Consider the following 55,917-nt stretch of genomic DNA (forward strand, 5'->3'; position numbering starts at 1 on the left):
TTTTGGAGGATTCCGGAGTGCCAATTGGAAAACTCCTGGAGGATTCTACCCATGACGTAGAAAACTCCAAGAGGCTTCTAGGTGGCCTCTTGGAGTTTTCTGGTAACGCGGTTGTTTTTACGCTTACCAAGCTTGAAGCGCCTGGATCTCGCTGAGATCTCGCTCGGGATGAGATCGTAGATGTCCTGGATGACAAGGCGCTGCTCCTTGGGGGCATACTGCGTGATGTCGCGCTTGTAGAAGGCGTGGATGTCCGCCTGCTCGCTGCGCACCGCGTCGATTCCCCGTCCTCCGACGAACGCGGAGACCGCCGCGGGCATCCCGCCGACGATGAGGTAGCGGTGATATAGGGAGAGCAGCTGGTCATGGAGAAATCCGGGGACCTCCTCCTGCTTCGAGATTGACTCGGACAGCATTTCGAAAGCTTGTCTGTTCACGCCGTTCGCCCAGCAGAACTCCTCGAAGTCGAGAGGGAACATCTCGACTTCGCGTACGTAGCCGACTGGTTGGGACCTGATGTTCTCGAGCGCGATCCCCAGCAGCGACCCCGAGAGCACGTAGCGCAGGCCCGTGTTCTTAACGAGGTACTTCACGAAGGTCATGATTTCCGGCGCCTTTTGCACCTCGTCGATGAACACGACCGTCTTTCCTGGGACGAGGGGCACACGCGCCGCCAGGGATATGCGGAGGAAGAGATCGTCGGCGCTCGTGGCTTGGGAGAATGATGCTTGGACCGAGGCATCTTCGACGAGATCGAACTTTGCGACGTTCTCGAAATGCTCGGCGACGAAAGCGTCGATGAGGTAGGTCTTGCCGACCTGCCTTGCCCCGGAAACGAGCAGGGCTTTCTTCTCGTCGTTCGCAAGCCATGCCTCGAGCCTGTCAGCGGCTTTTCTCTTTAGCATAGGCTGTCTCCCTTATGCGTTTTGCCAAAATGCGCGATTTCAAATAGCAATATAGAGCTATTTTCCGAAATTTCAAATCAGCATTTTAAGCCAAAAATCAATATTCATCAACTAGAGGATTGATCTTGATGGTAGGTACAGCTACAGCAGGTCATGCTTTTCGTAGATGGAGAGCATGCGCTGGTAGAAGAGCCTGTCAGACAGGTATTGCTTGAACGTTGCGGATCTCTCCCTGCCCTGGGACTTCAGCTTCTCGATTTCAGCCTGCTTGAACGCGTGGTCGGACTTGATCTCGTCGAGCATCGCCTCGAAAGACTGTAAGCGATCCATTGGCACCTGCTTTCGTTTCGTCGGTGTGGACATATTTTCCCACAGGGATTGTGGCAAGAGCTGATGCTGATCCAAGACGCTAGTGAATGGGGTGGCTGATGAACGGGCGGACTGCTCTTGATGATTTAGATAGGCTTTATGCGACGGCTGCCGAGAGCGATCCTCGTCTGCCTGAAAGTTATCTTACGAAACGGTAATCGCGGGGGGATGGCCCTGATGGTAGGATGATTCTGTATGGCGGGCGCCGGCGCGGCGCGAAGTTTCGGGAGGACCTGCCCATGGGAGCGCGGATTCTGCTGGTCGAGGACGACCATGCCATCGTGAGGGCGCTGACAAGCCTGCTTCAGGCCGAGGGCTACGAGGCGCATACGGCCTCAACGCAGGACCTGGCGGTGGCGCTGCTGAGCGAGGAGGCGTTTGACCTGGCCTTGCTCGACGTGTCGCTGCCGCAGGGCAACGGGTTCGCCGTCTGCGCCGCCGCGCGCGAGCGCGCGCCCGAGATGCCTGTGATCTTCCTCACCGCCTCGGACGACGAGTACTCCACGGTCGCGGGGCTCGACATGGGCGCGGTCGACTACGTGGCGAAGCCCTTCCGCGCCCGTGAGCTGCTCTCGCGCATTCGCGCGGCGCTGCGGCGCGCCCGCGGGGCCGACAGCGTGCTGCGCCTCGGCGACGTGTGCATCGACACCGCATCGGCCCAGGTGACGAAGGCGGGCGTCGAGGTGTTCCCCTCGGCGCTCGAGTACCGGCTGCTGCTGCACTTCGCGCAGAACAAGGGGCGCCTCGTCACGCGCGAGGGGCTGCGCGACGCCATCTGGGACAGCGCGGGGGAGTACGTGAGCGACAACTCGCTTAACGTGTACGTGAAGCGCCTGCGCGAGAAGATCGAGGACGACCCGGCGCGTCCGCGCCTCGTGGTGACGGTGCGCGGGCTGGGCTACAAGGTGGGGGAGTGACATGATCGTGACCGTCCTGCGCAACCGGCGCGTCATCTGCGAGCTGGCGTGCATGCTGGCCGCCACGGCCGTCCTCGCCGCCGCAGCCTCCTGCGTCGAGGGCGCAAGCGCCGCGCTGTGGTGCGTCGCCGCCGGCGCTGCGTGCGCGCTCCTCTTCGCCGCCTTCACGGCGCGCCGCCATGCCGAGATCGCGCGTCTGACCGCCGAGATCGACGACGTCCTCCTCTTCGGCCGCAGCGTGGACTTCACGAGCTGCCGCGAAGGCGACGTGGAGGCGCTGCGCTGCGAGCTCGGCAAGGTGGTGGCGCGTCTCGCGCGCACGACCGAGCAGCTCACGCGTGAGAAGCGTGCGCTCGCCGACGCCATGGCCGACATATCGCACCAGATCAGAACGCCGCTCACGGCCATGGCGCTCACGCTTCCCGCCTTCGAGCACGCAGACGACGCCCGCGAGCGCAAGCGCCTCGTGCGCGAGGTGGAGACGCTCTCCGACCGCGTGGCGTGGCTCGTGACATCGCTGCTCAAGATGGCGAAGGTCGACGCGGGGGCGCTCACGGTCGAGCATGCGCCCGTGCGCGTGGGCGACGTGGTGGCGCGCGCGACGTCCCCGCTCGCGGCGGCGCTCGACCTGCGCGGTGTGCGCCTCGAGGTCGACTGCCCTTATGAGGCGAGCTTCAAGGGCGATGCGCGCTGGAGCGCCGAGGCGCTTGAGAACATCGTGAAGAACTGCATGGAGCATACGCCCGCGGGCGGGCGCGTGCTCGTGCGCGCTGCCGAAGACGCCCTCGCCACGCGCATCGTGGTGGAGGACACGGGCGCCGGCATCGCGCCCGAGGACCTGCCGCACGTGTTCGAGCGCTTCTACCGCGGGACGCACGACCCCGCATCCGAATCCGCATGCGCTCCCGAGGGCTTCGGCGTGGGCCTCTCGCTCGCACTCGCCCTCGTGAGCGCCCAGGGAGGCACCCTGCGCGCGTCGAACGCGCCGCACGGGGGCGCCCGCTTCGAGATGACCTTCCCCAAGCTCGTGGTGTAGCGCGTGATGGAGGGCTCGTGGCTCGGCCGCGTGGTAGAGCGCTCGCGCCACGGGGCTCGTAGCGCAGGCGCGCTTACGGCGTCCATTTGCGCATCTGCGCCATCTTATGCGTCCCATCGCGCTTTCGTGCGCCTATAATAGGCTCAATCCCTTGCCAAGGAGGCGGGGCATACATCCAAGATAGATCATGGACAAGGAGAACGACTACAGTGGCCTACCAAGACGAAATCACCCACATGGACCGAGCGGAGCTCGAGGCGCTCCAGCTTGAGCGGCTCAAGAAAGCCGTGGTCTACTGCTACGAGAAGATCCCCTTCTACAAGGAGAACTTCGACGCCGTCGGCTTCGACCCCTACGCGCTCGAGACCTTCGAGGACCTGCGCCGCGCGCCCTTCACCACCAAGCAGGACATGCGCGACGCCTATCCCTACGACCTCTTCGCGCTGCCGAAGAGCGAGGTGAAGGAGATCCACATGTCCTCGGGCACCACCGGCGTGGCGACGGTGAGCGGCTATACCGAGAACGACCTCAAGGTCTGGGGTGACTGCTTCGCGCGCGGCATCGGCTACGCGGGCGGCGACGAGAACGACATCGTGCACGTGTGCTACGGCTACGGCCTATTCACGGGCGGCCTCGGCGCGCACTACGGCGGCCTGAACGCCGGCGCCATGACCATCCCCATGTCGGCTGGCAACACGAAGCGCCAGATCAAGGTCTTGCAGTCCATGGGCTCCTCCATCATCTGCTGCACGCCGAGCTACGCCATGTACATCGCCGACACCGCCATCGAGATGGGCCTCGACCCCAAGAAGGACTTCCACCTGAAGGCCGGCATCCACGGCGCCGAGGCGTGGTCGAACCAGTTCCGCGCGAACCTCGAGGAGAAGCTCGACTACAAGGCGCTCGACGTGTACGGCCTGACCGAGGTCATGGGCCCGGGCGTGGCCATCGAGTGCATGGAGCAGACGGGCCTGCACGTGGCCGAGGACCACTTCTGGATCGAGATCCTCGACCCCGAGACGCACGAGCCGGTGCCCGACGGCGAGTGGGGCGAGCTCGTCATCACGACGCTCACCAAGGAGGCCACGCCGGTCATCCGCTACCGCACCAAGGACATCACGCGCATCATCCCGGGCGAGTGCGCCTGCGGACGCACCCATCGCCGCATCGACCGCCTGCACGGCCGCACGGACGACATGATGATCATCCGCGGCGTGAACGTGTTCCCGAGCCAGATCGAGAACGTGTGCACGGGCTTCGAGGAGATCGCCGACTGGTACCAGATCGAGCTCACGCGCGAGAACAGCCTCGACGTGGCCACGCTCAAGATCGAGATCAACCCCGACTTCCCGATGGACGAGATCCGCAAGATCGAGGATCTGCAGCGCCGCCTCGAGCAGGCGCTCAAGGACGAGCTCGCCACCAAGATCAAGGTCAAGGTCGTCGAGCCCTACACCATCACGCGCTCGGAGGGCAAGGCCGTGCGCATCGTCGACCTGCGCAGCGAGGAGGAGAAATAATGATCGATCAGCTCACCGTCTTTCTCGGTAACGAAGAGGGCCGCCTGACGGCGCTGTGCCGCACGCTGGGCGACGCCGGCATCCAGATGCACTCGCTCGTGCTCGCCGACACCACCGACTACGGCATCGTGCGCATCATCTGCGACAACCCCAAGGGCGCCATCGAGGCGCTCTCCCAGGCGCGCTTCACGGCGAGCCTCGCGAAGGTGGTTGCCGTCGAGGTGCCGCACGTTCCAGGCGGCCTGGCCGGCGTGTTCGCCGCGCTCGACAAGCTGGGCGTGAACATCGAGTACAGCTACTGCTTCATCGGCGCGAACGGCGTGGCGACGCTGGCGCTCAAGGCTCCCGAGTCCGTCATGGGCGCGCTCGACGAGGCGGGCTTCAAGGTCCTGCACCCCGGTGACCTCTACGCCGCCTAAGCGCGCGCTCGCTGCGATCGCGTGAAATTTTCCGCTTTGGGAAAATTTTCCTTGAACGCGTGGGCGAGTAGCGCTATTATAGATGAGCTGCTTGAGCGGAAGCGGTTTTTGAAGCTCGGGCAATCAACGGGTTGTGGCGCAGTTTGGTAGCGCACTTGACTGGGGGTCAAGGGGTCGCAGGTTCAAATCCTGTCAACCCGACCAGCTAAATCAGCAGGTCAGAAGGTTCGCCTTCTGACCTGCTTTCGTTTTGCAGCCAAGTTGAGCAGCCCCCTCGCCTCACGGCAGGAACGGGGCGGGGATGAGGGCGCGCAGCGTGTCCTTCGAGCGGAGGCGCGAGAGGAACCACTCCTCGTCGCTCGTGAGGATGCTCTTGCAGTTCGTGAGGATGTTCAGCGGCCGCTCGAGCGGGCAGTCGCGCAGCTTCAGCATCGAGAGGCGCTTGTGGCGGCACTCCTCCTGCACGGCGAGCGCCGAGATGACGGTGACGCCGAGCCCCGCCATGACGGTGTCCTTGATGGCCTGGATGCTGCTGAGCTCGGCGACGACGGTGAGCTCGTCGGCGTCGAGGCCGTTTTTCGCCATGGCCATCTCCATCACCTTGCGCGTGCCCGAGCCCACTTCCCGCAGGATGAGGTTCTCGCTCTTGAGCTCCTCGAACGACACCTCGATCCGCTTGCTCCACGGGTGGTCGATCGGCACCGCGATGACGAGCTCGTCGCTCCAGAACTGCTCGATGACGAGGTTCTCGTCGTAGGGGACCGGCCCCTCCACCAGCCCGATGTTGAACTTCTTGTCAAGGATGGAGCGCGAGATCATGAGCGTGTTCGCCACCAGCACGTTGAAGCGCAGGGGCGGCTTGCCCTGCGGCGTCTTGATCGACATGATGTGCGACAGCAGGTACTCGCCGATCGTGAGCGTGGCGCCGACGTGGATGCAGCTGCTCTGGTTCTCCGTCAGAGACAGGATGGTCTCCTTCGTCTCGTTCATCGTCTGGATGACGTGGACGATGCTCTTGTAGAAGACCCGCCCGAACTCGGTGAGCGTGACGCCGCGGTTGGTTCGCTCGAAGAAGCACGCGCCGTACTCCTTCTCCAGGTTCTGGAGCTGGATGCTGACGCTCGGCTGGCTGATGTGCAGGTGCCGCGCGGCCTGCGTGATGTTTCCTGTCTCGGCGACCTCTTTGAACACGATGAACTGCTCCAGAGAACTCACGATAACCCCTTTCCCTTCGCTACTTGGCGGGGGAGGAAGACGGGTCGAACGCGCGAACGGCCCAAACGATCTCATCGGTGTCGCGCGCCGGGCTCGAATCTCAGTCGTCTTGCGCTTACGTTTCGCTTACATCTCGTTTACGTGCCGCCATTAAAATAGTTCATAGCGGGCGAAGTGTATAGCTGGGAATAACTTATCGAGCGATTGAAATAAGCTATTGCTCGATTGCATATTCCCATTTTACAACCCCTTTAACGTGCTTTAGCGTTGGGATTGCAAAACTTTGGTACGAGCTGGTCGGTCCGACTGCGCCAAAGTTCGAGAAGGGGGTTCACATGGATGGTGCTACGCTCGTTTCGGTTCTTCTCCTCGCAGCGCTCGCAGGCTTCCTCGTGCTCAGCGCGCTCAAGTTCTGGAAGTACTCAAGGCTCTCCACCCACGGCCGCTTCGACTTGTATCCCGTCCCCAAGGAAGGGGCGGACAAGGTGCGCTACGGCGGCTCGTACTTCGAGGAGAGCGAGTGGTGGGCGAAGGAGCGCACCACGAGCCTTTCCACCGAGGTCGTCGAGATCATGAAGGAGATGTTCTTCATCAAGACGCTCTTCGAGCGCCAGCGCTCCCTGTGGTGGGCCTCGTTTCTGTTCCACGCGGGCGTCTACATCCTGTTCGGCTGGTCGGTGCTGCTCATCCTCGGCGCGTTCGTGCGCGCTGACTTCGTGATCGCCGTCATCAACGTCATCGGCGAGCTCGGGTTCGCGTTCGCCACCGTCGGCACCGTGCTCCTGCTCGTGCGCCGCCTGACGGACGAGGCCTCCCGCGTGTACATGGCGCCGGCGGACTACTTCAACCTCGTGCTGATCCTCGCCGTGCTCGCCACGGGCATCGCCTCGTGGACGACCGGCGCGAACGTCTACGACGTCGCCGCGCAGGTGCTCACGTTGAGCGTCGTCGAGCTTCCCGTCCTGGTGATGGTCCACTTCGTGCTCCTCGGCATCATGATGGTCTACATCCCCGTGAGCAAGATGGGGCACTACGCGGGGAAGTTCTTCTCGTTCCACCGGGTCCTCTGGGACAACGACCCCAACCTTCCCGGGAGCAAGGTCGAGCGCAACATGCGCGCCGCGGCCGCCGCGCCCGCGCAGACCGCGTGGTCGGCCCCGCACACCCGCCCCACGCAGACCGACCCCAGCGCATCGGAGGAGTAGCCCATGTCCGTGAACACCAAGCACCTCAAAGCCAGCGACATCTCCCGAGACGTCGACGTCCTCTCTCCCGTCGACGATCTCATGACCCTTCCTTCCCCCTATGACGCAAACGGGCTTGAGCCGAAGTTCAAGGAGCTCAAGCCCGGGTGGGCGGAGGAGCATTGCGCGTCGCTCGACGGCTTCATCGCGCTCGACACGCTCAAGCGCCCCGAGACGCAGGAGGAGGAAGACGAGTTCGTCGAGAAGTTCCTCGTCGGCCTGGAGAAGCTCTTCCAGGACGCCAACAAGGGGGCCCTGCAGCCCCTGCAGCTCGTCACCGAGTTCTGCGCGAAGTGCAACACCTGCTCGGAGGCGTGCCACATCTTCCAGGCGAGCAACGGCGACGAGATCTACCGCCCGAGCTACCGCGTTGACGTGCTGCGGCGCATGTACAAGAGGCACTTCACCCCCTCGGGCAAGCTGCTCGGCGGTTTCGTGGGTGCCGACGTGGACGTGAGCTGGGAGTCCATCGCGCGCCTCGGCGAGATGGCGTACCGCTGCAACCTGTGCCGCCGCTGCGCGCAGGCCTGCCCGCTCGGGCTCGACAACGGCCTGGCCGCGAAGGAGATCCGCAAGCTCTTCTCGCAGGAGCTCGGCATCGCGCCGACGCCCGTGCACAAGAAGGGCACGGTCCTGCAGCTCGAGGTGGGCTCGACGACGGGCCTCACGCGCCCGGCGCTGCTCGACACCATCGAGTTCATCGAGGAGGACATCGAGGAGCGCACGGGCCGCGCCGTGAAGTTCCCCATCGACAAGGAGGGCGCCGACGTGCTGCTCCTCCACAACGCCGGCGAGTTCATCGCGTGGCCGGACAACCCGGCGGCCTTCGCCATCCTGCTCGACGAGGCGGGCGTGAGCTGGACGCTCAGCTCCGAGCTCATGGGGTACGACGGCGTGAACTACGGCATCTGGTACGACGACGTGCAGGCGAAGAAGGTGGCGCTCGCGCAGTTCGAGGTGGCGAAGAAGCTCGGCGTGAAGCGCATCGTGGTGGGCGAGTGCGGGCACGCGCACAAGGCCATCGGCGTGGCGGCCGACCGCATGGCGGCGAGCGAGGACAAGGTCCCCGTGGAGAGCTTCCTGCCGCTCATGGCGCAGCTCGTGCGCGAGGGCAGGCTCGCGTTCGACCCGTCGAAGAACGACTTCCCCATAACGCTGCACGACCCGTGCAACATGGTGCGCCAGATGGGCATCGTGCAGCCCCAGCGCGAGATCCTGCGCGCGATCGCGCCGCAGTTCCGCGAGATGACGCCGCACGGCGTCGACAACTACTGCTGCGGCGGCGGCAGCGGGTTCGCCATCATGAACTCCTACAACTTCGGCGACTTCCGCGACAAGGTGAGCGCGCGCAAGAAGCTCGAGCAGATCATCAACGCCTTCGGGGACGAGTTCTCCGACCCGAGCGTGCTCAAGTGCGTGTGCGCGCCCTGCTCGAACTGCAAGGGCACGATCCGCGACATCCTGAAGGCGTACAAGGTCACGGCGAAGTACAACGTGCACTACACCGGGCTGGTCGAGCTCATGGTGAACGCCCTGGTGAGCATGGAGCAGCCCTATCTGGAGTTCCTGTAGCGCCAGCGGCGCGGGCGCGCAGGGGCGCGGGCGCGTCCGCGGGATGCCTGCGGAGCGGGCGCGCGGTGGGCGCGAGCATCCCCTGCAGCACCGCCTGCGGCGCGGGCGGCAAGGCCAGGCTGGGGTCAGATGACGAGGAGGAAGGGGTGTCGGCATGGAGTCAACGCGCGGTGTGGTTGTCGGGGCGAACATCAAGAGCGCGCCCATCGACCTGCTCGAGCGGCTCAGCGTGCACCATTCCGCGGTGCAGCGGACCGCGCTCGACGTCAAGCGCGCCTGCGGCGCGGGCGGCGTCGTCGTCTTGAGCACCTGCAACCGCTTCGAGATCTACGCCACCTGCCCCGACGGCCTCGACGCCGCCGAGGGCATCAGGCGCTACCTGGTCGAGCGCTGCGCCGGCGGCAGCGAAGAGGCGCGGGCGCGTCTGCTCGGCGCGCTCTACTCGTACGCCGACGAGGCGGCCTACCGCCACCTGTTCGAGGTGGTGTCCGGCCTCGACTCGCTCATCGTGGGCGAGGCGGAGATACTCGGGCAGGTGTCGCGCGCCTACCAGGCGTCATGCGAGGCGAAGGCGACGGACAAGCTGTGCAACGCGTGGTTCCAGCGCGCGCTGCACCTGGGCAAGAGGGCGCGCTCCCAGACGCTGCTCGGCAGCTTCTCGGTCTCGGTGGGGCGCATCGCGGTCGACTTGGCCGTGCGGGAGTTCGGCGACGTGCATGACAAGCGCGCGCTCGTCCTCGGCGCGGGCGAGATGAGCGAGCTCACGGCGAAGTACCTGGCGGCGCACAAGTTCCCCGTCGTCATGGTGGCGAACCGGTCGCTCGCGCGCGCCCGCGAGCTCGCCTGCGCGCACGGCTTCACCGCCCATCCTCTCGACGAGGTGGAATCGTGCCTGGCCAAGGCCGACGTGGTGTTCTCCGCCACCTCGGCGAAGACGTGCCTCGTAACCGAGGACATGGTGCGCCGCGTCATGGCCGCGCGTCCGGCGCGGCCCCTGCTCCTCGTGGACATGGCCATTCCCCGCGACGTCGAGCCGGCGGTCGCCAACCTGCCCGGCGTGTCGCTCCACAACATCAACGAGCTGCGCGACGCGGCCGAGCGCGGCCTGTTCGAGCGCATGCAGGCGGCGGCGGGCGCGCGGGCGCTCATCGACGAGGAGCTCGCCGACTTCACGCGCTGGATCAGCGCGCTCGAGCTCGTGCCCGTGATCGCGGCGCTGCGCCGCTATGCCGACGGCGTCAAGGCCGAGCGCCTCGAGGCGGCTGCCGACAAGCTCAAGGGGCTCTCCTCCTCGCAGCGGCACGCCGTGGACGTCCTGGCGACGACGATCGTCGACCAGATCGTGCGCGGCCCCGTCGAGGCGCTCAACGCCCGTGCGGGTACGCCGCGGGCGCGCGAGTGCGCCGGCGTGCTGCAGGAGCTGTTCGGCTTCCCGCCCGAGGTACTGCCGGACGGCACGGCGGCCGCGTGTTGGGAAGGCGGGGCCGCGCGCCAGGAGAGCGAGGCTGCGCGTAAGGGGAGCGAGGTCGTGCGATGAGGACGCTCAAGGTGGGCACGCGGAGAAGCCAGCTCGCGCTCTGGCAGACTGAGTGGGTGAAGGCCCAGGTCGAGCGCTCGTTTCCGCAGCTTGAGGTGGAGGTTGTCACGCTCGACACCAAGGGCGACCTCGATTTGGCGACGCCTCTGCCCTCGGTGGCGGACAAGGGGTTCTTCACGGTCGAGATCGAGCAGGCGCTCCTCGCGCGCGAGGTCGACGTCGCCGTGCACAGCCTGAAGGACCTGCCGACCGTGCTTCCCGCCGGCCTGCGCATCGGCGCCTACGGCAGCCGCGCCGACGCGCACGACGTGTTCCTCAGCCGTGACGGCACGCCGCTCGCGCGCCTTCCTGAGGGCGCGCGCGTCGGCACGTCGAGCCTGCGGCGGACGGCGCAGATCAAGCGCCTGCGCCCCGACCTCGCCTGCGTCGAGCTGCGCGGGAACCTCAACACGCGCTGGCGCAAGCTGCAGGAGGGGCATGCCGCGGGCATCGTGCTCGCGGCCGCAGGCGTTGAGCGCCTCGGGTGGCAGGACCGCGTCACCGAGGCGTTTCCCTTCGACGTCATGCTCCCCGCGCCGGGGCAGGGCGTGATCGCCGTCGAGTGCGCCGAGGACCGCCCCGAGGTGCTCGAGGTCCTGCGCTGCGTGAACCACGAGGCGAGCGAGCGCGCCGCGCGGGCCGAGCGCGCGTTCCTCGGAGCGCTTGAGGGAGGGTGCCAGACGCCGCTCGGCGCGCACGCGACCTGCGCGCGCGGCGCGATCACGCTCGACGCGGCCGTGTTCGGCCTTGACGGAGAGCGCTGCGTGCGCGTGAGCGTCTCGGGGCCCGACCCCGAGGACGTGGGCGCTCAGGCGGCGCGCGCGGCGCTTCGGCGCGGCGCAGACGAGATCATGCGCGACGTGCGCGCGATGTGAGGAGGTGGGCTGCATGCCGGAATGCGGCAAGGTGGTGCTCGTCGGCGCAGGTCCGGGGGATCCGGGCCTCATGACGCTTGCGGGCAGGCAGTGGGTGGAGCGCGCGGAGGTGCTCGTGTACGACCGCCTCGTGGCGCGCGAGCTCGTGGCGATGGCGCCGGCGGGCTGCGAGCGCGTGTACGTGGGCAAGACGCCCGAGCGACACACGCTCTCCCAGGACGAGATCAACGCGCTTCTGCTCGAGCACGCGCGCGCCGGCAAGCTCGTCGTGCGCCTCAAGGGCGGCGATCCGTTCGTGTTCGGGCGCGGCGGCGAGGAGGCGCTCGCGCTGCGTGCGGCAGACGTCCCGTATGCGGTGGTGCCGGGCGTGACGGCGGCCGTCGCCTCGCCGGCCTACGCCGGCATCCCCGTGACGCACCGCGGCATGTCGTCGACGTTCACGGTGGTGACGGGGCACGAGGCGCCCGACAAGCTCGCCTCGGCGGTTGACTGGGAGGGCCTGGCGCGCATCGGCGGGACGCTCATCTTCCTCATGGGCATGCGCAACATCAACTTGATCTGCGAAAACCTCATGCGCTGCGGCATGGGCGCCGCCACGCCCGCGGCGGTGGTCGAGCGCGGCACGTGGCCGGGGCAGCGCGTGGTCGCCTCGACGCTCGGCGCGCTTGGCGCCGACGTCGCGGCAAGCGGGCTCGCAAGCCCCGCCACCATTGTGGTCGGCGAGGTCGCGCGCCTGCATGCCGAGCTCGCCTGGCGCGCCACCCGCCCGCTCGCGGGCAAGCACGTGGTGGTCACGCGGGCGCGCTGCCAGGCGTCGAAGCTCTCGCGGCAGCTCGAGCAGCTCGGCGCGACGGTCGAGGAGCGCCCGCTGATCCGCCTCGAGCCGACGGGCGTCACCGAGCTCGTCAGATGCGCGCTCGACGAGCTTCCCTCCTTCGACCACGTGGTGTTCTGCAGCGTGAACGGCGTGCGGTACTTCGCCGAGGCGCTCGCCGCCCATGCGGGCGCGCGCGACCTGAGCGCGCTCACCGCGCGCGCCGTGGCCGTCGGGCCCGCCACGGCCGAGGCGCTCGCCGCCCGCGGCGCCGAGGGCGTCATCGTCCCCGAAGAGGGGAGCGCCGAGGGCCTGCTCTCGCTGCTCGAGCACATGACGCGCCCCGGCGAGCGCGTCCTGGTGGTGCGCGCCGAGCACGCGCGCTCCGTCATCCAGGACGGCCTTGCGCCTCGCGGCGTCATCGTCGCCGAGGCGCCGGTCTACCGCAACGTGCCCGACGAGAGCAGCCGCGAGGCGCTCGTCAGCGCCCTGCGCGCGGGCCGCGTCGACGCGATCATGCTCACGAGCTCCTCGACGGCGCGCAACCTGCGCGATGCGCTCGAGGGCGAGCTCGGCCTGCTCGAGGGCGTGAAGCTCCTCTCCATCGGCCCTGTCACCACGCAGACGGTGCGCGAGCTCGACATGGCGTGCGCCGCCGAGGCGGACGAGCCCACCGTGTCCGCGCTCGCGCGCCTCGCCGAGCGCGAGCTGGGAGGCGTCTCATGAAGCTCGCCGTGCGCCACCGCCGCCTGCGCTCCTCGGCCGACCTGCGCGCGATGGTCCGCGAGAACCACGTGCGGGTGACCGACCTCATCTACCCGCTCTTCGTGCACGAGGGCGAGGGCGTCTGCGAGCCCGTCGCCTCGATGCCCGGCGTGTGCCGCTACTCGCTCGACAGGCTCGAGCCCGTCCTCGCCGAGGTGACCGACCTCGGCATCCCCGCGGTCATCCTGTTCGGCATCCCCGAGCGCAAGGACGCGCTCGGAAGCGGCGCCTATGACGAGGCGGGCATCGTGCAGCGGGCCATCCGCCTCATCAAGGAGCGCCATCCCCACCTCGTCGTCATCGCCGACGTGTGCCTGTGCGAGTACACCGACCACGGCCACTGCGGCGTGGTGCGCGACGGCATCGTCGAGAACGACCCCACCGTCGAGCTCCTCGCGCGGACCGCCGTGTCGCAGGCGCGCGCGGGCGCCGACATCGTCGCGCCGTCCGACATGATGGACGGGCGCGTGGCCGCCCTGCGCACGGCCCTCGACGGCGCCGGCTTCGAGCGCGTGGCCATCATGTCCTACGCCGCCAAGTACGCCTCGGGGTTCTACGGCCCCTTCCGCGACGCGGCGGGCTCGGCGCCGCAGCACGGCGACCGCAAGACCTACCAGATGGACCCCGCCAACGGCGACGAGGCCCTGCGCGAGATCCGCGCCGACGTGGACGAGGGCGCCGACATGATCATCGTCAAGCCGGCGCTGGCGTTCGGCGACATCATGTGGCGCGCGCGCCTCGCCTCGCAGCTGCCCGTCGTCGCCTACAACGTGAGCGGGGAGTACGCGATGGTGAAGGCAGCCGCGCTCGCGGGCTGGCTCGACGAGCGGCGCGTGGTCACCGAGCTGCTCGTGGGCATGAAGCGCGCGGGCGCCGACATGATCATCACCTACCACGCGCTCGACGCCGCGCGCTGGCTGCGCGAGGAGGCGCTCTGATGCGCCGGCCGGACGGCGGGCGCGCCGCGGCCCCGGGCTCGCCAGCCAGCGGAAGCGCGCGGGCCTTCGCGCAGGCGTGCGAGGTCATCCCGGGCGGCGTCGACTCGCCCGTGCGCGCGGCGCGCGCCGTGGGCGCCGACCCGCTGTTCATCGAGCGCGGCGAGGGCGCGTATCTGTGGGACGTCGACGGGAGCCGCTACATCGACTACGTGGGATCGTGGGGCCCGCTCATCATGGGCCACGCGCATCCGCGCGTCGTGCGCGCGGTGTGCGAGGCCGCACGCCGCGGCACGAGCTTCGGCGCGCCGACCGAGGCCGAGACGCAGCTCGCATGTGAGGTCAGAGACGCGATGCCCGCGCTCGAGATGATCCGCTTCGTGAGCTCGGGCACCGAGGCGACCATGAGCGCCCTGCGCCTCGCGCGCGGCGTGACGGGGCGCGACATGGTGCTGAAGTTCGAGGGCTGCTACCACGGGCACGTCGACGCGCTCCTCGTCAAGGCGGGCAGCGGCGCGCTGACGCTCGGCGTGCCCACCTCAGCTGGCATAGCGGAGGGCGTCGCGGCAGGCACGCTCGTCGCGCGCTACAACGACCTCGAGGGCACGCACGCGCTCTTCGAGCGCTACGGCGAGCAGATTGCCTGCGTGATCGTCGAGCCCGTCGCAGGCAACATGGGCGTGGTGCTCCCTCATGAGGAGTTCCTTCCGGGCCTGCGGAGGCTCTGCGACGCCTACGGGAGCCTGCTCGTGGTCGACGAGGTCATGACGGGCTTCCGCGTGGGGCGCGGCGGGGCGCAGGAGCGCTTCGGCGTCGAGGGCGACCTCACGTGCCTCGGCAAGATCATCGGCGGCGGGCTTCCCCTGGCGGCCTTCGGCGGAAGGCGCGCGATCATGGAGCAGCTCGCGCCGCTCGGGCCGGTCTACCAGGCGGGGACGCTCTCGGGCAACCCGCTCGCCACGGCGGCGGGCCTCGCCACGCTCGGCCTTCTGCGCGAGCCGGGCGTCTACGAGCGCGTCTTCGAGCTCACGCAAGCCCTCGCGCGCAGCCTCGAGGACGCCGCGCGCGCGGCGGGCGTGCCGGTGAGCGTGAACGCGGTCGGCGGCATGTTCTCGCTCTTCTTCACCGAGGGTCCCGTCGTCGACTTCGCGTCGGCGACGCGCTCCGACACGGCGCGTTTCGCGCGCTTCTACGCCGACCTGCGCCGCGACGGGGTGTATCTGGCCCCGAGCCAGTTCGAGTCCTTGTTCATGTCAGCCGCCCACACGCGCGCCGACGTCGACGCCACCGCCGAGGCGGCCCGCCGCGCGTTCGCGCGCCTCTAGCAGGCCTGCGGCCTCAGGCGGCGCGGGCGCTCGCGCAGCGCGCCAGCACGCGCCTCGCCCGTGCGCCGAAGCCGCGCCCGCGCGGGCGCCTGCGCCCCTGCCCGCGCGCGTCAGCCCGCGTCTCGCACGCCGTCTTGACGTCAGTTTCCGCACGATTCGTTTTTGCTATGGCAAGCTCTCGCAAGGACCCGAAAAACGCTGTTTGAGCTGGGAAAACAACCTGATATAGGCTCAGGCTATCCCCCGATCAAGTCAAAGTATTTTCGCGGCGAGGAGGTTAGTGGTCAAATAGAACCTGTCGTGAAGCCGCGTTTTGTAGACGTGCTGGTAAACGGCGAAAACCGAGCAGGGGAAGGGGGTGTAACCGATGTTCATTGTGTCAATTGACGAGGAGGCATGCACTGGCTGCGACTCGTGTGCCGACGGGTGTCCAGCCCACATCCTCGCCTTCAACGGCGAGCACGCGTATGTGGCTGGCGACGAGGCGGAGTGCATGGGGTGCGAGGCGTGCATCTCGGTGTGTCCGAGCGGCGCGATAACCATCATGGAAATGTAGTTCCGCAGTTTTGACTGAAGCAAAAGGAGGGATTATGACTGAAAGCAGCAAGACCCCCCAACTGGACGAGCTGGAAAGCGGTCCGTGGCCAAGCTTCGTGACGGAGATCAAGCGCGCTGCTGAGAAGAGCGAGATGAGCGCCGATCTGCTCGGCCTGCTCGAGCGCTCCTACCACGACAAGATCGGCCATTGGAAGCACGGCGGCATCGTGGGCGTGAAGGGCTACGGCGGCGGCGTCGTCGGGCGCTACACCGACCTGCCCGAGGAGTTCCCGAACGTGAGCGAGTTCCACACGATGCGCATCGCGGCGCCGAGCGGCTGGTTCTACGACACCGACGCCCTGCGCGAGCTGTGCGACATCTGGGAGCGCCACGGCTCCGGCATCACCAACGTGCACGGCTCCACCGGCGACCTCATCTTCCTCGGCACCAAGACCGAGGAGCTCCAGCCCACGTTCGACGAGCTCTCCGAGGCTGGCTACGACCTGGGCGGATCGGGCTCCGACCTGCGCTCGCCGAGCTGCTGCGTGGGACCCGGCCGCTGCGAGTACGCCTGCTACGACACGCTTGACATGTGCTACGACATCACCAACGAGTTCCAGGACGAGCTTCACCGCCCGATGTGGCCGTACAAGTCCAAGATCAAGATGTCCGGCTGCGCCAACGACTGCGTCGCCGCGGCGGCCCGCGCCGACATCTCGGTCATCGGCACCTGGCGCGACGCCCTCACCATCGACCAGGACGAGGTGAAGAGGTACGCCGAGGGCGGCCTTCCCATCCGCGAGGCGGTCGTCGAGAAGTGCCCGACCCGCTGCTTGCGCTACGACCAGGAGACCGGCGAGCTCACCGTGAACGCTGACGAGTGCACGCGCTGCATGCACTGCGTCAACGTCATGGGCCGCGCGGTCAAGCAGGGCAAGGAGAAGGGCGCTACCATCCTGCTCGGCGCGAAGTCGACCATCGTCAAGTCGGCGTTCATGTCCTGGGTGCTCGTTCCCTTCATGAAGATGGAGGCTCCCTACGACGAGTTCAAGGACCTCGTCAACCGCATCTGGGACTGGTGGGACGAGAACGGCAAGACGCGCGAGCGCATCGGCGAGACGGTCTACCGCATCGGCATGGGCAAGTTCCTGCGCGACGTCGGCCTCGAGGCCGTGCCCCAGATGGTCTACCGCCCGCGTGCCAACCCGTACGTGTTCTGGCCTCAGGAGGAGATCTTGCAGGAGGCTGCAGGGCAAGAGGGCGAGCCGGCCTGAGGGCCGCGCGCACCTGAGAACTGATGACGAGCTATTGAGAAAGGCGAGGTGATTCCAAGTGGCAATGATCGACAACGGGCCTCCGGATTTCCGACAGTACCTGCCGAACATCATCAAGGAGAACTACGGCAAGTGGGAGTACCACGAGCATGTGCGCCCCGGCGTGCTCAAGCACGTCGGCCCGGCGGGCGAGCTCTACAGCGTCCGCGCTGGCGAGCCCCGGCTCATGAGCGTCGACGCCATCCGCGACATCTGCGACGTGGCCGACGAGTTCTGCGACGGGCATCTGCGCTTCACGAGCCGCAACAACATCGAGTTCCTGACTCCTGACGAGAGCAAGGTCGAGCCCATCATCGAGCGGTGCCAGGAGCTCGGCTACCCCGTGGGCGGCACGCATCACTCCCTCAGCAACATCGTCCACACGCAGGGCTGGGTGCACTGCCATACGCCCGCGTCTGACGCCTCCGGCATCGTGAAGGCGGTCATGGACGACCTGTACGAGTACTTCGTCACCGACGAGCTGCCCAACAAGCTGCACATCGCCATGGCGTGCTGCCTGAACATGTGCGGCGCGGCTCACTGCAGCGACATCTCCATCGTCGCCATCCACCGCACCGTCCCGCGCATCGACCACGACACGGTGCGCAAGACCTCCGAGATCCCGAGCCTCGTGGCGTGCTGCCCGACGGGCGCCATCCGCCCGGATCCGAAGATCAAGAGCGTCTCGGTGGTGGACGAGCGCTGCATGTACTGCGGCAACTGCTACACCATGTCCCCCGGCATGCACATCATGGATGCCGAGAACGACGGCCTGGCCATCATGGTCGGCGGCAAGGTGTCCACGGCGCGAACCGACCCGAGCTTCTCGCGCATGGTCATCCCGTTCTTGCCGAACAACCCGCCGCGCTGGCCGGAAGTCACCGAAGCCGTGCGCCACATCGTCGAGGTGTGGGCTTCGAACGCCCGCAAGGGGGAGCGTCTCGGCGAGTGGATCGAGAGGATCGGATGGGAGCGCTTCTTCTCGATCTCGGGGATCCCGTTCTCCGACAAGCTTATCGACGACTACATCTTCTCGCGCGAGACGTTCAGAACCTCCTCTGCGTTCAAGTTCTAGCTGCTTGAAGAGGTCTGCCCTGCCGCTGCGATCGCGGCGGCAGGGCCACGCGGGACCAAAACCCATTCATCCTTAAGGAGGGGTGAACAAATGGTTGAAAACACGAAAACGAACGGCGGAGGCTTGCAGAGTCTTTACCTGAAGGAAGACTGGTGGGCCGTCTGGATCGGCTTGGGCCTGGTCATCGTCGCGCTCATCCTGTGCGCGGTGGGGCAGTCCCTCGGGACCATCACCGTGTCGTTCAAGAGCTACGACAGCTTCGCGGCCGTGCCGGGGATGGTCGCGTCGCTTCTGCCTAAGATGCTGTTCCTCTACATCACGCTGGCCGCCATCTTCTCGATCGCCGCGAAGGTCATGCGCTACAACGTCGGCAAGTTCCTCGCGGGCTTCACGCTCCTGTTCGTGATGGCCGTCATCGTCCAGATCCTCGGCGCGTGGAACACGGCCAAGACGCTGAACCTCGAGGCTCCCGTGATGGCGCTCATCGTGGGCATGATCATCGGCAACTTCGTGAAGATCCCGGACTGGTTCGAGTCTGCGATGCGCACTGAGTTCTACGTGAAGGTCGGCATTGTCCTTATGGGCGCAACGCTGCCGTTCACGCTGATCTTGGAGTCTGGCCCGGTCGCCCTGTTCCAGGCCACGGTCATCGCCGTCACCACGTTTTTGGTGATCTACTTCGCCGCCACCAAGCTGTTCGGCCTCGAGAAGCCCTTCGGCGCCACGCTCGGCGCCGGCGGCTCGATCTGCGGCGTGTCGGCGTCCATCGCCATCGGCTCGTCGGTCAACGCCAAGAAGGAGCACGTCTCCATCGCCATCTCGATGGTCGTCATCTGGGCCACCATCATGGTGTTCCTGCTTCCCGTGATCTGCCGCCTGCTCGGCCTGTCTGACGGCGCCGCCGGCGCCTGGATCGGCACCTCTGAGTTCGCCGACGCCGCGGGCATCGCCGCCGCGGCCCAGTTCGGCGACGGCGCCACGACCACCTTCACCCTCATGAAGGTCGTCGGCCGCGACATCTTCGTCGGCGTGTGGGCCTTCCTGCTCGCCATCATCTCCGTCACCGTGTGGGAGCGCAAGAAGTCCTCTGACGGCACCGTCCAGAAGCCGGGCGCGGGCGTCATCTGGGAGCGCTTCCCGAAGTTCGTCATCGGCTTCTTCGTCGCGTCGATCATCGTCACCATCGTCCTGGCGACGGCTTCCCCCGACTTCGCCGCCCTGGTCGACTCCGACGCCCTCAAGGCCATCAAGAACCTGCGCGGCTGGGCGTTCGTGTTCTGCTTCCTGTGCATCGGCCTGACCACGCGCTTTAAGGCGCTTGCCGCCACCGGCTGGAAGCCCTTCGCCGCGTTCACCATCGGCGTGGGCGTGAACGTCGTCCTCGGCTTCTTGTTCTCGACGGTGTTCCTGAACGACTACTGGACGGCCGTGGGGATGTAAGAGCCATGTCTGAGCAAAAGGTCAGGGAAACCTGCATACAAGCCGCCTGCTTCTTTCTCCCGTTCTTCGAGGCGGGGGAGTGGCGACGCGGGGAGAAGTCCCCGTGGAAGACGATCAAGAAAGCCGAAGCCACGCCTGATATGCTTCGCGACCTCGCCTCCTACACGAGCGAGCGCATCTCCCAGAGCGCCCGCGCCATGGAGGCGCTCCTCGCCATCCATGATGACTGGAAGGTCACCATGCGCAAGGACGGCGTCTTCATGGAGACGGTCACCCTGGCCTACGAGGAGATCCTGCCTCAGCTCAAGGAGGCGGGGGTCACTGAGGACGACTTCCAGCTCTACAGCGAGTACACGCGCAAGTGGGGCATGATCTAGCTCGCTGCTCATCGGTTTTCGCAGGCGCAGCCTTCCGGGTCGGGGGCTGCGCCTGCGTCTGCCTGCCAGGGGTGGGGCGCCCAGCCTCGTTGCGCGCCGCGTGCGGGCGCAGGCTGGTTTAAGGTGCAGGGCGAATCCGGCCGCGAGCGAGACGCGAACGAGACTTGAAGGAGGCGGCATGTTCACTAAGGACGAGGTGCGCGCGCTGGCGGTGCGCGAGGACTTCGACGGGCTCGTGCAGCTGTTCGACGTTGACGCAGACCGCGTGCGGCGCTTCCTGACGCGCCTCACCTACGCCCCCGGCAGCGACGAGCACGCCGCGGCGATACGCTGCTTCGAGCACCTCTGCGCGCGTCGCTCCGCTGGCGTCGAGGAGTTCTTCCGCGAGACGATGCGGCGGCATGTCTGGGCGATGAACGAGGAGGGGGCGAACGTCGCCTGGTCGGCGCCTGAGATCATCTGCGCGATCATCGCGGGCAACCCTGCGGCCTACGGCGCGTTCTTCTCGTACGCGTTCGAGGCGGCCGTCGACGAGCCCACGTTCCAGCCGAGCCTGCTTGAAGGCTGCGCGATGGTGGAGCGCGCGGCGCCCGAGCTGGTGCGGGGGCGCGAGGAGGAGATCGCCCGCCTCGCCGCCGCCGTGCGCGGGCAGGGGGAAGGACGCGGCGGCTTCACGTGAGGTCGGGCGAGCTGTCCGCGCCTCCGCCTTCAACCTGGTAGCGCGCGATGAGCGCGTCGATGAGCGCGGCCGCGCCGGCGAGGTCGCCTGCCTCCACGAGCGCGAGCGCGCGCCCGTCGGTGGCCTTCTCCCAGAAGCCCATGCGCGCCTGCTCCGCTACCGTGGCGTTGATGACGTCGCGCCTGCTCGCGAGCAGGTCGACGTAGGGCGCGTAGGCGTCGCTCAGGCGCTCTTCGATCCTCTCGCGCAGCCGCCGTGCGAGCAGGGGGCTCGCACCCTCGGTCGACACCGACACGGAGAGCCTTCCCTTGCGCATGACCGAGGGGAGGAAGAACGTGCAGAGCTCGGGGCGGTCGGCGACGTTCACCATGAGGTGGGCGCGGGCGGCCTCCTCGAACACGCGGCGGTTCACCTGCTCGTCGTCGGTCGCGGCGAACACGATGTCGGCGGCAGCGAGGTCGGCCTCCTCGAAGGCGCGCGCGCACCAGGCGCAGGCCCCGCCTTCCGCCAGCGCCCGCAGGCCGTCGGTGACCTCGGGCGCCACGACGCGCACCTGCGCGTCGCAGGCGAGGAGCCCCTCGACCTTGCGCTGGGCGACTGCCCCGCCGCCCACCACGAGCGCGCGCTTGCCTTCGAGGACGAGCATGACGGGGTAGAGGCGTGGCATGGAAAGCTCCCTTCGCTTGCGCGGGATCGCTGCGCGCTGATTGTAGCACCCACCCCTCATCAGGGGGTTTCCAAGGGGCATCGGGATATTTGATCGCGCGATGCGAACTTTGTATTTTACAGGGCGCGCGCCCTCTCAGCATACTGGGGTAAACCCGCACATCACGGCGAAGGAGGGCCGCATGAAGGTCGGCATCATCCGCTGCAGGCAGACCGAGGACGCCTGCCCGGGAACGAAGTGCTTCGAGGCGATCCGCCTGCGCACCGGCGCGTTCTCCGGCGTCGAGGAGGACGTCGAGATCGTGGGGTTCACCACCTGCGGCGGCTGCCCGGGCAAGAAGGCGGTCTTCCGCGCGCGGGACCTGGTCGCGCGCGGCGCCGACACCATCGTGTTCGCCTCGTGTATCACGAAGGGCACGCCGATCGGGTACCCCTGCCCCTTCGCGAAGAGGATGATATCGTTCACGGACGGCAACCTCGACGAGGGTGTGCGCATCCTCGAGCACAGCCACGCCTGGTGAGCGCATAACACCAGGTCAGATGGATGTAATCTAGCTATTGCCTTATTTTATGACGGGATGAATTCATAGTATTTTACACGGTTTCGACCGCATGATTAAATCAGATGTAAGGCGTGTAAAACGCACGTCAAGCAGGCTTCGCGCACAGCGAGAGGGGAGCGTAACCATGGATAAGGGTCCTGCCAATCCTCTGGTCAAAGAGAAGGTCCTCGCGTACCTGGACACGGTCGAGAAGGCGAAGAGCAAGGACATCGCCAAGGCGATCGGCGAGCCGAAGGGCGCCGTTGACCTCGCGGTCAAGGAGCTTGCCTTCGAGGACAAGGTCGAGTACCTCTACATCACCACGACGTTCATCGCCCTCAAGGGCAAGGTCGCGCCGCCCGAGTAGGCGCGCAGGCGCACAGGTCGGCATACGAGTCGGGGAGCGCGGGGCTTCGGCCCCGGGCGTGCGGGGGCAGGGGATGACGGTGTCTTTCGATCCTTTTGGGTCTTTCGGTTCGGGTCAGGAATGCGCAGCGCAGCTCGCAGACGAGCTGCTCGCGTTGCTTGACCCTGCCGCTTCAAGGGGCGTTGCGACCGCAAGCGCGGGTCGGTATGACAACCCCACGGGCTTTCGCATGCGCCAGGCGGCGGACGACGTCGCCGTCTGGCTGCTCTCAGACGATGACGCGGCAGGCGTCCCGACGTCGGTCGAGGACCTGTGCCGCGTCAAGGCGCTTCAAGACGACAAACCTTCGAGCGTGCTCAAACCGCTGTATGACTTGAAGCCCCGCGTGCTTGCGTGGCTGCGGGCGCATGAGGCCCCGGAGGCGCTCAGCGTGCGCGCCGCCGAGCGCGCGGAGCTGGCCTTCCTGCACAGCGTGGACTGCTACCTGCGTTGCCGCGAGGACCTCAACCGCCTCAGGCTCGACGAGGTGAGGCGCGAGACGAAGATGCTGCAACGCCACTTGGACAACCTCGAGCGCGAGAAAGGGATCGCATGAGGATACTGGCCCCCTTCCTTCTGGTCGTGGCGCTGGCGCTTCTCGCCTGGGCCTCAACCGCCTTCCTCCACCTGAACCTGCTGTTTGGCGTCATCATCCCGTACGCGGCGTTCGCCCTGTTCGTCGTGGGGTTCGCCATCCGCGTCATGCGGTGGGGCGCCTCGGCCGTGCCGTTCCGCATCACGACGACCTGCGGGCAGCAGAAGAGCCTGCCGTGGGTGAGGCAGGCCAAGCTCGACAACCCGTCGTCCTATGCGGGCGTGGTGGGCAGGATGCTGCTCGAGGTGCTGTTCTTCCGCTCGCTCTTCCGCAACAGCAAGGCGGAGAAGCGCGGCGAGAAGCTCGGCTACGGCTCGGCGAAGTGGCTGTGGCTCGGCGCGCTGGCGTTCCACTGGTCGATGCTCATCATCGTGGTGCGCCACTTCCGCCTGTTCCTCGACCCCGTGCCGGAGTTCATCGGCGTGATCGAGGGCGCAGACAGCGTGCTGCAGATAGGCATCCCGCTGCTCTACATCACCGACGTGGTCATCGTGGGCGCGCTCACCTTCCTGTTCTTGCGGCGCGTCGTGCTGCCGCGCATCCGCTTCGTGTCCCTGAGCATCGACTACTTCCCGCTCTTCCTGCTTCTGGGCATCGCGCTCACGGGCATCGTGCTGCGCTACGGCGTGCGCGTCGATGTGACGGGCGTCAAGGAGGTGGCCATGGGGCTCGTGTCGTTCTCCCCGGTGGCGCCCGAGGGCATCGAGCCGCTTCTGTTCGTGCACCTCTTCCTAGTGTGCGCGCTCATCGTCTACTTCCCCTGGAGCAAGCTCATGCACGCGCCCGGCGTGTTCTTCAGCCCCACGCGCAACCTGGCGAACAACAGCCGCATGGTGCGTCACGTCAACCCGTGGAACTACGACGTGAAGGTTCACACCTACGCCGAGTACGAGCAGGACTTCGGCGAGAAGATGAGGAAAGTCGGACTACCGTTGGATTCGGAGTGATCGCGCATGGCCAAGCAACCGAGCAAGGAAAGCATGCTGGACTACGAGTTGGGGTGTACTCCGCATTCATGGATGGACACGCCGACCGAGTTTCGCGAGGGCATGTACTGCCACGCCGCGAAGCCGAAGAACCTCGAGGTGGTGGGGCTTCCCAACGCGCACGAGTGGTCCTCGTCCGAGGCGGACTGGAACCTTCCCGCTAACTGGAAGGAGATCGTCCTCGAGGGCATGAGGGAGCGCATGGACAAGTACCGCTCGTTCAGGCTGTTCATGGACGTGTGCGTGCGCTGCGGGGCCTGCGCTGACAAGTGCCACTTCTACCTGGGCACGGGCGACCCGAAGAACATGCCGGTGGTGCGCGCGGAGCTCATGCGCTCGGTGTACCGGCGCTACTTCACCACCTCGGGGAAGGTCCTGGGGCCGCTCGTGGGCGCGCGCGACCTCACCGAGGACGTGCTCAAGGAGTGGTGGTACTACTTCTTCCAGTGCACGGAGTGCCGCCGCTGCTCGGCGTTCTGCCCCTACGGCATCGACCAGGCCGAGATCACCATCATGGGCCGCGAGATCCTGAACCTGCTCGGCCTCAACACCGACTGGATCGCGGGGCCGGTGGCCAACTGCTACATGAAGGGCAACCACGTGGGGCTCGAGCCGCAGACCATCCTCGGCAACGTCGAGTTCATGATGGACGACCTCGAGGACGTCACCGGCAGGCGCTTCGAGCCCACGTTCAACCGCAAGGGCGCCGAGATCCTGCTCGTGGTCCCCTCGGGCGACCTCTACGCCGAGCCGGGCACGTTCACCTTCATGGGCTACGTCATGCTGCTCGAGCACCTCGGCATCGACTACACGCTGAGCACGTACGCCTCGGAGGGCGGCAACTTCGGGTTCTTCACCTCCAACGAGATGGCCAAGCGCCTGAACGCCAAGATGTACGCGGAGGCCGAGCGCCTCGGCGTGAAGTGGATCCTCGGCGGCGAGTGCGGGCATATGTGGCGCCTCGTCAACCAGTACATGGACACGTGGAACGGCCCGGCCGACTTCCTCGAGCAGCCCGTGTCCCCCGTCACCGGCACCGTGTTCGCCAACGCGGCGTCCACGAAGATGGTGCACATCACCGAGTTCACGGCCGACCTCATCTACCACGGCAAGCTCAAGCTCGACCCCTCCCGCAACGACCACCTCGTCGTCACGTACCACGACTCGTGCAACACCGCGCGCGCCATGGGCCTGCTCGAGGAGCCGCGCTTCATCATCAAGAACGTGTGCAACAACTTCTACGAGATGCCCGAGGAGACCATCCGCGAGAAGACGCTGTGCTGCGGAAGCGGCTCGGGCCTCAACGCGGGCGAGAACATGGAGCTCAGGCTGCGCGGCGGGCTCCCGCGCGCGGAGGCGGTGCGCACGGTGCGCGACGCCTACGGCGTGAACACGCTCGCGAACATCTGCGCGCTCGACCGCGCGTCGTTCCCGGCGCTCATGGACTACTGGGTGCCCGGCACGCGCGTGACCGGCGTGCACGAGCTGGTGGCGAACGCGCTCGTGCTCGGCGACGACGACCACCGCACGCTCGACCTGAGGCTCGAGGAGCTGCCGAGCGCTCGCGCGGCTGCGGCGGACGATGCGGGCGCGGACGACGAGGAGGCGAACCATGGCTAGGCGAAAGCTCACCCTCGTCTTCATCGGCGTGTTCTGCCTCATCATGGTCGTGCCGTTCATCTTGGGCGCGGGCAAGGCGCAAAGCGCGCCGAAACTCGACCTCGACACGCCCGAGATCGCGGCGCTCGACGTGAAGGAGTGCATCGAGCCCGTCGAGTACATGCGCAGCTCGCACATGACGCTGCTCGACCAGTGGCGCAACGACGTGGTGCGCGAGGGGAAGACCGCGTACGTGAGCAGCTCCGGGCAGGTCTACGAGATGAGCCTCGACGACACGTGCCTGTCCTGCCACTCGAACCCCGACCAGTTCTGCGAGTCATGCCATGCGTACTCCAACGTCGATCTGTACTGCTGGGAGTGCCACGGCCTGACCGACGACGGCGTCGTGGGCGAGGGGTAAAGAACAATGCCGGCGAAGAGAGAGCGGGTTGGCTGTATGGAAAGACGGGACTTCATCAAGGCGGGCCTCGTGGCATGCGCTGCGGGCCTGGTGCCCTTGACGGGCTGCGCAGGCGGCGGCGAGGCCCCGGGCGCGGCTCAGGATGCAGCCCAGGGCGCGTCGGGCAAGCGCTGGGCCCTGGTCGTCGACGAGCAGAAGCTCAACCGCGCCGACGTGCTCGACCGGATCATCGAGGCATGTCACAAGGCGCACAACGTGCCGGCCATCGAGGGCGACAAGACCGCCGTCAAGTGGATCTGGCCTGAGAGCTTCGAGCACGCGTTTCCCGACATCGCGAGCACGTACGTGAGCGAGGGCGTGGAGGAGATGGCGTTCCCCATGCTCTGCAACCACTGCGAGGAGCCGCCGTGCGTGCGCGTGTGCCCCACGAAGGCCACGTTCAAGCGCCCTGACGGCATCGTGAGCATGGACTACCACCGCTGCATCGGCTGCCGCTTCTGCATGGGCGCGTGCCCCTACGGCGCGCGCAGCCTGAACTTCGACGACCCGCGGCTGCACCTCGCCGAGGTCAACCCCGCCTATCCCACGCGGGTGCGCGGCGTCGTGGAGAAGTGCATGTTCTGCTCCGAGCGCATCGACAAGGGGCTGGCGCCCCTGTGCGCCGAGATGTCCCAGGGCGCCATACTGTTCGGCGACTTGAACGACCCCGAATCCGACGTGCGGCGCGCGCTTGCGAAGAGCTTCTCGATACGCCGGCGCGTCGAGCTCGGCACGGGTCCGAGCGTCTACTACATCGTGGAAGGTGGTGAGCAGCGTGCTTGAAAAGGCCTTGCACGGCTCCAAGCTGTACTGGGGGTGGGTCGCCTTCCTTCTGGTGGTCATCGGCGTGGGCATCCTGGCCTACGCGAACCAGATCCAGAACGGGCTGGTGGTCACCGGCATGAGCCGCGACGTGAGCTGGGGTCTCTACATCGCCCAGTTCGCCTTCTTCGTGGGCGTCGCCGCCTCCGGCGTCATGGTCGCCATCCCGTACTACCTGCACAACTACAAGGAGTTCGGGAAGATCGTCATATTCGGCGAGTTTCTGGCGGTGGCCGCGGTGCTCATGGCGATGCTGTTCGTGTTGGTGGACTTGGGCCAGCCCACGCGCATCATGAACGTGATCCTGTACGCCACGCCGCATGCCATGATCTTCTGGGACATGGTGGTGCTGTCGTCCTACCTCGTGGTGAACATCCTCATCGGCTGGGCGGCGCTCGGCGCCGAGCGCAAGGGCTTCCCGCCGCCGAAGTGGGCGCACGTGCTGAGCTACGTCGCCATCCCGCTTGCGGTGAGCATCCACACGGTCACGGCGTTTCTGTTCTGCGGCCTGCCCGGGCGCGCCTACTGGATGACCGCCATCCTCGCCGCGCGCTTCCTGTCCTCGGCGTTCGCCGCGGGCCCGGCGCTTCTGATCCTGCTGTGCTTCATCATGCGCAAGTTCACCACCTTCAAGGCGAGCGACAAGGCCATCGACTCGCTCGCGAAGATCGTATGCTACGCCATGATCCTCAATGTGTTCTTCTTCCTGCTCGAGATCTTCACGAGCTTCTACAGCGGCATCCCGTCGCACACCGCCCCGCTCGAGTACCTGTTCTTCGGGCTTGACGGCGCGGGGAACCTCGTGCCGTTCATGTGGACGGCCGTCGTGCTCGCGTTCGCCGGCATCATCTTGCTCCTGGTGCCGAAGATGCGCACGAACCACCGCGCGCTCATCGCGGCGCTCATCGCGGTGTTCGTCGCCTGTTGGATCGACAAGGGCCTCGGGCTCGTGCTCGCGGGCTTCGTGCCGAACTCGTTCGAGCAGGTCATCCAGTACGTCCCGACGCTCAACGAGATCCTCGTGATCGCGGGGGTGTACGGCATCGGGATGCTCGTGCTCACGGTGCTCTACAAGGTGGCCGTGGGCGTGCGCGCGTCGCTCGAGCAGAAGCCGCGGCGCGACGACGGGGCGCATGCGCGGGCGGGCGAGGAGGAGTGCGCCCTGAGCTGATGTTTCGCCGCAGCCGCGGCTAAACATAGAAGGTACGTACCTGATACCAAGGTAAGGAGGCTGCATATGGCAGAGCTTCAAGTAGGGGATCGCGTCCTGCAACTCGACGAGGACGGCTTCCTCGAGGATCCCTCGCAGTGGGACGAGGAGGTGGCCCACAAGCTGGCGGAGACCGAGGAGGTCGAGCTGACCGACGAGCACTGGGCCGTCATCAACTACCTGCGCGAGTACTACGCGGACTTCGGCGTGGCGCCGATGGTTCGCAAGATGCTCAAGGACACGGGCAAGTCGAACGCGGAGATCTACGAGCTCTTCCCGAGCGGTCCGGGCAAGGGAGCTTGCAAGATCGCCGGCTTGATGAAGCCGACCGGCTGCGTGTAGGTTCGCAGCGACGAGGTGATGGGCGTCAAGCTTGCCCATCACCTCTTTTTTTGCGTGCAGCTCCGTTCTCAGGAGGCAGCTTATGAGTGAGACGTGCTTCAGCCTGCCGCGCGTCATGGTGTCCGCGTCCCATGGGAAGAGCGGGAAGACCGTGATCACCTTGGGCATCCTGCGCGCGCTCGAGAAGCGCGGGCAGGTGGTGCAGCCCTTCAAGAAGGGTCCGGACTTCATTGACGCCGGCTGGCACGGCGTGGCCGCCCATCGCGCGAGCCGCAACCTCGACGCGTTCTTCATGGACCCGGCCGGCCTGCGCGCCGTCATGCATGAGGCGAGCGCGGGCGCCGGCGTCGCCGTGGTCGAGGGCGCGATGGGGCTCTACGACGGGATGGACGCCGCGGGCAGCAGCTCGTCGGCGGAGGTGGCGAAGCAGACGGCGACGCCGGTCGTCGTGGTGCTCGACGCCACGCGCATGACGCGCACGGCGGCTGCGATCACGCTCGGGCTCATCTGCTTCGACGCCGAGGTGCGCATCGCGGGCGTCATCCTGAACCGCGTGCGCGGCCCCCGGCACGAGCGCGTGATGCGCGAGTCCGTGGAGGCGTGCTGCAGCGTCCCCGTGATCGGCGTGATCCCCGATGACGAGCGCCTGAGGATCGCCGACCGGCACCTCGGGCTCGTGACCTGCTTGGAGTCCGAGGCCGCCGAGGCGCTCTGCGAGGCGGCCGCCGCGCTCGTCGAGGAATGCGTGGACCTCGACGCCCTGCTTGCGATCGCGGCGAGCGCGCCGCCGCTTGAGGCGGCCCCGCATCCCGCGCATCCCGCGTGCGCAGCGCCGCGCGTGCCGCGCACCCCGCGCGGGGCCTCAGGCCCGCTCATCGCCGTCGTGCGCGACGCCGCGTTCAGCTTCTACTACCCCGAGAACCTCCGCGCGCTCGAGGACGCCGGCGCGCGCCTCACGTTCGTCGACAGCATGCGCGACGCGGGCCTGCCCGAGGGCGTGAGCGGCCTGTACGTCGGCGGCGGGTTCCCCGAGGCGTTCGCCGCGCAGATCGAGGCGAACGCCGCCTTCCGCGCAAGCGTGCGCGCGTTCGCCGCGGGAGGCGGCGCGGCGTGCGCGGAGTGCGGCGGCCTCATGTTCTTGGGGCAGCGTCTGCACGTGGGCGGGCGCGCGTACGCGATGGCGGGGGTGCTCGACTACGACGTGGTGATGGAGCAGGCGCGGCAGGGCCACGGCTACGCCGTGGCGCGCGCCACGGACGCGCACCCGTGGCTTCCCGCGGGCACCGTGCTCACCGGGCACGAGCACCACCACTCGCGCGTGGCGGCCGGCCCCGGCGCGCACCGCTTCGCGTACGAGAACGTGCGCGGGCGCGGCGTCGGGCGCGGGCGTGACGGGGTGTGCTCGGGCAACGTCGTGGCGAGCTACCTCCACGTGAACGCGCTCGCCTCGCCGGAGTGGGCACGCGGCTTCGTTTCGGCCGCAGCGGGCGCCCGGCGGGCGCAACAATAGCTCTTTTTCATCGCTTACCTGCGGAAACGTAATACCGAGCCGCCGCGCTGAAAACGTCGGCGAGCGGTTTTGAGGCGGCGGCCCGGTATCTTTCACCGAACAAAACACCCCCATGGGGCCTTTTGCGGGGGATGTGATGCGCCCTTTGCTAGAGTAGCTTATTGTTTATGCCCGAATTGACTTCTCCTCGGACACAAATAATCGGAAAAGAAAAGACTAGGATGAAAGGGGAGCCTGCATGGCAATGCTTGGATTTCTCATCGTGTTCCCGCTTGTGGCCGCGCTGCTCCTGATGGTGGCGCGCCAAGACAAGGCGCGGGATGCGATCGTGTGGGCCTCGGCCATCATCATCGGCGTGGCATCCGTGGCGCTGGTGGCCATGAACCTCGGGACCCAGACGGTGCTCTTCGAGTTCTCATCGCCGGTGGTCGACACCATCTGCACGCTTTTGAGCTGCGTCATCGTGGGCGTGATCCTCGCGTTCGCCGTGAAGTACAAGAACGTGTGGGCCGGCGTGCTCGGACTGGCGCAGCTCGCGCTCTCGCTCTACTTCGAGCTGGCGCTCGCGCACGGCATGAGCGTGCCCTACGGCCTCTACGTTGACTCGCTCTCGCTGCTCATGGCGTTCATCATCGGCGTGATCGGCAGCGGCATCTGCGTGTACGCGCTCGGCTACATGAAGGACTTCCAGGCGCACGAGCCCGAGGGCGCGCGCGACCGTCGTCCCACCTTCTTCGCGATCATGTTCGTGTTCCTCTCCGCCATGTTCGTCATCGTGTTCTCCAACAACATGGCGTGGATGTTCACGGGCTGGGAGATCACCACGCTGTGCTCGTTCCTCCTCATCGGCTTCACGAAGACCGAGGAGGCCATCAACAACGCCTTCCGCCAGATCATCATGAACCTGCTCGGCGGCATCGGCTTCGCGGTGGCGCTCATCCTCTGCGCCACGCAGGTGGGGACGCTGTCGTTCTACGAGTTCCTCGTGATCGGCGTGAGCAACCCCGCCATCGTCACGCTCGCCGTGGTGGCGCTCGCGTTCGCGGGCATCACGAAGGCCGCGCAGATGCCGTTCCAGACCTGGCTTCTGGGCGCCATGGTGGCCCCCACCCCCACGAGCGCGCTCCTGCACTCCTCCACCATGGTGAAGGCGGGCGTGTTCCTCCTGGTGAAGCTCTCGCCCATCATGCTCGTGTGCCCGGTTCCCTCGCTCATGGTCATGCTCGTGGGCGCCATCACGTTCCTCTTGTGCTCGTTCATGGCCATCTCGCAGAGCAACGCCAAGCGCGTGCTCGCGTACTCCACCATCGCGAACCTGGGCCTCATCACGGCTTGCGCGGGCGTGGGCACGCCCGAGGCGGTGTGGGCGGCTGAGTTCCTCATCCTGTTCCACGCCATCGCGAAGAGCCTGCTGTTCCTCTGCGTGGGCACGGCCGAGCACCACATCGGCTCGCGCGACATCGAGGACATGGACCTTCTGTTCGAGCGCATGCCGCGCCTCGCCCGCTACATGATGCTCGGCATCATGTGCATGTTCATCGCGCCGTTCGGCATGCTCGTGGCGAAGTGGGCCACGCTCGTGTCGTTCGTCGACATGAACCAGATCGCGCTCATCGTCATCCTGGCGTTCGGCTCGGCGGCCACCTTCATGTTCTGGGCGAAGTGGCTCGGCAAGCTCGCCGGCATCGCGGGCGAGCCCGAGAACGTCGAGCTCACCGTGCACAAGAGCGAGTGGTCGGCCGTGCTGCTCATGGCCGTGCTCCTCGTGGTGTGCTGCGCGCTCCTGCCGCTCATCTCGACGTACATGGTCGAGCCCTACATCGTGTCGATCTACGGCACGCTCGGGCAGGCCGTCTCGGCTGACAACCTGTGGATCGGCAGCATCGCCGTGGCGCTCGTGGTCATCGTGCTGTTCGCCGGCGTGGGCCGCGCGAGCAAGGCGCGCACCGTGGGCGTCTACCTCTCGGGCGTGAGCCGCGACAACGCGGGCCGCACCTTCCAGAACGCGCTCTCGGGCGAGAGCACGGCGACGGTGCGCAACTGGTACATGGAAGGCGTCTTCGGCGAGAAGCGCATCGCGCCCGTCGGCGTGGCGTTCAACACGATCATCATGGTAGCCGCATTCGTCATGGCCGCAATCGGCATGCCGATGATGCTCTAAGGCAGGGGTGTGATACACATGACCATTCTCATTACGCTTATCGGCGCCCTCCTGTTCGCCGTCCTGGCGCCGGTGGTGGGCTGTCTGCTCGCGGGCCTCGACCGCGTCATCTCGGCGCGCATGCAGGGGCGCGTGGGGCCGCCGATCCTCCAGCCGTACTACGACGTGCGCAAGCTCCTGGGCAAGGAGCGCGTGTCGGTGAACTCGGTGGAGGGCACCTACGTCGCCTGCGCGCTCGTGTTCGCCTGCTTGGCCGGCGGCATCTTCTACACGGGCGGCAACCTGCTTTTGTGCGTGTTCGTGATCACGCTCTCGAGCCTGTTCTTCATCATCGCGGCGTACTCCTCCCGCTCGCCCTACGCCGAGGTGGGCGCGGCGCGCGAGACGCTGCAGGTGATGTCGTACGAGCCCATGGTGCTGCTCATGGCCGTCGGGTTCTTCATGGCGTCGGGCTCCTTCGACGTGAGCGCCGTGTTCTCGCTCGACGCGCCCATCGTCACCACGGTGTGGCTCGTGTTCCTGGGCCTGCTGTTCATCCTCACCATCAAGCTGCGCAAGTCGCCGTTCGACCTGTCCATGTCGCATCACGCGCACCAGGAGATCGTGCGCGGCGTGACCACCGAGATGAGCGGGCCTACGCTCGCGCTCGTGGAGATCATGCACTGGTGCGAGACGGTCCTGTTCATGGGCTGGGTGGGCATGTTCTTCGTGTGGGGCAGCCCGCTGAGCGTGCTCGTCGCGGTGGTCGTGGTGCTCGCGGTGTACTTCCTCGAGATCTGGATCGACAACAATTTCGCACGCGTGAAGTGGCAGTTCATGTTGAAGTCGGCTTGGGCGGTGGCGCTCTTGGCAGGCGGCGTGAACCTGGCCGTCCTCATGTTCATCTAGGGAGTGATTGATATGGCTTACGCTTCCAAATCGCCTTGGGTCATCCACTACGACGGCTCGAGCTGCAACGGCTGCGACATCGAGGTGCTCGCGACGCTGTGCCCGGGCTTCGACGGCGAGCGCTTCGGCGTGATCAACACCGGCAACCCCAAGCATGCTGACATCTTCCTGGTGACCGGCTCGGTCAACGCGCAGAACATCGACGTGGTGCGCGAGATCTACGACCAGATGGTGGAGCCGAAGGTCGTGGTGGCCTGCGGCATCTGCGCGTGCTCGGGCGGCATCTTCCACGACTGCTACAACGTCATCGGCGGCGTTGACAAGGCCATCCCGGTCGACGTGTACGCCCCCGGCTGCGCCGTGCGCCCCGAGGCCATCATCGACGCCATCGTGCAGGGCATCGGCGTGCTCGAAGAGAAGGCGGCTGCGATGAAGTCCGCCAAGAAGGGAGCTTAGAGACATGCCCCAGTTCAAACAAGACTTCTCGCCGCTTTCCATCGAGGCGATCCACGATACCGCCGCCGCGCGCAAGGCCGAGGGCTTCCGCTACGTGCAGACGCTCGCCGTGAACACCGAGGACGGCGTCGACCTCGTGTACTCCTTCATGAAGGACGGCAGGCTCGACAACGAGGTGGCAAGCGGCGTCCCGCGCGACGCGGTGATTCCGTCGATCACCGACCTGTACCTCGAGGCGTTCGTGTTCGAGAACGAGATCCACGACCTGTTCGGCGTGCGCTTCGAGGGCATCGCGATCGACTTCGGCGGCAACTTCTACCACCTCGCCGTGAAGGAGCCCATGACCATCATCTCGCCGGAGCAGAAGGCGGCGCGCGACAAGGCGCGCAAGATCGCCGCGGCGAAGGCGGCCAAGGAGGCCAAGGCGAAGAAGGCGGCCGAGCAGGGCGGCGCCGAGGCGCCCGCGAAAGCTGAGGCCGAGAAGGCCGAGACGGCTGCCGACGCCGCCGCCAAGGAGGCGGAGCTTGAGGCCAAGCTCGCCGCCATGGACCCGGAGAAGGCCGCCAAGGTGCGCGCGGCCATGGAGGCCAAGGCCAAGAAGGCGGCTGCGGCAGAGAGGAAGGGTGAGTAGCGTGGGCAAGTCAACCATCATCCCCTTCGGCCCCCAGCACCCCGTGCTGCCCGAGCCCTTGCACCTCGACCTCGTGGTCGAGGACGAGACGGTCATCGACTGCATCCCGCAGATCGGGTTCGTGCACCGCGGGCTCGAGAAGCTCGTGGAGACGCGCGACTACAACCAGTTCATCTACGTGGCCGAGCGCATCTGCGGCATCTGCGCCATGGGGCACTCGCTCGGCTACGCCGAGACGGTGGAGACGCTCATGGGCGTCGAGGTGCCCCGCCGCGCCGAGTACCTGCGCGTGATCTGGCATGAGCTCTCGCGTATCCACTCGCACCTGCTGTGGCTCGGCCTGGCGGCCGACGCCTTCGGCTTCGAGAGCATGTTCATGCACTGCTGGCGCCTGCGCGAGCGCGTGCTCGACATCTTCGAGAAGACGACCGGCGGCCGCGTGATCCTGTCTGTGGTCAGGGTGGGCGGCGTGAACCGCGACATCGACGACGCCATGCTCCGCGAGATCGTGAGCGTGCTCGACGGCATCAAGGGCGACTACACCAAGATCATGAACACCCTGCTCACCGACACGTCCGTCAAGAACCGCACGGTGGGCGTGGGCGTCATCAGCAAGGAGGCCGCGCTCGACCTCTCGATGGTGGGCCCCTTCTCCCGCGCGTCCGACGTGCCCTACGACGTGCGCTCCTTCGGGCGCGGCGCCTACGGCGACCTGTCGGACTTCCAGCCGGTCACCGACGCGCAGGGCGACTGCTTCGCGCGCGTGAAGGTGCGCTGCCTCGAGGTCCTGCAGTCCATCGAGATCATCAAGGAGCTTGCCGCGAAGATCCCCGCCGGCGACATCTCCGTCGCCGTGAAGGGCGCCCCTGCCGAGGGCGCGCAGGCGTCCAACGTGCTCGAGCAGCCGCGCGGCGAGTGCTACTACTACGCGCGCGGAAACGGCACCAAGTACCTGGAGCGCATGCGCATGCGCACGCCCACCTCGCAGAACCTCGCCGGCATGGCCACGGCGCTCAAGGGCTGCGACTTGGCCGACGTGAACATGATCGTCCTCACCATCGACCCCTGCATCAGCTGCACGGAAAGGTAGGGAACCATGGGAAGCTTTAAACTGGGGGGCATGACGTTCGGCTCGCTGTTCAAGAAGCCCGAGACGACGCTGTACCCCGTTGAGACGAAGCCCGTGCCCGCGGGGCTCAAGGGGCACATCCACAACGACGTGGAGAAGTGCATCCTCTGCGGCATCTGCGCGAAGACGTGCCCGTGCCACACCATCACGGTTGACAAGAAGAACCGCAAGTGGGCCATCGACCCGTTCATGTGCATTCAGTGCTCCTCGTGCGTGTACGCGTGCCCGAAGGACTGCCTGCGCATGCTGCCCACCTACACGCCGGTGTCGGCCTCGCAGTTCTGCAACGTGTTCGAGGTGCCCGACCCGAAGAACCCCAAGCCGGCTGTCACGCCGAGCTCGCCGGTGAAGTGGGATTTCTCCGAGCCCGACCAGCTCGGCCAGCTCGAGAAGTAGCGGCGCGGACAGAGCGCGCGTGCGCGGGGCCTGCTGCGGCGGGTCCCGCGCTCGTTTCTGGGCGGGCGCCTCGCCGGGCGCCTCGCTCGGCGTCGCGCGCCTGTGAAGTTTAGCTATTGTTACGTGCCTTGCGTGCGGCGCCTTCGCAGGTCTGCCAGGCTGGCTGCTAGAATACGTACCAGTTGAAGCACACGCACGAGTTGAAGCGTACAAGTTGAAGCGGCCGGGCACGTGCCCGGCCTTCGTGGGAATGGGCGAACATGGACCAAGCGCAAAGCGGCAATCGGAGCGGTTCCGAGATAACCGAAGAGGAAGTGACCGACAGGGTGCTCACCCTGCCCAACGTCATCTCCTTCATACGCCTGTGCATGGTCCCGGTCTACCTCGTCCTGCTCCTCTGCGGGCATGACGTGGCCGCGACCGCGGTGTTCGCCGTCGCGGCCCTGACGGACTTCGTGGACGGGCAGATCGCGCGGCGCACGCACACGGTCTCGAAGCTCGGGCAGCTGCTCGACCCGGCGGTCGACCGCATCCTCATGGTCACGGGCGTGCTCGGCGTGTTTTTGGTGGGGCGGGTCCCGCTGTGGGTCATCGTGCTCGTCGTCGCGCGCGACGTGCTCCTGCTCGTCGGCGGCTGGTGGCTCATCTCGCGCTACCAGATCCGCGTGCCCGTCATCTACCCCGGCAAGTTCGCCACCACGTTCCTGTTCGTGGGCTTCGCGGGCCTGCTTCTGAACTGGCCGCTCGTGCCGGGCCTCGGCGTGTGCGACCTGCCCTGGCTGCCGGGCTTCACCGACGCGGCCGTCTCGTGGGGCATCTGGTTCGTGTACGCGGGCCTCGTGCTCGCCATCGGCACCACGGTGTACTACTGCGTCACGGCGCTCAAGATGCTGCGCGCCGCGCGCGCCCAAGCAGGGGAGTAGCCGGTGGGCGAGGGTCGGAACAACGAGCCGCGCCGCCGCGAGGGCACGCCGCGGCGTCGCGAAGAGGCGCCCCGCGCCGCATACGGCATGCGGGGCGCGAGCGGCATGAAGGGCGCGCAGGGCGCGAGCGGTGCGAGTAGCACGAAGAGCGCAAGTAGCATGAAGCACGCGCGGCAGCGGCCTGAGGCAGGCGCGTCCGGCGGGCGAGCGCGCCGCGAGCGCGCGCCTCAGCCCCGCCCCGCCGCAGGAGAACGCAAGGAGCGCCCTGCTGCTCATGGCCCGCAGGGGGGGTCGGCGCAGCCGGCCGCGCGCAAGGGGCGGCCTGCTGCCGCGCGCCCGCGTCCTGAAGGCGCGCACGGCCATGGCGCGCAGCCTGCGCGCAAGCCTCGACCTGCGCGCAAGGCGCAGCCGACACGCGGCGCCCAGGACTCGCGCAGCCAAGGGCGCGCCCGGAAGGACCGCCCGCGCCGCAGCGCGCCTGCTACGGGCCTTCCCGTGCAGCCCATCGCATCCTCCAAGGCGGCTGATGCGCAGAGCCTTCCCGAGCGGGTGCTCGGGCTTCTGGCGGCGGTGCTCCTCGGCCTCATCAAGGCTGTCGGGCGGGGGCTCTCCCTGCTGTTCTCGCTCGTGAGGCGCGTGGCGGCAAGAAGCCGCGTCGCGGCGGTGGTGCTCGTGGCGGCGTGCGTGCTTCTGGTGGGCGGCCTCGTGGACGCGGGGCTGACCGGAGGCAAGGTGCACCGCGGCGTCACCATCGGCACCGTTGACGTGTCGGGCATGACGGAGGCAGAGGCCGCCTCTGCGGTGTCAGACGCCTATGACGACCGCTTGGCCGCCAACCAGGTCATCATCTTCGCGAACGACGAGGTGGCGAACTCGGTTGACATCGAGCAGCAGATCGTGCAGGACCAGGCGCGTGCCGAGCAGATATCGTTCGAGGAGGCCCAGAAGAGCAAGTCGCTGTGGCTCCAGTCGGCTCGCTCGCTTGGCGCGACGCTGCCCGTTGACGAGTTCGTGGGCGAGGCCATGGCAGTCGGTCGCGAGGGCCTCGGTCCCATCGACCGCCTTCGCGCACTCTGGGGAGGCTGGCATGTTGACGTGCGCGTTCAGATGGGCGCAGACGAGCTTGAGAACCTCGCGTGCGACATCGACTCGGCCATCGGCGATCCGCGTCAGGATTACGACATCGCCTTCGAAGAGGGCGTGGCCAGCGTGGTCGAGGGGCATGACGGCTACATGGTCAACCGCCAGGTGCTCGAAGGGGAGTTGAGCGAGGCTCTCCTGAGCGAGGAGGACGGCGCGCATTCGTTCGTGGCGCGCACGGAGTATGCGCCGCTGCGCATTGACGGGGCGGCCGCGCAGGCGACCTGCGATGCGGTGAACACCCTCATCGCCGATGGCACGGCCTTTCGCACGGCTGACAAGAGCTTCTCGATTGAGCGCACGGAGCTTTCCCGCTGGATCGGCACGCGCGTGGAGGGACAGGAGGGGGCCTACCAGCTTGCACCCTTCGTCGACCACGCCCTCGCCACGCCGACGCTCGTGAAGCTTCTCAACGAGAACGCGTCGGACGCGGGCGTCTCCCTCGACTTCGACGTTGAGGGAGACGCGGTCTCCGTCACGCCGCGTGGCAAGGTGACCGTCCCCATGCTCGACGACGCCCTCTCCGCGCTCGACGCCAACCTCTTCGGCTCTTTCCGCGAGGACGGGACCGTCCAAGTGGCGAGCAGCGAGGAGATTCCCATCGAGACGACGAGCGTCTCGGGCACTATGGCCTTCGACGAGGCGCTCAGCTGCGGCTTGGTCGCCGAGATCTCATCGTACACCACGCTCTACACCAACACCGAGTCCACGCAGAACCGCAATCACAACATCCACCTCGTGTCTGATCTGATCAACAACTCAGTGGCTCAGTCGGATGAGGGCACGTGGTCGTTCAACGGCACGGCGGGCAACTGCAACGAGGAGGCGGGCTTTCTGCCGGCGGGCGCCATCTCGGGCGGCGAGTACATCGACGAGGCGGGCGGTGGCATCTGCCAGGTGGCCACCACCGTGTTCAACGCGGTGTACGAGGGCGGCTTCCCCGTTGACAGGCGCAGGAACCACACGCTCTACATGTCGAGCTACCCGGCGGGGCGCGACGCGGCCGTGTCATACCCTGACCTGGACTTCGTCTGGCGAAACGATACCGATTCCGATGTTTTGCTGCGCACCAGCTACACTGACTCGAGCGTAACCGTTACACTGTACGGAGTTGACCATGGCTACAAGGTCTCAACGGAGACCGGCGAGTGGGTTGAGGGCGCCAAGCACAAAACGCGTGAGAAGGTCGATGACACGCTCGCGCCCGGCACGCGGTACGTCAAGACCGTGGGGACCGACGGCCTTGAGATCACGGTCAAGCGCACGGTGAAGACCAGGGACGGCGAGCTGGTACGGCAGGACGCGTTCCACTCGGTGTATGCGCCCATCGACGAGGTCATCGTGAAGGGCCCCGATGCGCCGAGTAACTAGGAAGCGAGCGGAAACGGAAGCAATGCAGCTCAACACCAATCTGACATACGCGGCTTTCGCGGACGCGCATCCAGTCAGGCGCCGCCGGCGTGATCGGGCGCGCCGCCTGGCGTGCGCGGGCCTGCTGTGCGCGAGCATGGCGATGGGCCCTTGCGCGCTTGCGCTCGCGGACGCGGACGCTGCCTGGGCTGACGTGCGCCGCACTGACGTGATCGCGGGCACCGCCATGGAGCAGCGCGGCATCGCGGCGGCGGCCTGCCCCTCGATCGACGCCGAGCGGGCCATCGTGGTGGACGCCGACGGCAAGGTGTACTTCGAGCGCAACGCGAGCGACCCCGCGCAGATCGCCTCCATCACCAAGGTCATGACCGCGGTGGTGGCGCTCGACGCCGCGCCGCTTGACACGCCGGTCACGGTGAGCGCCTTGGCTGCCGAGGTGGGCGAGTCGAGCGCTCATTTGCAGGAGGGCGACGTCATGCCGCTCGGGGAGGCGCTCAAGGCCCTCATGATCCCCTCGGGCAACGACGCTGCCATCGCCATCGCCGAGAGCGTGGGCAAGGCCGTGCTCGGCGGCAGCACTGACGAGAAGGCGCTCGCAGCGTTCGTCGAGGCCATGAACGCCAAGGCCGCCGAGCTCGGCTGCACCGACTCGGTGTTCACCAACCCGCACGGGCTCGACGACGGCGAATGGGAGGGCAAGCTCCACAGCACCGCGGCTGACGTGGCCAAGATCGCCGCCTATGCCATGGGCAACGAGACGTTCCGCAGCATCGTGGGCACGGAGGCGGCTGCCATCGAGGTGGAGCGCGACGGCGAGAAGGCGAGCATCGAGCTTGAGAGCACCGACGAGCTGCTCGGCGTCTACGAGGGCGCCTGCGGCATCAAGACCGGCTTCACGAACCAGGCGGGCGCGTGCTTCGCGGGCGCGGCGACGCGCGATGGCGTGGAGCTCTACGCCATCGTGCTGAAATCGAGCTCCGAGGCGCAGCGCTTCGTCGACACCACCACGCTGTTCGACTGGGTGTACGACAACCGCGTGACGTATGCGCTCGCGCACGCCGCCGAGAGCGTGTCGGTGACGCTTGGCGGCGCGCAGGTTGACGCGCCCGTGGTCGCCGAGGTGGCGCATGCCGACTGGCCCGACCGCACGGTGAAGGCGACGTTCGCCGACCCCGCGGCGTCGGTCGAGGTGTTCGCGCTCGACGGCAACGTGAGCGAGTCCTTCGAGTTCGACGAGCCGAAAGGCGACGTGAAGGTGGGAGACGTGCTCGGGCGTGCCACCTTCCACCAGGGCAACGAGGTGGTCGCGCAGGTCGACCTCGTGGCATGCGAGGACGTCGCGGCCCCCGGCGTGTTCGAGGGCATCGGCATCTGGTGGGATCGCTTCATCAAGGGATTCACGGGCGAGCCGACCATGGCTGACTCGGTCGTCCTCAACGACGTATCGCTCATCTACGACAAGCAGGCGCTTGTCGTGTAGGCTGGCCGCAGGCGAGCCTGGGCAGACGGGAAGGTGAACATGACAGAGAGATGTCCGGTGTGCCAGTCGCCGGTGAACCCCGGTGACGCGAGCTGCGCGCAGTGCGGCTTCAAGCTGCTCGGCGCGACGCAGAAGTTCAAGCCGCTCGTGCTCGACGAGCAGGAGCGCGCCTCGGCGAAGCGGGACGCCTGCGAGTGCGTGCTGCGCGTGGTGCGCGGCCCGCAGGTGGGCGTGACGTATCGGCTGAGCCCCGAGGAGCGCGAGCTTACCATCGGGCGCAGCCCGCAGTGCTCGATCTTCTTGAACGACATGACGGTGTCGCGCATGCACGCCACGCTTCGGCGCGAGGGCGACTGCTACGTCATCGCCGACGAGAACTCGTTCAACGGCGTGTGGGTGAACAACCAGAGCGTCGAGGCGAAGGCGCTCCGCTCGGGCGACTTCGTCCAGATCGGGACGTTCTGCCTGCTGTACGAGGAGAGCGCGCTCTAGCCTGGCGCCTCGGGCGCCTGCGGGCAGGGGGCATGGGCAGAGCATGGGAAGAGAAGGAAGAGGGCGCTTCGGCGCCAAGTGAGGTGTGGTATGGAGCTGTTGTCAGGTAACGAGGCTATCGCCCAGGGCGCATGGGAGGCGGGTGCCACGATCGGCGTGGCGTACCCGGGCACTCCCTCCACCGAGACGCTCGAGTGCTTCGGGCGCAAGGAGGGCGTGTACGCCGAGTGGTGCACGAACGAGAAGGTGGCCGTCGAGGTGGGGCTCGGCGCGTCGGCAGCCGGCGCGCGCGTGATCTCCACGATGAAGCACGTCGGCGTGAACGTGGCGGCCGACCCGCTGTTCACCGCGGCGTACACCGGCGTGGGCGGCGGCATGGTCATCCTCGCCGCGGACGACCCGGGCATGTACTCGTCGCAGAACGAGCAGGACTCGCACTACTACGCGCAGGCGGCGCACGTCCCGATGATGGACCCGGCCGACTCCGCCGAGGCGCTCGCGTTCACGCGCGACGCCTTCGAGCTCTCGGAGCGCTTCGACGTGCCGTTCATGATCCGCTCCTCGGTGCGCGTGTCCCACACCAAGACGCCCGTCGAGGTGGGCGAGCGCGCGGCATTCGAGCCGAAGCCCTACGAGAAGGCGCCGCAGAAGTGGGTCATGATGCCCGCGTTCGCGAAGCCGCGCCGCAAGGTGCAGCTCGAGCGCATCGAGGACCTGCGCGCGTGGGTCGAGGAGTGCCCCTACAACGTCGTGACGAAGGGCGCGGGAAGAGTCGGCGTCATCTGCGCCGGCGCGGCGTACCAGCACGTGGCGGAGGCGCTGCCGGAGGCGTCCGTCCTGAAGCTCGGCGTGACCTGGCCTCTGCCCGCGGGCAAGATCCGCGCCTTCGCCGAGTCGGTCGAGGAGCTCTACGTGGTGGAGGAAGCCTCGGAGTACCTGGCGAGCGGCGTCGCGGCGTGCGGCGTTGGCGTGAGGGCGTTCCCGCACGAGCTGCCGCGCGACGGCGAGCTGTCGCCGGGTTTGGTGCGCGCCGCGTTCGGCTTCGAGGCGCCCGAGCATCTGCCCGCGCGCGACGACCTCCCCGGCCGCCCGCCGGCGCTGTGCCCGGGCTGCCCGCACCGCCTCGTGTTCAAGGAGCTCACGCGCCTGCGCGCCGTGGTCACCGGCGACATCGGGTGCTACACGCTCGGCGCCCTGCCGCCGCTCGCGGCCATGGACACGTGCGTCGACATGGGCGCGTCCGTCTCCATGGCGCACGGCTTCGAGCTGGCCTGGGCGGGCGAGGAGCACCGCCCCGTGGTGGCCGTCATCGGCGACTCCACGTTCGGCCACTCGGGGTTGAGCTCGCTCATCTCCACGGTGTACAACTGCGGCAGCGGCACGGTGTGCATCCTCGACAACCGCACCACGGCCATGACGGGCCGCCAGGGCAACCCCTTCAACGGCGTGACCCTGCAGCAGCGCCCGAGCCGCGAGCTCGACCTCGAGGGTGTCGTGCGCGCGCTCGGCGTCGAGGACGTGCGCGTGGTCGACCCGCATGACATGACGGCGGTGCGCACGGCGCTCAAGGAGGCCACGTCGGCCGCCGACGAGCTGTCGGTGCTCATCTTCCGCGCGCCGTGCGTCCTGCTCGAGCGCAAGCGCCGTCCCCCGTATGCCGTGAGCGCGGCGTGCACGGGCTGCGGCGTGTGCACGACGCTGGGCTGCCCGGCCATCGCGCGCGACGCCGAGACGGGCACGGCGTCCATTGACGCCGGATTGTGCATCGGCTGCGGCCAATGCGCCCAGTACTGCCGCTTCGACGCCATCGTCGCAGAGTAGGAGGTTCATTTATGTCTGCAACAACTGTTTTGCTGTGCGGCGTCGGCGGCCAGGGCACCATCCTCGCGGCCGACCTGCTCGCCCGTGCGGCGCTCGCCGCCGGGCTTGACGTGAAGGTGTCCGAGATCCACGGCATGGCCCAGCGCGGCGGCGCCGTGACCACCGTCGTGCGCTTCGGCGACGAGGTGGCCTCCATGGTGTCCGACCTGGGCTGCGCCGACATCATCGTGTCGTTTGAGACCACCGAGGCGCTGCGCAACCAGGCGCAGCTCAAGGCAGGCGGCTCGCTCGTGGTGAACGACGAGGCCATCAAGTCGCTGCCCGTGCTCACCGGCAAGGCGCAGATGCCGGCGCGTGCGCGCGAGGACCTCGTCGGCCTCGGCGCGCTGCTCATCCCCGCCGAGCGCCTCGCACGCGAGGCGGGCAACGTGAAGGCGTCGAACGTGGTGCTGCTCGGCGCGCTCTCGGCGCGCCTCGACTTCCCCGTGAGCGCGTGGGAGGACACCATCTCACGCCGCGTGCCGCCGAAGACCGTCGAGGCGAACCTCGCGGCGTTCGCCGCGGGCCGCGCCTTCGTGCTGAACGAGGCGTAGGTGCCCAACAACGCTCACGAAGGGGGCGGGCGCGTCGTCGGGCGCTTCGCCCCCTCGCCGACGGGGCGCATGCACGCGGGCAACATATTCGCCGCGCTCATGGCCTGGCTCGTGGCCAAGTCGCAGGGAGGGGAGATGGTCCTGCGCATCGAGGACCTCGACCGCGAGCGCTCCAAGCCGCAGTATCGCGATGCGGTGCAGCGCGACTTCGAGTCGCTCGGACTCACGTGGGACGCCGGCCCCTTCTACCAGCACGGGCGCGACGAGGCGTACCGCGCCGCCTTCGACGCGCTCGCCGCGCGCGGCCTGACCTACCCCTGCTTCTGCACGCGCGCCGACCTGCACGCGGCCTCGGCCCCCCACCAGGGGGAGAAGCACGTCTACCCCGGCACGTGCCGAAACCTGACGGACGATGAGCGCGCGGCGCGGCGTGAGCGCCTAAAGACCGAGGCGCTCACGACCGGCGCGCCCTCGCGGCAGCCCTCGTGCCGCCTGCGCGTGGACGCGCGCGTGATCGAGGTGGACGACCAGATCCAGGGCCCCTACGCGCAGCGGCTCGACCGCGAGTGCGGCGACTTCCTCGTGCGCCGCTCGGACGGCGCGTTCGCCTACCAGCTCGCGGTGGTGGTCGACGACGCCGCGCAGGGCGTGAGCTCGGTGGTGCGCGGGGTCGACCTCTTATGCTCCACGCCGCAGCAGGTGTACTTGCAGGACCTGCTCGGCCTCCCGCATGCGCGCTACGCGCACGTGCCGCTCTTCGTGGCGCCTGACGGGCGCCGCCTCGCCAAGCGCAACCGCGACGCGGCCCTCGACGAGCTGCTCGCGCGCTTCAAGACGCCGGCGGGTGTGGTGGGGCACGTGGCCTATGTGGCGGGCCTCATCCCCGCTGACGAGCCGACGACGCCCGAGCAGCTGCTCGAGACGTTTGACCTTGACGCGCTCGCGCGGCGCTGGCGCGGCCAGATCGCCATCGCTTATCCCCCTGACGGCGGGAAGGGCGCGTAAGGCGCGTGTGTTCGCGCGGCGTGCGCTGCCGGCCAGATGCGCGTGGCGCGCTAGAGCACGAGCGTCATGCCGCGGCTCGCGAGCACGGCGGCGGCGTAGAACGCCCCGAGCGCCACGTTCAGGCTGCAGATCTGGGCCATGGCCCCGATGCGCGCCGGGTTCGCGAGCGGGTTCGAGCGCAGCGCCTTGGCGATGGGGTAGACGGCGAGCAGCATGAAGGGCATGACGACGAGGCCGCCCGTGAACCACACGCCGACGATGACGATGACGGCCGCCACCCACGCGTACATGAGCGCGTGGTAGAGCCTCACGGCCCGCGCGCGCCCGAGCAGGACCGCGAGCGTCTTGCGCTGCGCCGCGACGTCCTTCTCGATGTCGCAGGTGTTGTTCGTGAGCATGATGAGGCCGATGCCGATGACGGTGGGGACGGCCCATGCGAGCGCGCGCCAGTCCAGGCTGCCGGTGAGCACCTGGTAGCATGCGAGCGGGATGAGGCCGCCCATCACGAACCCGCTCACGAGCTCGCCGATGGGCAGGTACGAGATGGGCGTCTTGCCGCCCGAGTACAGAAAGACGATGAGCGCGCCCACAAGCGCGATGACAAGCGGGATCCAGCCTGCCTGCACGATGGGGTAGATGCCGAGCGCGAACGCCGCGGCGAGCATGCCGAGGGCGAGGCGCAGGGCGGAGGCGGGGTTCACGTTGTTGTACACGAGGACGGCGTCCGAGGGGTCGACGTTGTCCTCCTTCGAGTCGGTTCCCTTGACGTAGTCGAAGTAGTCGTTGAGCGTGTTAACGGCCGACTGCATGAGGACGCAGATGACGAGCAGCGTGCACGCCATCGTCACCGAGAGCGCGCCCGTCGTGGCGTACGCGCAGGCGCAGGCCACGAGCACGGGCAGGATCGACGCAGGCCAGGTGTGGGGCGCGGCGAGGAGCCACGCCATCTGGGGCGTGAGGCGCGCCTGCGGCTCACGGCCGCGCGGGGCGGGGGCGGACGCGCGCGCAGCCTGCGTCGCAGTGCGGCGCGCGCTCGTGCTCTTCGGGGTGGTTTCGCTCATGAGGGTCGCTTCCTTCGGACAGCAGAGAGCCGCCCGCATAAGCAGGCGGCTCTCACGGGGCGCATGCTAGTTGGTCATGAGGGCGGTGGCGACGTCGTTGCTCGTGGAAGCCGCGGGCTCCCACACGTTGCCGGACTTCGTGTACTCGATGGTGACCGGCTCGGTCTGAGCGACCTCCACGCTGTCGAGCGCGTCCATGATGGTCGAGCCGATGAGGGCGTTGACCTCCTCCTCGCTCATCTTCAAGATGCTCTCGTCCTCCATGATGCTGGTGGCGGCCTCCTCGAGCGCCTTCTCGTAGCCGGAGTAGCTCTTGCAGGTCATGGTGATGACGGCCTCGGCGGTGTCGCCGTCAACCGTGACGCTGTCGATGGTGTAGTCGAAACCCGAGAGGTAGGACTTGATGAACTCGGCGCCGTCGATGCCGTAGTCGGACAGCTCGTCGGCGTCCATGTCGGCGATGAGCGTGTTCACGACCTCGTCGTCGAGCGTCTTGTAGGAGTCGAGCTCGTCGGCGATGGCTTCGCGGATGACCTGCTCGTCGTTGGCGCCGCAGCCGGTGAGGGCGACGAGCGAGAAGGCGAGCAGAGCGCCCAGGGAGATCACGGCGGTCAGCTTCTTCATCTTCATGTTGCTTCCCCTTTCGTCCCGCCACATGCGGCGGGCCTTGGTTTCCCACGCAGACCATGATAGACCATCTGCCGCTCCTCCCCACGCTGAAAGGGGAAAACGTCGGCCGAAGCGCCCCTTGGCGAGCGGTGGCGAAGGCAGGCCGATCCGGTCGGGAGGACGGCGGGCGGGAAGGCGGCGGGAAGAGCCGCTGGCGCGCGCCGGACGGCGGGACGTGCGCCGCCTGACGCGCGCCAGCGCGCCAGACAGTTTCCCTGATATGTGCCCCTAGGCAACACACGACGCGAGAATGTCGCGATCTTAAACACGCCCAGTTTTTTGCTGACTACGAAACCCCAGCTCGAAACGGTAGATTTGAGTAAAGCCCCCAAGCGCTGAGGAGCTGCCGCCTTGCGGCGCGCCTCGCGCCGCAAGGGGGCGGTCGGACGGCGTGTCTATATGAAGGGGTGCGGTCATGAAGCCAGAGCACATGAGCCTCGCTGACGCGGGCGATGGGAAGGTTCGCGTCGAGGCGTCGTTCGCCGCAGCGGACGTCAGCAGCGTTTTCGAGGTCGTCAGGCGCATACTGGCCTACACCAACGTCATAGACTCCACGAGCGACGAGGACATCATGACGCTCCTGGTCGAGAAGCTCGGCCAGGACGAGGTCGAGAGCCGCTGCGCGGAGGGCGTGCCGGCCATGCTCGTCTCCTGGATAGTGGACGCGCTCGACTTCGAGACGATCCTCGACCCCGTCATAGTCGACGCGCCCCAGCCGACGCAGGGCGCCCCCTACGCGCTTGCCGTCGAGGTGACGCGCAAGCCGCGCTACGAGCTGTCGTCGTACGAGCCGGTGCGCGTGCAGCTTCCGGAGCAGAAGGTCACTGACGAGGAGGTCGAGGGGTACCTCAAGCAGATCGTCTTGGACCACGCCGCGTACGTGGAGACCGAGGAGGATCGGCCCGTGAGGCCGGGCGACAGGGTCAACGTGTCCATCAGCACCCTGAGGGGCGCACAGCCCGTGGAGCACCTGACGTCGCCGAGCCGCTCGTTCGACATAGGGGAGGGGTGGTTCTCCCCGGAGTTTGACGAGAACGTCACGGGCATGAGGCGCGGGGAGACGAAGACCTTCGAGTTCCAGGCCCTCGGCCTGCACTCCAAGAACGAGCGCGACACGGAGACGCTGACGTGCACGGTGACGGTCCGATCCCTCGCCGAGTTCACCCCGCCCCAGCTCACCGACGAGTGGGTTGCCAGCCACATCGAGGGCGCGAAGAGCGTGGGGGAGCTTCGGGAGGCCATCCGCGCGCGCATGGCGCAGGAGCGCGCGAAGCCTGACGAGGAGGCCCTGCTGCGTCCCGTGGCGCAGGAGCTGTCCCGGCGCCTCGACGCGCCCATCTCCGACGCCCTGTACGAGAAGGTCGTCAACGACCTCATCTACCAGATCAGCGGGCAGGCCGAGCAGAGCAACCTGTCGCTCGACGACTACCTGGCGACGCAGGGCATGGACCGGGAGGCGTTCGGCGCGTTCCTCATGGAGCGGGCGCGCGAGGCCATCCTCGAGGGGTTCGCCCTCGACTCCTACGCGGACCACTTCGGGCTCGACCTCGCCGACGCCGACCTTGACGAGGTGTTCCTCGAGATGACGGGCGGCAGGGTCGCCGCAGCCTCGAGCCTGAGGGAGCAGTACGAGAAGGGCGGGCATATGTACGAGATCCGCGAGAAGGCGCGCCGCCTCAAGGCGAACAAGCACGCCGCGCGACGGGCGGTTCTCGCGCTCGGCTGAGGCGCGCCCGCGCCGCTGCCCCTCGCGCCCTCGACCGAGACGTGGACAATTCGGGGGTCGGTGTTGCCTAAGGCGGCGCTTTCGGGGCGGTGTCGGGGTAACGAACAGACGGGAGATACTGTTGATGGCGAAGCGCTCCGTTCTTCGATACGTTGAAAAGGCGAGGTCAAAGGGCCTCGCGAGAGTTTGAAGGTAATGGAAGAGAAAGAAGAAGGAGGAGAAGGAAATGGCGACAGAGGTCAAACCGATTCTGTGTCACAGCAGTCATGAGCGATGTGGTTTGCTTGCCACTGTTGTGGACGGGCGTCTGACCAAGCTCGAAGGCGATCCGACCTCGCCGAACAACGCAGGGCGCGTATGCGAGCGACTCAAGTACATTCCTGAGTGGCATGACCACAAGGATCGCATCAACTACCCGCTGAAGCGCGTCGGCGCGCGCGGCTCGGGCAAGTGGGAGCGCATCACGTGGGAGCAGGCGGCAACCGAGATCGCGGAGAAGCTGCACCAGATCGTCGACGAGTACGGCGAGGAGTCCGTTGTCCTGCAGCGCGGCACGGGCCGCACCGACGAGTGGTACGCGGCGCTGTTCTTCAACTTGCTGGGATCGCCCAACGTCAACGTGGGTGCCTGCGACATCTGCTGGTGCCCGACGATGACGGCCGACTCGATGATCTACGGCAACTTCGCCAGCCCCTCGGCGGGCCCGGAGAGCGCGGTCATGCTCACCTGGGGCAAGAACCTCATGGAGTCCGGCGACTTCCCCGAGACCTGGCAGCAGCTCGACGCCCTGGCCCTCGGCAAGGCGAAGCTCATCGTCGTCGACCCCCGCTGCATTGACTTCGCGCGCAAGGCCGACCTTTGGCTGCAGCTGCGCCCCGGAACCGACGGCGCCATGGCCCTCGGCTTCCTCAACGTCATCATCGAGGAGGAGCTCTACGACAAGGAGTTCGTCGAGAAGTGGTGCTACGGCTTCGACGAGCTCAAGGAGCGCGTCAAGGACTACCCGCCCGAGAAGGTCGCCCAGATCACGTGGGTCCATCCCGACAAGATCCGCGCCGCCGCCCGCATGTGGGGCAACGCGCGACCGGGCGCCTGCGGCTGGGGCCTCGCGACCGACACCATCGGCCGCAACGCGACCGACGCGAACCGCCTCAAGGGCTTCTTGCGCGCGATCTGCGGCAACATGAACGTCTCCGGCGGCTGCTCGCTGGTGGCTCCGCACTACATGAAGTTCCGCCACACCAACGACCTGGGACGCCCGGACCTGCTTCCGAAGTCCAAGCGCCACACCTGCGGCCAGGAGACCTTCCCGATCCACACGTGGGCGAGCTACGAGCTGATCAGCGAGGCCCAGTCCCGCGTGTACAAGCGCGACTACGCGTCCGTGTACAACTACAACTGCTCCGCCCCGTCCGCCATCACCTACAACGCGATGATCACGGGCAAGCCGCAGGCCGTGAAGGCCTCCTTCATCCAGGCGGGCAACCCGTTCTCGATGGTGGCCGACACGAAGCAGACCTACCAGGCCCTCAAGTGCCTCGACCTCATCGTCACCCACGAGTACTTCATGACCCCCGCCGCGGCGCTGTCCGACTACGTGCTGCCGGGCGCGACGTGGCTTGAGCGCCCCCTGTCCTTCCCGTACGCCCTCTGGGGCTGCGCGGACGTGAACTGGTGGGGCTATCGTGCGGTGCAGCCCATGTACGAGCGCAAGGACAACTACAGCTTCTGGAAGGCCATCGCCGAGAAGTACTTCCCCGAGGACATCGTGAAGGAGTACTGGCACTGGAAGGACAAGGAAGAGGTCGCCCTGTGGATCATGGAGCCGCTGGGGTACAAGAGCTTCGACGAGTGCGTCGAGCGCCGCTACCTCCATCCGCCGGTGCCGAAGTGGCATGAGGAGCTTGACCCCGAGACCGGCCAGCCGTACGGCTTCGCCACGCCGACGGGCAAGGTCGAGCTGCACTCGACCATCATGGAGAAGCTCTGCGGCCCCGAGTCCGCCGTCCCCGACTACGAGGAGCCCTTCGAGTCGCCGGTCAGGACCCCGGAGATCGCCAAGGAGTACCCGCTGATCCTCATCGCCGGCTCCCGCTTCATGCCGATGTACCACTCCGAGTATCGCCAGATCTCCGGCTTCCGCTCGCGCTGCCGCGACCCGTACTTCGAGATCCACTTCGAGACGGCCGCGAACCTGGGCATCGCCGACGGCGACTGGTGCTGGATCGAGACGCGCCGCGGCAAGTTCCTGCAGAGGGCCAAGCTCTCCTCGGGCATCCTGCCCCGCGCCATCGCCGCGCAGCACGGCTGGTGGTACCCCGAGCTCCCCATGGAGGAGCCGTGGCTCGGCGGCTGGTTCATGTCGAACACGAACATGGCGACCGACAAGGCCCCCGAGAACTGCGACCCCTACGCGGGCGGCTTCAACATCAAGCAGGGCCTCTGCAAGGTCACCAAGGCCGCGCAGTACCCGTTCAACACGGTTTTCAGCAACTAGCTGGGAAAACGCGCGAGGCTGTCGCGTGAGGTAGCCTCAGGCACGCCGGCACCGCGCATGCGGTGCCGGCAGCCGGGGGCAAAGATCGACCAGTCAGCTCATCGAGAAGGAGAGTGCCATGCAGCTGAAGAGCGTCGCCTTGGAGAACTTCAAGGCGCTGAAAGACATCGACATCGAGTTCGGGAAGTTCACGGTGCTCACCGGGCTGAACTCCGTCGGCAAGACCACGTTGTTCCAGTCGCTTGCCCTCATGAAGCAGAGCATCGAGCGCAACGAGGTGACCTTCAACGACTACCTGCTGCGCATGGGCGACTACAAGGAGATCGTGTACGCTCACGACGCCAGCCTCGAGATGAGGATCGCGCCGCGCTTCGAGGACGAGGCCTACGGGGAGAGCACCTACGAGGCCCGCATCCGCGAGCGTGGCATCCAGGAGAGCTTCATCGAGGGCGACCGGCACGTATGGCGCTGGGACAGCACGGCGCCGGGCGTCATCGAGCCCTACCACCGCGTCTTCCTCTCCCAGGTCGCCAAGGGCTACGGCGGCGGCGAGTACCTCGTGCACGACCGCGCCGAGATCACCAAGGCCGTCGAGGGGCAGAAGCTCGTCTACGACTGGTTCACGAACATGCTGTACCTCTCCTCGAACCGCGGCTTCACGAAGTACAGCTACCCGCTGCTCGCCGGCGCGCCGACCATCGAGGACGTGTCCAAGCGCGCAGGCGACCACTCCCTGCTCGAGGAGTGGCTGTCGAACCTGATCATGTACAAGATCAACGAGGCGAAGCGCTACCCGGGCGTGCGCAACCAGCTCGAGGTCATGCAGGACCGCCTGTCGAAGATCGGCGTGAACATCAACCCCTACGTCATGGGCGGCCCGAGCGTGGTCATGGACCTCGACGAGGGCGGCATGTGGGTCAGCGCCGTGAACTCGGGCTACGGCGTCAACCAGTCCATCGCCGCGATCGTGCTCGGCACGCTGTACCAGCCCGGCACCCTCATCATGATCGAGGAGCCTGAGATGCACCTGCATCCCGTCATGCAGCGCCGCATCGCCGAGATCCTGGTGGACATCGCCAACGAGGGCAAGCAGGTCGCCATCACCTGCCATTCCGACCACATCCTCCGCCGGCTCAACCAGATGGTGGGCGAGGGCGTCATCGCCGCCGACGACGTCAAGCTCTACAACTTCAAGAGGTCCGAGACCAAGGCCACGTTCGCCGAGGAGATCTCCATCTCCGACCGCGACACGCTGGAGGCGTTCTTCGAGGGCTAGGAGCATCCTATGGCATTGGCGATCAACGACGTGCTCGACCGGCTTCGGCAAGCGCAGGCTGAGTACGAGGCGGCGCTGGCGACCGAGGACCCCATGGAGCGGCACACGGCGCTGCGCCTGGCGTACGGCGGGCTCTCCCAGGCGGCGTCCGACGCGTACATGATCTACTCGTCCAAGCCGAAGAACAACGCGTTCAAGGAGGGCGGGCTGTCGACGTGGGCTCGCGCTGAGCTGGAGGCCATGACCAACACCATGGGCGCGCAGTACTTCCGGCAGGGCCTCACGCCCACGAGCCGCATGGAGGGCGAGTTCGGCCGCTGGCTTGAGCGCGTGCGCACGTTCGTCGACCGGCTCAACGCCGACTTCCAGCTCGACGTCGGCCAGGCGGCCGCCAAGGACTGGAAAGAGGACGAGATCAAGCGGAAGCAGCGGCAGATCGAGGACTTCAACAAGAACATGATGGGCACCGACGGCGTCGTCGGCTGGTGATCGCGCCCATCAGACAAAGGCAGGAGCATGGCATGATTGATGATTCGACCGGATACACGACGAAGGGCGTTCCGTATTACGTCAGGATGGTGAACGGCTGCCAGACCCTGATCGGCCTCGACGAAGCTGACTACCGCACGCTTCTGATGATGGGCTTTCAGGACGAGGAGGTGTACCTGAGCGTCAGGAGGCAGACGGGGGCCTACGCCGCTGACTACGAGCTCGAGGTGCGCGCGGGGCTGAACACCATCAAGATGGAAGGCGTCCCGCTCTTCCAGCTCTGCCTCGACGACGAGCAGACCAAGCAGCTCAAGGACCGCGGTTACGTGGAGGGACGCGAGATCGAGCTGTACATCAAGAAGTCCCCCTATCGCATCCCTTCACGCCAGATCAAACCTGAGGATGTTGCGATCAACATCTTCGACGAGAACGACCCCATGCTCGACGCGCCGGAAGTCTGGCTCCAGCCTGAGGGTCTGTAACGAGAAACGGAGAGTTACCCATGTGCTTTAGACCTGCGACGGTCAACCAGGTTGACCACAAGTGCCCGGAATGCGGCACGAACAACTTGCCCGAGGCGACCATGTGCGCCCGCTGCTTCGCCCCGATGACGCCGTTGAGCGAGCAGGACGTGGCCGCGCAGATGGCGGCCAAGGAGGCTGGCATGCCGGCTCCCGCCGCTCCTGCCGCGCCCGCAGCCCCCGCGGCTCCTTCGATCCCGATGGCGCCCGGGGCCCCGGCCGCGCCGAAGGACGACAACGCGGTGTACTTCTAGTCCGTCGAGATGATGCCGGGCGAGGTCGAAAGCGCTTGCGCTCACGCGCCTTCGACCTCGCCCGGCGAGCGTGAGGGTGCTTTTGCATGATGACAGGCGACGCGAGAGAGATGATGAGGGCGGAGGCCGCGAAGTGCCTGGACTGCGGCGCCTGCACGGCGACCTGCGACATCCTTCCCGCCATCGACCCCGTCCGTCCCGGGTCGCTCGCACGGCAGGTGCTCGCCGGCGAGCTCGGCACGCGGGAGGAGTGGTTCATACCGCGCTGCGCGCTCTGCCGACGCTGCGAGACGGCGTGCCCCGCCCACGTGAGGATAGCCGACATGGTGGTGGCGATGCGGTCCCTGCTCATAGCCGAGGGGAGAATCGACGCTGAGCGCTATCGCGCCATGTGGGTCGACTACGACTGGAACGCCATCAGCCTGTTCCGCGACGCGTACGCGCTTGGCGTCCCCCCTGAGCGCGTGGCGTCCTCGCCTTTGGCGCTCATGCCCGGGTGCTCGCTGTTCAACGAGGGATACGAGCTGCTCCCGGCGCTGATGCGCCTGCTGGACGAGGTGTGCGGCGCGAAGGTGGCGCTGCTGGACGACTGCTGCGGCATGCCGCTGGCGGAGATGGGCCTGCTCGCCCGCTACGAGCGCTTCGCAGACGAGCTGTGGGAGCGCATCACGAGCGCGGGCTACGAGGAGGTCATGGTGGCCTGCCCGAACTGCCTGGCGCAGCTCAAGAGCCGCGGGGAGGCCGAGGGCGTGCGCGTGACCTCCGTGTACGAGCACTTGGCGCGCGCGGGGGTGAAGGCCCCGGCGCGCCCGGGCGTCACCGTCTCCGTCCACGACTCGTGCCCGGCGCGCGGGACGTCCCAAGGGGCATGGGTGCGTGAGATCCTCTCCGGCTACGACCTCAAGGAGATGGAGTGCTGCGGCGACAAGTCGCGGTGCTGCGGGTCGGGGGGCGCGGTCTCGCTGTTCGACTTCACCATGCGCGAGGTCCGCGCGCACAGGCGGGCTGAGGAGTTCGCCCGCACCGGCGCCGACTGGTGCGTCTGCGCCTGCATGTCAAGCTGCAGCACCCTTGACGCCTCGCTCGCGCACGGCAGGGTGAGGCACGTGCTGGAGCTCGTCGTCGACCAGGAGATCGACCGCGAGGAGTGCGGGCGGAAGTTGGATTTGATGTGGCGAGGAGATCAGGGCGCGCGCAACGAGTTCCGCCTGGCGCATTCCCGCCCCCTTTCAGAGGAGAGGTGACCATGTTTCACGTTCCGGATAACGCGCGGGTGATCAGCGAGACGAGCAGCGTGTGCCCGCATTGCCTGGCAAGCGTCCCGGCGGTTGTGTACGAGCGGGACGGCGAGGTGTACCAGGGCAAGAGCTGCCCGGAGCACGGCGACTTCGAGGTGTACGTCTGGCCTGACGCGGAGCACTACGCGTGGTGCTCCAGCTTCGACTTCCCCGCCAAGACGCGCGCGCCCCAAACCGCGTCGTCGGGGTCGTGCCCCCATGACTGCGGCCTGTGCTCGTCCCACCGAAACTGGATCTCCCTCGCCGAGATCGAGGTGACGTATCGCTGCAACATGCGCTGCCCGGTGTGCTTCATGTCGGCTGGCGAGCAGCTTGAGGAACCCTCCTTCGAGAAGCTCGTCGAGCAGATGCGCGGCATACGCCAGCGCGAGTACCCCGAGGCGACGCTTCAGATCACGGGCGGCGAGCCGACGGTGCGCGCTGACCTGCTCGAGATCATCGCCACGGCCCACGAGGTGGGCTTCGAGGTGGTCGAGCTCAACACGAACGGCATCGCCCTCGGACAGGACCCGGGCTTTGCGCGGCGCCTCAGGGAGTCTGGCTGCTCGAACGTGTACCTGCAGTTCGACGGCGTGACGAGCGAGGTGACGGAGAAGCTCAGGGGCGCGGGCGCCCACGAGCTCAAGATGCAGGCCATCGAGCACTGCCGGCAGGCGGGCCTGCCCGTCATCTTGGCCCCCGCGATAGTCCGCGGGGTGAACGACCACCAGCTCGCCGACATCATCCGCTTCGCGATGGGCAACATGGACGTCATCGAGGGCATCTCCTTCCAGCCGGCGTTCTTCTCCGGGAGGTTCGACGTCGAGCGGGAGCGGCACGTCACCATGGGCGACGTCGTCAAGATGATCGAGGAGCAGACGGACGGCATGGTCAAGGCACGGGACTTCTACCCGCTCAACTGCGTGAGCCCGCTGTGCGACTGCTCGACCTACCTGGTGGGGGATGACGAGTTCTTCATCCCGCTGTCACGGAGCATCGGCGAGCAGGAGTACAAGGACTTCTTCGCCGACGGGAGCACCCAGGGCTCGACCTTCGTGGACGTTGCGCTGCGGAAGTACCATGGCGCCATCCCGCGGGGCCTGCCGATTCTCGTGATGTGCTTCATGGACGCGTGGACGTTCGACGCCAAGCGCGTCGAGCGCTGCAACCTGGGCGTGCAGGCCCCCGACGGGCGGACCGTGCCGTTCTGCGCCTACCACCTGACGAACGCCGAGGGGCAGAGGCTCTACCCCTACCCGACGCGGCGGTAGCGCGCGCAGGTGCTGTCCATGGACCTGGTCTTGATCAACCCCCACGTGGTCGACGCGAGCACGTTTCCGAGCGGCGAGTTCTTCTCCTGCACGGCGCCGAACATGGGGATCGCCTACATAGCGGCGGCGGTGGAGGCCGCAGGGCGCAGCGTCCGCATCATCGACGCGAACGCGCTGCACCTGAGCCTCGACGAGCTGGAGAACGCCGTTCGGAGGCTCGACCCTGACGTGGTGGGCGTCACCGCGACGACGACGACGCTCATGGACGCCTTCGACGCGGTGCGGGCGGCGCGGCGCGCCTGCCCCGGGGCGCTGCTGGCGCTCGGGGGCATACACGCCTCCCG

At 67.2% G+C, this 55,917-nt stretch carries 55 protein-coding genes and 1 tRNA gene (1 of these 56 only partly in view); 50 read left to right on the forward strand and 6 right to left on the reverse strand.

All coding sequences use genetic code 11. From position 1 onward, the window contains the following. Positions 1–77: 77 nt before the first annotated feature. On the reverse strand, positions 78–905 hold the full coding sequence (locus G7Y49_RS04935) for an ATP-binding protein (RefSeq protein WP_165171676.1): 828 nt from the start codon (positions 903–905) through the stop codon (positions 78–80). Between the two features lie 141 nt (positions 906–1,046). Beyond that, positions 1,047–1,235: a hypothetical protein gene (locus tag G7Y49_RS04940; protein WP_165171678.1), complete on the reverse strand. Its 189-nt coding sequence runs from the start codon at positions 1,233–1,235 to the stop codon at positions 1,047–1,049. Positions 1,236–1,513: 278 nt separating this feature from the next. On the opposite strand from G7Y49_RS04940, the gene G7Y49_RS04945 reads away from it, so the two are divergent. The 5 genes from G7Y49_RS04945 (at position 1,514) to G7Y49_RS04965 (ending at position 5,370) form a co-directional block, all read left to right on the forward strand. After that, positions 1,514–2,191 carry a response regulator transcription factor gene (locus G7Y49_RS04945; protein ID WP_165171680.1) on the forward strand — a complete coding sequence of 226 codons (678 nt, stop codon included), beginning with the start codon at positions 1,514–1,516 and terminating at the stop codon, positions 2,189–2,191. A 1-nt stretch (position 2,192) separates the two neighbouring features. Further along, entirely contained in the window at positions 2,193–3,227 is a 1,035-nt protein-coding gene (locus G7Y49_RS04950; protein WP_241157268.1) for a sensor histidine kinase KdpD, read from the forward strand. Between the two features lie 209 nt (positions 3,228–3,436). Beyond that, positions 3,437–4,747 carry a phenylacetate--CoA ligase family protein gene (locus G7Y49_RS04955; protein WP_370519595.1) on the forward strand — a complete coding sequence of 437 codons (1,311 nt, stop codon included), beginning with the start codon at positions 3,437–3,439 and terminating at the stop codon, positions 4,745–4,747. Continuing rightward, positions 4,747–5,166, forward strand: a complete 420-nt coding sequence (locus G7Y49_RS04960) for an amino acid-binding protein (RefSeq protein ID WP_165171682.1) — start codon at positions 4,747–4,749, stop codon at positions 5,164–5,166. Before G7Y49_RS04955 ends, G7Y49_RS04960 begins: the two co-directional genes overlap by 1 nt. 127 nt (positions 5,167–5,293) lie before the next feature. Further along, positions 5,294–5,370, forward strand: a tRNA-Pro gene (locus G7Y49_RS04965). A gap of 75 nt (positions 5,371–5,445) precedes the next feature. Here G7Y49_RS04965 and G7Y49_RS04970 read toward each other — a convergent pair. Then, positions 5,446–6,381, reverse strand: a complete 936-nt coding sequence (locus G7Y49_RS04970) for a LysR family transcriptional regulator (protein ID WP_165171684.1) — start codon at positions 6,379–6,381, stop codon at positions 5,446–5,448. Between the two features lie 335 nt (positions 6,382–6,716). Between G7Y49_RS04970 and G7Y49_RS04975 the strand changes: the two genes are divergently transcribed. The 13 genes from G7Y49_RS04975 to G7Y49_RS05035 all read left to right on the forward strand — a co-directional run bounded on the left by G7Y49_RS04975 (position 6,717) and on the right by G7Y49_RS05035 (position 20,908). Beyond that, positions 6,717–7,586 carry a respiratory nitrate reductase subunit gamma gene (locus G7Y49_RS04975; RefSeq protein ID WP_165171686.1) on the forward strand — a complete coding sequence of 290 codons (870 nt, stop codon included), beginning with the start codon at positions 6,717–6,719 and terminating at the stop codon, positions 7,584–7,586. A 3-nt stretch (positions 7,587–7,589) separates the two neighbouring features. Further along, positions 7,590–9,197: a (Fe-S)-binding protein gene (locus G7Y49_RS04980; protein WP_165171688.1), complete on the forward strand. Its 1,608-nt coding sequence runs from the start codon at positions 7,590–7,592 to the stop codon at positions 9,195–9,197. A 154-nt stretch (positions 9,198–9,351) separates the two neighbouring features. Further along, entirely contained in the window at positions 9,352–10,734 is a 1,383-nt protein-coding gene (gene hemA / locus G7Y49_RS04985) for a glutamyl-tRNA reductase (RefSeq protein WP_165171690.1), read from the forward strand. After that, positions 10,731–11,648 (forward strand): hydroxymethylbilane synthase, encoded by a 918-nt coding sequence (hemC, locus tag G7Y49_RS04990; protein ID WP_165171692.1) that lies wholly within the window; start codon positions 10,731–10,733, stop codon positions 11,646–11,648. The genes hemA and hemC overlap by 4 nt, the downstream gene beginning before the upstream one ends. Before the next feature lie 13 nt (positions 11,649–11,661). Then, on the forward strand, positions 11,662–13,188 hold the full coding sequence (cobA, locus tag G7Y49_RS04995) for a uroporphyrinogen-III C-methyltransferase (protein ID WP_165171694.1): 1,527 nt from the start codon (positions 11,662–11,664) through the stop codon (positions 13,186–13,188). Continuing rightward, the gene (gene hemB / locus G7Y49_RS05000; protein ID WP_165171696.1) at positions 13,185–14,165 is read left to right on the forward strand and encodes a porphobilinogen synthase; all 981 of its coding nucleotides are present in this window, start codon (positions 13,185–13,187) and stop codon (positions 14,163–14,165) included. Before cobA ends, hemB begins: the two co-directional genes overlap by 4 nt. After that, on the forward strand, positions 14,165–15,487 hold the full coding sequence (hemL, locus tag G7Y49_RS05005) for a glutamate-1-semialdehyde 2,1-aminomutase (protein ID WP_165171698.1): 1,323 nt from the start codon (positions 14,165–14,167) through the stop codon (positions 15,485–15,487). Before hemB ends, hemL begins: the two co-directional genes overlap by 1 nt. Positions 15,488–15,854: 367 nt before the next feature. Further along, on the forward strand, positions 15,855–16,043 hold the full coding sequence (locus G7Y49_RS05010) for an ATP-binding protein (protein WP_165171700.1): 189 nt from the start codon (positions 15,855–15,857) through the stop codon (positions 16,041–16,043). 34 nt (positions 16,044–16,077) lie between these two features. After that, positions 16,078–17,298 carry a dissimilatory-type sulfite reductase subunit alpha gene (dsrA, locus tag G7Y49_RS05015; RefSeq protein WP_165171702.1) on the forward strand — a complete coding sequence of 407 codons (1,221 nt, stop codon included), beginning with the start codon at positions 16,078–16,080 and terminating at the stop codon, positions 17,296–17,298. A 64-nt stretch (positions 17,299–17,362) separates the two neighbouring features. Continuing rightward, positions 17,363–18,412 (forward strand): dissimilatory-type sulfite reductase subunit beta, encoded by a 1,050-nt coding sequence (gene dsrB / locus G7Y49_RS05020; RefSeq protein ID WP_216662633.1) that lies wholly within the window; start codon positions 17,363–17,365, stop codon positions 18,410–18,412. A gap of 90 nt (positions 18,413–18,502) precedes the next feature. Then, entirely contained in the window at positions 18,503–19,852 is a 1,350-nt protein-coding gene (locus G7Y49_RS05025; RefSeq protein ID WP_165171706.1) for a YeiH family protein, read from the forward strand. Positions 19,853–19,857: 5 nt separating this feature from the next. Then, positions 19,858–20,229 (forward strand): hypothetical protein, encoded by a 372-nt coding sequence (locus G7Y49_RS05030; RefSeq protein WP_165171708.1) that lies wholly within the window; start codon positions 19,858–19,860, stop codon positions 20,227–20,229. 178 nt (positions 20,230–20,407) lie between these two features. Further along, positions 20,408–20,908, forward strand: a complete 501-nt coding sequence (locus G7Y49_RS05035; protein WP_165171710.1) for a DVU0298 family protein — start codon at positions 20,408–20,410, stop codon at positions 20,906–20,908. On the opposite strand, the gene G7Y49_RS05040 is transcribed toward G7Y49_RS05035, so the two are convergent. After that, positions 20,901–21,575 (reverse strand): bifunctional precorrin-2 dehydrogenase/sirohydrochlorin ferrochelatase, encoded by a 675-nt coding sequence (locus G7Y49_RS05040; RefSeq protein ID WP_165171712.1) that lies wholly within the window; start codon positions 21,573–21,575, stop codon positions 20,901–20,903. The two genes, G7Y49_RS05035 and G7Y49_RS05040, sit on opposite strands and share 8 nt — an antisense overlap. Positions 21,576–21,756: 181 nt before the next feature. Here G7Y49_RS05040 and G7Y49_RS05045 point away from each other — a divergent pair, with 181 nt between their 5' ends. From G7Y49_RS05045 to gluQRS, 23 genes are all read left to right on the forward strand, one after another. Continuing rightward, a complete protein-coding gene (locus G7Y49_RS05045) occupies positions 21,757–22,095 on the forward strand; it encodes a CGGC domain-containing protein (RefSeq protein ID WP_165171714.1) in 339 nt (112 codons plus the stop codon). Between the two features lie 166 nt (positions 22,096–22,261). Beyond that, positions 22,262–22,483, forward strand: coding sequence for a hypothetical protein (locus G7Y49_RS05050; RefSeq protein ID WP_165056485.1), 222 nt, complete (start codon positions 22,262–22,264; stop codon positions 22,481–22,483). Between the two features lie 229 nt (positions 22,484–22,712). Next, positions 22,713–23,078: a hypothetical protein gene (locus tag G7Y49_RS05055; RefSeq protein ID WP_165171716.1), complete on the forward strand. Its 366-nt coding sequence runs from the start codon at positions 22,713–22,715 to the stop codon at positions 23,076–23,078. Beyond that, positions 23,075–24,064: a sulfate reduction electron transfer complex DsrMKJOP subunit DsrM gene (dsrM, locus tag G7Y49_RS05060; protein ID WP_165171718.1), complete on the forward strand. Its 990-nt coding sequence runs from the start codon at positions 23,075–23,077 to the stop codon at positions 24,062–24,064. The genes G7Y49_RS05055 and dsrM overlap by 4 nt, the downstream gene beginning before the upstream one ends. A 33-nt stretch (positions 24,065–24,097) precedes the next feature. Beyond that, entirely contained in the window at positions 24,098–25,723 is a 1,626-nt protein-coding gene (gene dsrK, locus G7Y49_RS05065; RefSeq protein ID WP_304518552.1) for a sulfate reduction electron transfer complex DsrMKJOP subunit DsrK, read from the forward strand. Next, complete coding sequence (gene dsrJ / locus G7Y49_RS05070; RefSeq protein ID WP_165171722.1) at positions 25,716–26,123, forward strand: sulfate reduction electron transfer complex DsrMKJOP subunit DsrJ; 408 nt, start codon at positions 25,716–25,718, stop codon at positions 26,121–26,123. Before dsrK ends, dsrJ begins: the two co-directional genes overlap by 8 nt. Before the next feature lie 36 nt (positions 26,124–26,159). Beyond that, on the forward strand, positions 26,160–26,945 hold the full coding sequence (gene dsrO / locus G7Y49_RS05075) for a sulfate reduction electron transfer complex DsrMKJOP subunit DsrO (protein WP_165171724.1): 786 nt from the start codon (positions 26,160–26,162) through the stop codon (positions 26,943–26,945). Continuing rightward, a complete protein-coding gene (gene dsrP / locus G7Y49_RS05080; RefSeq protein ID WP_165171726.1) occupies positions 26,938–28,155 on the forward strand; it encodes a sulfate reduction electron transfer complex DsrMKJOP subunit DsrP in 1,218 nt (405 codons plus the stop codon). The genes dsrO and dsrP overlap by 8 nt, the downstream gene beginning before the upstream one ends. Positions 28,156–28,221: 66 nt before the next feature. Next, positions 28,222–28,536, forward strand: coding sequence for a TusE/DsrC/DsvC family sulfur relay protein (locus tag G7Y49_RS05085; protein WP_165171728.1), 315 nt, complete (start codon positions 28,222–28,224; stop codon positions 28,534–28,536). Between the two features lie 82 nt (positions 28,537–28,618). Next, positions 28,619–30,046 (forward strand): cobyrinate a,c-diamide synthase, encoded by a 1,428-nt coding sequence (locus G7Y49_RS05090; protein ID WP_165171730.1) that lies wholly within the window; start codon positions 28,619–28,621, stop codon positions 30,044–30,046. A 238-nt stretch (positions 30,047–30,284) separates the two neighbouring features. Then, positions 30,285–32,207 carry an NADH-quinone oxidoreductase subunit L gene (locus tag G7Y49_RS05095; RefSeq protein ID WP_165171732.1) on the forward strand — a complete coding sequence of 641 codons (1,923 nt, stop codon included), beginning with the start codon at positions 30,285–30,287 and terminating at the stop codon, positions 32,205–32,207. Between the two features lie 18 nt (positions 32,208–32,225). Next, a complete protein-coding gene (locus tag G7Y49_RS05100) occupies positions 32,226–33,095 on the forward strand; it encodes a respiratory chain complex I subunit 1 family protein (protein ID WP_165171734.1) in 870 nt (289 codons plus the stop codon). A gap of 12 nt (positions 33,096–33,107) precedes the next feature. Beyond that, positions 33,108–33,551: an NADH-quinone oxidoreductase subunit B family protein gene (locus G7Y49_RS05105; protein ID WP_165056476.1), complete on the forward strand. Its 444-nt coding sequence runs from the start codon at positions 33,108–33,110 to the stop codon at positions 33,549–33,551. A gap of 4 nt (positions 33,552–33,555) precedes the next feature. Continuing rightward, a complete protein-coding gene (locus tag G7Y49_RS05110; protein ID WP_165171736.1) occupies positions 33,556–34,182 on the forward strand; it encodes an NADH-quinone oxidoreductase subunit C in 627 nt (208 codons plus the stop codon). Between the two features lies 1 nt (position 34,183). Next, a complete protein-coding gene (locus tag G7Y49_RS05115) occupies positions 34,184–35,272 on the forward strand; it encodes a nickel-dependent hydrogenase large subunit (RefSeq protein WP_165171738.1) in 1,089 nt (362 codons plus the stop codon). Between the two features lie 6 nt (positions 35,273–35,278). Beyond that, positions 35,279–35,707, forward strand: a complete 429-nt coding sequence (locus tag G7Y49_RS05120; RefSeq protein WP_165171740.1) for a 4Fe-4S binding protein — start codon at positions 35,279–35,281, stop codon at positions 35,705–35,707. Between the two features lie 260 nt (positions 35,708–35,967). Beyond that, positions 35,968–36,630: a CDP-alcohol phosphatidyltransferase family protein gene (locus G7Y49_RS05125; protein WP_165171742.1), complete on the forward strand. Its 663-nt coding sequence runs from the start codon at positions 35,968–35,970 to the stop codon at positions 36,628–36,630. Between the two features lie 495 nt (positions 36,631–37,125). Then, positions 37,126–39,141, forward strand: a complete 2,016-nt coding sequence (locus G7Y49_RS05130; protein WP_165171744.1) for a VanW family protein — start codon at positions 37,126–37,128, stop codon at positions 39,139–39,141. 22 nt (positions 39,142–39,163) lie between these two features. After that, positions 39,164–40,621 carry a D-alanyl-D-alanine carboxypeptidase family protein gene (locus tag G7Y49_RS05135; RefSeq protein ID WP_165171746.1) on the forward strand — a complete coding sequence of 486 codons (1,458 nt, stop codon included), beginning with the start codon at positions 39,164–39,166 and terminating at the stop codon, positions 40,619–40,621. A 39-nt stretch (positions 40,622–40,660) separates the two neighbouring features. Beyond that, a complete protein-coding gene (locus G7Y49_RS05140) occupies positions 40,661–41,113 on the forward strand; it encodes an FHA domain-containing protein (protein ID WP_165171748.1) in 453 nt (150 codons plus the stop codon). Between the two features lie 90 nt (positions 41,114–41,203). Next, positions 41,204–42,934, forward strand: coding sequence for a thiamine pyrophosphate-dependent enzyme (locus G7Y49_RS05145; protein WP_165171750.1), 1,731 nt, complete (start codon positions 41,204–41,206; stop codon positions 42,932–42,934). Between the two features lie 11 nt (positions 42,935–42,945). Next, positions 42,946–43,527 carry an indolepyruvate oxidoreductase subunit beta gene (locus G7Y49_RS05150; protein WP_165054810.1) on the forward strand — a complete coding sequence of 194 codons (582 nt, stop codon included), beginning with the start codon at positions 42,946–42,948 and terminating at the stop codon, positions 43,525–43,527. Continuing rightward, a complete protein-coding gene (gene gluQRS / locus G7Y49_RS05155; RefSeq protein WP_241157269.1) occupies positions 43,528–44,532 on the forward strand; it encodes a tRNA glutamyl-Q(34) synthetase GluQRS in 1,005 nt (334 codons plus the stop codon). 50 nt (positions 44,533–44,582) lie between these two features. Here the strand turns inward: gluQRS and G7Y49_RS05160 are convergent, their stop codons facing one another. Beyond that, entirely contained in the window at positions 44,583–45,479 is an 897-nt protein-coding gene (locus G7Y49_RS05160) for a prenyltransferase (protein ID WP_165171784.1), read from the reverse strand. A 180-nt stretch (positions 45,480–45,659) separates the two neighbouring features. Further along, complete coding sequence (locus tag G7Y49_RS05165; protein WP_165171752.1) at positions 45,660–46,223, reverse strand: hypothetical protein; 564 nt, start codon at positions 46,221–46,223, stop codon at positions 45,660–45,662. Between the two features lie 454 nt (positions 46,224–46,677). Here G7Y49_RS05165 and G7Y49_RS05170 point away from each other — a divergent pair, with 454 nt between their 5' ends. The 9 genes from G7Y49_RS05170 to G7Y49_RS05210 all read left to right on the forward strand — a co-directional run. Further along, entirely contained in the window at positions 46,678–47,988 is a 1,311-nt protein-coding gene (locus tag G7Y49_RS05170; protein WP_165171754.1) for a trigger factor, read from the forward strand. Between the two features lie 226 nt (positions 47,989–48,214). Beyond that, entirely contained in the window at positions 48,215–50,485 is a 2,271-nt protein-coding gene (locus tag G7Y49_RS05175) for a molybdopterin-dependent oxidoreductase (protein ID WP_165171756.1), read from the forward strand. A 118-nt stretch (positions 50,486–50,603) separates the two neighbouring features. Further along, positions 50,604–51,761 carry an AAA family ATPase gene (locus G7Y49_RS05180; RefSeq protein ID WP_165171758.1) on the forward strand — a complete coding sequence of 386 codons (1,158 nt, stop codon included), beginning with the start codon at positions 50,604–50,606 and terminating at the stop codon, positions 51,759–51,761. A gap of 9 nt (positions 51,762–51,770) precedes the next feature. Beyond that, a complete protein-coding gene (locus tag G7Y49_RS05185) occupies positions 51,771–52,250 on the forward strand; it encodes a hypothetical protein (RefSeq protein ID WP_165171760.1) in 480 nt (159 codons plus the stop codon). Positions 52,251–52,282: 32 nt separating this feature from the next. Next, positions 52,283–52,732 (forward strand): hypothetical protein, encoded by a 450-nt coding sequence (locus G7Y49_RS05190; RefSeq protein WP_165171762.1) that lies wholly within the window; start codon positions 52,283–52,285, stop codon positions 52,730–52,732. A 20-nt stretch (positions 52,733–52,752) separates the two neighbouring features. Next, complete coding sequence (locus G7Y49_RS12080; protein ID WP_206214558.1) at positions 52,753–53,025, forward strand: hypothetical protein; 273 nt, start codon at positions 52,753–52,755, stop codon at positions 53,023–53,025. Between the two features lie 86 nt (positions 53,026–53,111). Continuing rightward, positions 53,112–54,269: a (Fe-S)-binding protein gene (locus tag G7Y49_RS05200; protein WP_165171764.1), complete on the forward strand. Its 1,158-nt coding sequence runs from the start codon at positions 53,112–53,114 to the stop codon at positions 54,267–54,269. Positions 54,270–54,271: 2 nt separating this feature from the next. Further along, a complete protein-coding gene (locus tag G7Y49_RS05205; RefSeq protein WP_165171766.1) occupies positions 54,272–55,573 on the forward strand; it encodes a radical SAM protein in 1,302 nt (433 codons plus the stop codon). An 18-nt stretch (positions 55,574–55,591) separates the two neighbouring features. Then, positions 55,592–55,917: the beginning of a B12-binding domain-containing radical SAM protein gene (locus tag G7Y49_RS05210; RefSeq protein ID WP_165171768.1), read on the forward strand. Its footprint extends 1,093 nt past the window's final position; only the first 326 of its 1,419 coding nucleotides appear in the window; its start codon is at positions 55,592–55,594; its stop codon lies off the right edge, out of view.

It is taken from the genome of Adlercreutzia sp. ZJ242 (assembly GCF_011038995.1).
Taxonomy (GTDB): Bacteria; Actinomycetota; Coriobacteriia; order Coriobacteriales; family Eggerthellaceae; genus CAAEEV01.

Excerpts from the sequence above, each read along its gene's own strand:
- G7Y49_RS05050 (WP_165056485.1), top strand. The coding sequence starts at position 22,262 with ATGGATAAGGGTCCTGCCAATCCTCTGGTCAAAGAGAAGGTCCTCGCG.
- dsrJ (WP_165171722.1), top strand. The coding sequence starts at position 25,716 with ATGGCTAGGCGAAAGCTCACCCTCGTCTTCATCGGCGTGTTCTGCCTC.
- G7Y49_RS05150 (WP_165054810.1), top strand. The coding sequence starts at position 42,946 with ATGTCTGCAACAACTGTTTTGCTGTGCGGCGTCGGCGGCCAGGGCACC.
- dsrA (WP_165171702.1), top strand. The coding sequence starts at position 16,078 with ATGACTGAAAGCAGCAAGACCCCCCAACTGGACGAGCTGGAAAGCGGT.
- G7Y49_RS05120 (WP_165171740.1), top strand. The coding sequence starts at position 35,279 with ATGGGAAGCTTTAAACTGGGGGGCATGACGTTCGGCTCGCTGTTCAAG.
- G7Y49_RS04935 (WP_165171676.1), bottom strand. The coding sequence starts at position 905 with ATGCTAAAGAGAAAAGCCGCTGACAGGCTCGAGGCATGGCTTGCGAAC.
- G7Y49_RS04945 (WP_165171680.1), top strand. The coding sequence starts at position 1,514 with ATGGGAGCGCGGATTCTGCTGGTCGAGGACGACCATGCCATCGTGAGG.
- G7Y49_RS05140 (WP_165171748.1), top strand. The coding sequence starts at position 40,661 with ATGACAGAGAGATGTCCGGTGTGCCAGTCGCCGGTGAACCCCGGTGAC.
- G7Y49_RS05160 (WP_165171784.1), bottom strand. The coding sequence starts at position 45,479 with ATGGCGTGGCTCCTCGCCGCGCCCCACACCTGGCCTGCGTCGATCCTG.
- G7Y49_RS05165 (WP_165171752.1), bottom strand. The coding sequence starts at position 46,223 with ATGAAGATGAAGAAGCTGACCGCCGTGATCTCCCTGGGCGCTCTGCTC.
- G7Y49_RS04975 (WP_165171686.1), top strand. The coding sequence starts at position 6,717 with ATGGATGGTGCTACGCTCGTTTCGGTTCTTCTCCTCGCAGCGCTCGCA.
- hemA (WP_165171690.1), top strand. The coding sequence starts at position 9,352 with ATGGAGTCAACGCGCGGTGTGGTTGTCGGGGCGAACATCAAGAGCGCG.
- dsrM (WP_165171718.1), top strand. The coding sequence starts at position 23,075 with ATGAGGATACTGGCCCCCTTCCTTCTGGTCGTGGCGCTGGCGCTTCTC.
- G7Y49_RS05110 (WP_165171736.1), top strand. The coding sequence starts at position 33,556 with ATGCCCCAGTTCAAACAAGACTTCTCGCCGCTTTCCATCGAGGCGATC.
- G7Y49_RS05105 (WP_165056476.1), top strand. The coding sequence starts at position 33,108 with ATGGCTTACGCTTCCAAATCGCCTTGGGTCATCCACTACGACGGCTCG.
- hemB (WP_165171696.1), top strand. The coding sequence starts at position 13,185 with ATGAAGCTCGCCGTGCGCCACCGCCGCCTGCGCTCCTCGGCCGACCTG.
- G7Y49_RS05170 (WP_165171754.1), top strand. The coding sequence starts at position 46,678 with ATGAAGCCAGAGCACATGAGCCTCGCTGACGCGGGCGATGGGAAGGTT.
- G7Y49_RS04950 (WP_241157268.1), top strand. The coding sequence starts at position 2,193 with ATGATCGTGACCGTCCTGCGCAACCGGCGCGTCATCTGCGAGCTGGCG.
- G7Y49_RS05180 (WP_165171758.1), top strand. The coding sequence starts at position 50,604 with ATGCAGCTGAAGAGCGTCGCCTTGGAGAACTTCAAGGCGCTGAAAGAC.
- G7Y49_RS05090 (WP_165171730.1), top strand. The coding sequence starts at position 28,619 with ATGAGTGAGACGTGCTTCAGCCTGCCGCGCGTCATGGTGTCCGCGTCC.
- dsrK (WP_304518552.1), top strand. The coding sequence starts at position 24,098 with ATGCTGGACTACGAGTTGGGGTGTACTCCGCATTCATGGATGGACACG.
- G7Y49_RS05040 (WP_165171712.1), bottom strand. The coding sequence starts at position 21,575 with ATGCCACGCCTCTACCCCGTCATGCTCGTCCTCGAAGGCAAGCGCGCG.
- G7Y49_RS05135 (WP_165171746.1), top strand. The coding sequence starts at position 39,164 with ATGCAGCTCAACACCAATCTGACATACGCGGCTTTCGCGGACGCGCAT.
- G7Y49_RS05145 (WP_165171750.1), top strand. The coding sequence starts at position 41,204 with ATGGAGCTGTTGTCAGGTAACGAGGCTATCGCCCAGGGCGCATGGGAG.
- G7Y49_RS05035 (WP_165171710.1), top strand. The coding sequence starts at position 20,408 with ATGTTCACTAAGGACGAGGTGCGCGCGCTGGCGGTGCGCGAGGACTTC.
- G7Y49_RS04980 (WP_165171688.1), top strand. The coding sequence starts at position 7,590 with ATGTCCGTGAACACCAAGCACCTCAAAGCCAGCGACATCTCCCGAGAC.
- G7Y49_RS04960 (WP_165171682.1), top strand. The coding sequence starts at position 4,747 with ATGATCGATCAGCTCACCGTCTTTCTCGGTAACGAAGAGGGCCGCCTG.
- G7Y49_RS05205 (WP_165171766.1), top strand. The coding sequence starts at position 54,272 with ATGTTTCACGTTCCGGATAACGCGCGGGTGATCAGCGAGACGAGCAGC.
- G7Y49_RS05030 (WP_165171708.1), top strand. The coding sequence starts at position 19,858 with ATGTCTGAGCAAAAGGTCAGGGAAACCTGCATACAAGCCGCCTGCTTC.
- G7Y49_RS04940 (WP_165171678.1), bottom strand. The coding sequence starts at position 1,235 with ATGGATCGCTTACAGTCTTTCGAGGCGATGCTCGACGAGATCAAGTCC.
- G7Y49_RS05085 (WP_165171728.1), top strand. The coding sequence starts at position 28,222 with ATGGCAGAGCTTCAAGTAGGGGATCGCGTCCTGCAACTCGACGAGGAC.
- G7Y49_RS12080 (WP_206214558.1), top strand. The coding sequence starts at position 52,753 with ATGTGCTTTAGACCTGCGACGGTCAACCAGGTTGACCACAAGTGCCCG.
- G7Y49_RS05025 (WP_165171706.1), top strand. The coding sequence starts at position 18,503 with ATGGTTGAAAACACGAAAACGAACGGCGGAGGCTTGCAGAGTCTTTAC.
- G7Y49_RS05185 (WP_165171760.1), top strand. The coding sequence starts at position 51,771 with ATGGCATTGGCGATCAACGACGTGCTCGACCGGCTTCGGCAAGCGCAG.
- cobA (WP_165171694.1), top strand. The coding sequence starts at position 11,662 with ATGCCGGAATGCGGCAAGGTGGTGCTCGTCGGCGCAGGTCCGGGGGAT.
- G7Y49_RS05055 (WP_165171716.1), top strand. The coding sequence starts at position 22,713 with ATGCGCCAGGCGGCGGACGACGTCGCCGTCTGGCTGCTCTCAGACGAT.
- G7Y49_RS05175 (WP_165171756.1), top strand. The coding sequence starts at position 48,215 with ATGGCGACAGAGGTCAAACCGATTCTGTGTCACAGCAGTCATGAGCGA.
- G7Y49_RS05010 (WP_165171700.1), top strand. The coding sequence starts at position 15,855 with ATGTTCATTGTGTCAATTGACGAGGAGGCATGCACTGGCTGCGACTCG.
- G7Y49_RS05045 (WP_165171714.1), top strand. The coding sequence starts at position 21,757 with ATGAAGGTCGGCATCATCCGCTGCAGGCAGACCGAGGACGCCTGCCCG.
- G7Y49_RS05190 (WP_165171762.1), top strand. The coding sequence starts at position 52,283 with ATGATTGATGATTCGACCGGATACACGACGAAGGGCGTTCCGTATTAC.
- G7Y49_RS05095 (WP_165171732.1), top strand. The coding sequence starts at position 30,285 with ATGGCAATGCTTGGATTTCTCATCGTGTTCCCGCTTGTGGCCGCGCTG.
- hemL (WP_165171698.1), top strand. The coding sequence starts at position 14,165 with ATGCGCCGGCCGGACGGCGGGCGCGCCGCGGCCCCGGGCTCGCCAGCC.
- dsrO (WP_165171724.1), top strand. The coding sequence starts at position 26,160 with ATGGAAAGACGGGACTTCATCAAGGCGGGCCTCGTGGCATGCGCTGCG.
- G7Y49_RS05125 (WP_165171742.1), top strand. The coding sequence starts at position 35,968 with ATGGACCAAGCGCAAAGCGGCAATCGGAGCGGTTCCGAGATAACCGAA.
- dsrB (WP_216662633.1), top strand. The coding sequence starts at position 17,363 with ATGATCGACAACGGGCCTCCGGATTTCCGACAGTACCTGCCGAACATC.
- G7Y49_RS05200 (WP_165171764.1), top strand. The coding sequence starts at position 53,112 with ATGATGACAGGCGACGCGAGAGAGATGATGAGGGCGGAGGCCGCGAAG.
- hemC (WP_165171692.1), top strand. The coding sequence starts at position 10,731 with ATGAGGACGCTCAAGGTGGGCACGCGGAGAAGCCAGCTCGCGCTCTGG.
- G7Y49_RS05100 (WP_165171734.1), top strand. The coding sequence starts at position 32,226 with ATGACCATTCTCATTACGCTTATCGGCGCCCTCCTGTTCGCCGTCCTG.